At 64.7% G+C, this 56,699-nt stretch carries 54 protein-coding genes (1 of these 54 running past the window's edge); 12 read left to right on the top strand and 42 right to left on the bottom strand.

All coding sequences use genetic code 11. The features are described 5' to 3' along the window. Positions 1–891, top strand: partial view of an aldehyde dehydrogenase family protein gene (locus C4S71_RS16015; RefSeq protein WP_103969813.1) — the 3' portion only. The gene continues 528 nt to the left of window position 1, outside the view; only the last 891 of its 1,419 coding nucleotides appear in the window; its start codon lies off the left edge, out of view; it ends in the stop codon at positions 889–891. Between the two features lie 14 nt (positions 892–905). Beyond that, complete coding sequence (locus tag C4S71_RS16010; protein ID WP_103969812.1) at positions 906–2,018, top strand: NAD(P)-dependent alcohol dehydrogenase; 1,113 nt, start codon at positions 906–908, stop codon at positions 2,016–2,018. 89 nt (positions 2,019–2,107) lie between these two features. On the opposite strand, the gene C4S71_RS16005 is transcribed toward C4S71_RS16010, so the two are convergent. Next, on the bottom strand, positions 2,108–2,812 hold the full coding sequence (locus C4S71_RS16005; protein WP_103969811.1) for a GntR family transcriptional regulator: 705 nt from the start codon (positions 2,810–2,812) through the stop codon (positions 2,108–2,110). 272 nt (positions 2,813–3,084) lie between these two features. Between C4S71_RS16005 and C4S71_RS16000 the strand changes: the two genes are divergently transcribed. The 6 genes from C4S71_RS16000 (at position 3,085) to C4S71_RS15975 (ending at position 10,029) form a co-directional block, all read left to right on the top strand. After that, complete coding sequence (locus C4S71_RS16000; RefSeq protein ID WP_103969810.1) at positions 3,085–4,146, top strand: aromatic ring-hydroxylating dioxygenase subunit alpha; 1,062 nt, start codon at positions 3,085–3,087, stop codon at positions 4,144–4,146. Beyond that, entirely contained in the window at positions 4,143–5,111 is a 969-nt protein-coding gene (locus tag C4S71_RS15995; protein WP_103969809.1) for a PDR/VanB family oxidoreductase, read from the top strand. Before C4S71_RS16000 ends, C4S71_RS15995 begins: the two co-directional genes overlap by 4 nt. A 44-nt stretch (positions 5,112–5,155) precedes the next feature. Further along, positions 5,156–6,226: a TRAP transporter substrate-binding protein gene (locus C4S71_RS15990; protein ID WP_235014544.1), complete on the top strand. Its 1,071-nt coding sequence runs from the start codon at positions 5,156–5,158 to the stop codon at positions 6,224–6,226. 248 nt (positions 6,227–6,474) lie between these two features. Then, positions 6,475–7,245, top strand: a complete 771-nt coding sequence (locus C4S71_RS15985) for a crotonase/enoyl-CoA hydratase family protein (RefSeq protein ID WP_103969808.1) — start codon at positions 6,475–6,477, stop codon at positions 7,243–7,245. A 10-nt stretch (positions 7,246–7,255) separates the two neighbouring features. Further along, positions 7,256–8,041, top strand: coding sequence for an SDR family NAD(P)-dependent oxidoreductase (locus C4S71_RS15980; protein WP_103969807.1), 786 nt, complete (start codon positions 7,256–7,258; stop codon positions 8,039–8,041). Between the two features lie 197 nt (positions 8,042–8,238). Then, on the top strand, positions 8,239–10,029 hold the full coding sequence (locus C4S71_RS15975) for an acyl-CoA dehydrogenase (protein WP_103969806.1): 1,791 nt from the start codon (positions 8,239–8,241) through the stop codon (positions 10,027–10,029). A gap of 39 nt (positions 10,030–10,068) precedes the next feature. Here the strand turns inward: C4S71_RS15975 and C4S71_RS15970 are convergent, their stop codons facing one another. The 11 genes from C4S71_RS15970 to C4S71_RS15920 form a co-directional block, all read right to left on the bottom strand. Next, positions 10,069–11,367: a TRAP transporter large permease gene (locus C4S71_RS15970; RefSeq protein WP_103969805.1), complete on the bottom strand. Its 1,299-nt coding sequence runs from the start codon at positions 11,365–11,367 to the stop codon at positions 10,069–10,071. Continuing rightward, positions 11,360–11,896: a TRAP transporter small permease gene (locus tag C4S71_RS15965; RefSeq protein ID WP_103969804.1), complete on the bottom strand. Its 537-nt coding sequence runs from the start codon at positions 11,894–11,896 to the stop codon at positions 11,360–11,362. Before C4S71_RS15965 ends, C4S71_RS15970 begins: the two co-directional genes overlap by 8 nt. A 17-nt stretch (positions 11,897–11,913) precedes the next feature. After that, entirely contained in the window at positions 11,914–12,381 is a 468-nt protein-coding gene (locus C4S71_RS15960) for a DUF3237 domain-containing protein (protein WP_103969803.1), read from the bottom strand. Positions 12,382–12,483: 102 nt separating this feature from the next. Further along, positions 12,484–13,503 carry a TRAP transporter substrate-binding protein gene (locus tag C4S71_RS15955; protein ID WP_103969802.1) on the bottom strand — a complete coding sequence of 340 codons (1,020 nt, stop codon included), beginning with the start codon at positions 13,501–13,503 and terminating at the stop codon, positions 12,484–12,486. An 86-nt stretch (positions 13,504–13,589) separates the two neighbouring features. Next, positions 13,590–14,780 (bottom strand): thiolase family protein, encoded by a 1,191-nt coding sequence (locus tag C4S71_RS15950; RefSeq protein WP_103969801.1) that lies wholly within the window; start codon positions 14,778–14,780, stop codon positions 13,590–13,592. A gap of 20 nt (positions 14,781–14,800) precedes the next feature. Then, positions 14,801–16,375, bottom strand: coding sequence for an acyl CoA:acetate/3-ketoacid CoA transferase (locus tag C4S71_RS15945; protein ID WP_235014541.1), 1,575 nt, complete (start codon positions 16,373–16,375; stop codon positions 14,801–14,803). 116 nt (positions 16,376–16,491) lie between these two features. Beyond that, on the bottom strand, positions 16,492–17,790 hold the full coding sequence (locus C4S71_RS15940; protein WP_103969799.1) for a TRAP transporter large permease: 1,299 nt from the start codon (positions 17,788–17,790) through the stop codon (positions 16,492–16,494). Positions 17,791–17,793: 3 nt separating this feature from the next. Then, positions 17,794–18,312 carry a TRAP transporter small permease gene (locus C4S71_RS15935; protein WP_103969798.1) on the bottom strand — a complete coding sequence of 173 codons (519 nt, stop codon included), beginning with the start codon at positions 18,310–18,312 and terminating at the stop codon, positions 17,794–17,796. A 78-nt stretch (positions 18,313–18,390) separates the two neighbouring features. Continuing rightward, complete coding sequence (gene dctP, locus C4S71_RS15930; protein ID WP_103969797.1) at positions 18,391–19,524, bottom strand: TRAP transporter substrate-binding protein DctP; 1,134 nt, start codon at positions 19,522–19,524, stop codon at positions 18,391–18,393. 222 nt (positions 19,525–19,746) lie between these two features. Beyond that, the gene (locus C4S71_RS15925; protein ID WP_103969796.1) at positions 19,747–20,745 is read right to left on the bottom strand and encodes a porin; all 999 of its coding nucleotides are present in this window, start codon (positions 20,743–20,745) and stop codon (positions 19,747–19,749) included. A 360-nt stretch (positions 20,746–21,105) separates the two neighbouring features. Then, a complete protein-coding gene (locus C4S71_RS15920; protein WP_103969795.1) occupies positions 21,106–22,944 on the bottom strand; it encodes a feruloyl-CoA synthase in 1,839 nt (612 codons plus the stop codon). Between the two features lie 325 nt (positions 22,945–23,269). On the opposite strand from C4S71_RS15920, the gene C4S71_RS15915 reads away from it, so the two are divergent. Further along, positions 23,270–23,728: a MarR family winged helix-turn-helix transcriptional regulator gene (locus tag C4S71_RS15915; protein WP_103969794.1), complete on the top strand. Its 459-nt coding sequence runs from the start codon at positions 23,270–23,272 to the stop codon at positions 23,726–23,728. Between the two features lie 81 nt (positions 23,729–23,809). Here C4S71_RS15915 and C4S71_RS15910 read toward each other — a convergent pair whose 3' ends face one another. Both C4S71_RS15910 and C4S71_RS22510 read right to left on the bottom strand, forming a co-directional pair. Continuing rightward, a complete protein-coding gene (locus C4S71_RS15910) occupies positions 23,810–25,261 on the bottom strand; it encodes an aldehyde dehydrogenase (RefSeq protein WP_103969793.1) in 1,452 nt (483 codons plus the stop codon). Between the two features lie 247 nt (positions 25,262–25,508). Next, the gene (locus tag C4S71_RS22510) at positions 25,509–25,667 is read right to left on the bottom strand and encodes a hypothetical protein (RefSeq protein WP_160113397.1); all 159 of its coding nucleotides are present in this window, start codon (positions 25,665–25,667) and stop codon (positions 25,509–25,511) included. A gap of 936 nt (positions 25,668–26,603) precedes the next feature. Here C4S71_RS22510 and C4S71_RS22945 point away from each other — a divergent pair. After that, the gene (locus C4S71_RS22945) at positions 26,604–28,304 is read left to right on the top strand and encodes a methyl-accepting chemotaxis protein (RefSeq protein ID WP_103969791.1); all 1,701 of its coding nucleotides are present in this window, start codon (positions 26,604–26,606) and stop codon (positions 28,302–28,304) included. Positions 28,305–28,620: 316 nt separating this feature from the next. On the opposite strand, the gene C4S71_RS22340 is transcribed toward C4S71_RS22945, so the two are convergent. The 15 genes from C4S71_RS22340 to C4S71_RS15830 all read right to left on the bottom strand — a co-directional run bounded on the left by C4S71_RS22340 (position 28,621) and on the right by C4S71_RS15830 (position 42,944). Then, the gene (locus tag C4S71_RS22340) at positions 28,621–29,490 is read right to left on the bottom strand and encodes a hypothetical protein (RefSeq protein ID WP_146064615.1); all 870 of its coding nucleotides are present in this window, start codon (positions 29,488–29,490) and stop codon (positions 28,621–28,623) included. 244 nt (positions 29,491–29,734) lie between these two features. Next, positions 29,735–30,976 carry a hypothetical protein gene (locus C4S71_RS15890; protein ID WP_146064614.1) on the bottom strand — a complete coding sequence of 414 codons (1,242 nt, stop codon included), beginning with the start codon at positions 30,974–30,976 and terminating at the stop codon, positions 29,735–29,737. 329 nt (positions 30,977–31,305) lie between these two features. Continuing rightward, complete coding sequence (locus tag C4S71_RS15885; RefSeq protein WP_103969788.1) at positions 31,306–31,932, bottom strand: glutathione S-transferase family protein; 627 nt, start codon at positions 31,930–31,932, stop codon at positions 31,306–31,308. A gap of 173 nt (positions 31,933–32,105) precedes the next feature. Continuing rightward, positions 32,106–32,264: a hypothetical protein gene (locus C4S71_RS22505; protein WP_158409647.1), complete on the bottom strand. Its 159-nt coding sequence runs from the start codon at positions 32,262–32,264 to the stop codon at positions 32,106–32,108. 191 nt (positions 32,265–32,455) lie between these two features. Further along, on the bottom strand, positions 32,456–33,088 hold the full coding sequence (gene pcaG, locus C4S71_RS15880; RefSeq protein ID WP_103969787.1) for a protocatechuate 3,4-dioxygenase subunit alpha: 633 nt from the start codon (positions 33,086–33,088) through the stop codon (positions 32,456–32,458). 30 nt (positions 33,089–33,118) lie between these two features. Beyond that, positions 33,119–33,859, bottom strand: a complete 741-nt coding sequence (gene pcaH / locus C4S71_RS15875; RefSeq protein ID WP_103969786.1) for a protocatechuate 3,4-dioxygenase subunit beta — start codon at positions 33,857–33,859, stop codon at positions 33,119–33,121. A gap of 131 nt (positions 33,860–33,990) precedes the next feature. Further along, positions 33,991–34,926, bottom strand: a complete 936-nt coding sequence (gene pcaQ / locus C4S71_RS15870; RefSeq protein WP_103969785.1) for a pca operon transcription factor PcaQ — start codon at positions 34,924–34,926, stop codon at positions 33,991–33,993. A gap of 9 nt (positions 34,927–34,935) precedes the next feature. Beyond that, positions 34,936–36,129, bottom strand: a complete 1,194-nt coding sequence (locus tag C4S71_RS15865; RefSeq protein WP_103969784.1) for an MFS transporter — start codon at positions 36,127–36,129, stop codon at positions 34,936–34,938. A 162-nt stretch (positions 36,130–36,291) separates the two neighbouring features. Further along, on the bottom strand, positions 36,292–36,663 hold the full coding sequence (locus tag C4S71_RS15860) for a helix-turn-helix domain-containing protein (RefSeq protein WP_103969783.1): 372 nt from the start codon (positions 36,661–36,663) through the stop codon (positions 36,292–36,294). 3 nt (positions 36,664–36,666) lie between these two features. Then, positions 36,667–36,969 carry a type II toxin-antitoxin system HigB family toxin gene (locus C4S71_RS15855; protein WP_103969782.1) on the bottom strand — a complete coding sequence of 101 codons (303 nt, stop codon included), beginning with the start codon at positions 36,967–36,969 and terminating at the stop codon, positions 36,667–36,669. Between the two features lie 92 nt (positions 36,970–37,061). Continuing rightward, positions 37,062–38,261, bottom strand: coding sequence for an alpha/beta fold hydrolase (locus C4S71_RS15850; protein WP_103969781.1), 1,200 nt, complete (start codon positions 38,259–38,261; stop codon positions 37,062–37,064). A 75-nt stretch (positions 38,262–38,336) separates the two neighbouring features. Further along, complete coding sequence (gene pcaF / locus C4S71_RS15845; protein ID WP_103969780.1) at positions 38,337–39,539, bottom strand: 3-oxoadipyl-CoA thiolase; 1,203 nt, start codon at positions 39,537–39,539, stop codon at positions 38,337–38,339. 225 nt (positions 39,540–39,764) lie between these two features. Further along, positions 39,765–40,553, bottom strand: coding sequence for a CoA-transferase subunit beta (locus tag C4S71_RS15840; protein WP_103969779.1), 789 nt, complete (start codon positions 40,551–40,553; stop codon positions 39,765–39,767). Continuing rightward, entirely contained in the window at positions 40,553–41,383 is an 831-nt protein-coding gene (locus C4S71_RS15835) for a CoA transferase subunit A (protein WP_103969778.1), read from the bottom strand. The genes C4S71_RS15840 and C4S71_RS15835 overlap by 1 nt, the downstream gene beginning before the upstream one ends. A 172-nt stretch (positions 41,384–41,555) precedes the next feature. Then, positions 41,556–42,944 (bottom strand): class-II fumarase/aspartase family protein, encoded by a 1,389-nt coding sequence (locus tag C4S71_RS15830; RefSeq protein ID WP_103969777.1) that lies wholly within the window; start codon positions 42,942–42,944, stop codon positions 41,556–41,558. A gap of 155 nt (positions 42,945–43,099) precedes the next feature. On the opposite strand from C4S71_RS15830, the gene C4S71_RS15825 reads away from it, so the two are divergent. Then, the gene (locus tag C4S71_RS15825) at positions 43,100–43,885 is read left to right on the top strand and encodes an IclR family transcriptional regulator domain-containing protein (protein WP_086508616.1); all 786 of its coding nucleotides are present in this window, start codon (positions 43,100–43,102) and stop codon (positions 43,883–43,885) included. A gap of 49 nt (positions 43,886–43,934) precedes the next feature. After that, positions 43,935–44,891: an AEC family transporter gene (locus tag C4S71_RS15820; protein ID WP_103969776.1), complete on the top strand. Its 957-nt coding sequence runs from the start codon at positions 43,935–43,937 to the stop codon at positions 44,889–44,891. 50 nt (positions 44,892–44,941) lie between these two features. Here C4S71_RS15820 and C4S71_RS15815 read toward each other — a convergent pair whose 3' ends face one another. From C4S71_RS15815 to C4S71_RS15755, 13 genes are all read right to left on the bottom strand, one after another. After that, positions 44,942–45,610, bottom strand: coding sequence for a NapC/NirT family cytochrome c (locus tag C4S71_RS15815; RefSeq protein WP_103969775.1), 669 nt, complete (start codon positions 45,608–45,610; stop codon positions 44,942–44,944). Beyond that, positions 45,607–46,098, bottom strand: a complete 492-nt coding sequence (locus C4S71_RS15810; RefSeq protein WP_086508619.1) for a nitrate reductase cytochrome c-type subunit — start codon at positions 46,096–46,098, stop codon at positions 45,607–45,609. Before C4S71_RS15810 ends, C4S71_RS15815 begins: the two co-directional genes overlap by 4 nt. Positions 46,099–46,122: 24 nt before the next feature. Beyond that, on the bottom strand, positions 46,123–48,627 hold the full coding sequence (gene napA / locus C4S71_RS15805) for a nitrate reductase catalytic subunit NapA (protein ID WP_103969774.1): 2,505 nt from the start codon (positions 48,625–48,627) through the stop codon (positions 46,123–46,125). Next, entirely contained in the window at positions 48,624–48,935 is a 312-nt protein-coding gene (locus tag C4S71_RS15800) for a chaperone NapD (RefSeq protein WP_103969773.1), read from the bottom strand. Before C4S71_RS15800 ends, napA begins: the two co-directional genes overlap by 4 nt. Continuing rightward, positions 48,925–49,425: a ferredoxin-type protein NapF gene (gene napF / locus C4S71_RS15795; RefSeq protein ID WP_103969772.1), complete on the bottom strand. Its 501-nt coding sequence runs from the start codon at positions 49,423–49,425 to the stop codon at positions 48,925–48,927. Before napF ends, C4S71_RS15800 begins: the two co-directional genes overlap by 11 nt. Before the next feature lie 7 nt (positions 49,426–49,432). Further along, a complete protein-coding gene (locus C4S71_RS15790; RefSeq protein ID WP_086508623.1) occupies positions 49,433–49,606 on the bottom strand; it encodes a periplasmic nitrate reductase, NapE protein in 174 nt (57 codons plus the stop codon). 186 nt (positions 49,607–49,792) lie between these two features. Further along, positions 49,793–50,236 (bottom strand): type II 3-dehydroquinate dehydratase, encoded by a 444-nt coding sequence (aroQ, locus tag C4S71_RS15785; RefSeq protein ID WP_103969771.1) that lies wholly within the window; start codon positions 50,234–50,236, stop codon positions 49,793–49,795. 40 nt (positions 50,237–50,276) lie between these two features. Next, a complete protein-coding gene (gene glnE, locus C4S71_RS15780) occupies positions 50,277–53,258 on the bottom strand; it encodes a bifunctional [glutamate--ammonia ligase]-adenylyl-L-tyrosine phosphorylase/[glutamate--ammonia-ligase] adenylyltransferase (RefSeq protein WP_103969770.1) in 2,982 nt (993 codons plus the stop codon). 79 nt (positions 53,259–53,337) lie between these two features. Further along, complete coding sequence (locus C4S71_RS15775) at positions 53,338–53,709, bottom strand: diacylglycerol kinase (RefSeq protein ID WP_086508626.1); 372 nt, start codon at positions 53,707–53,709, stop codon at positions 53,338–53,340. A 34-nt stretch (positions 53,710–53,743) separates the two neighbouring features. After that, positions 53,744–55,204, bottom strand: a complete 1,461-nt coding sequence (dacB, locus tag C4S71_RS15770) for a D-alanyl-D-alanine carboxypeptidase/D-alanyl-D-alanine endopeptidase (protein ID WP_422666855.1) — start codon at positions 55,202–55,204, stop codon at positions 53,744–53,746. A 35-nt stretch (positions 55,205–55,239) separates the two neighbouring features. Next, the gene (locus C4S71_RS15765) at positions 55,240–55,566 is read right to left on the bottom strand and encodes a DMT family transporter (protein ID WP_086508628.1); all 327 of its coding nucleotides are present in this window, start codon (positions 55,564–55,566) and stop codon (positions 55,240–55,242) included. Continuing rightward, complete coding sequence (trmB, locus tag C4S71_RS15760) at positions 55,566–56,276, bottom strand: tRNA (guanine(46)-N(7))-methyltransferase TrmB (RefSeq protein WP_103969768.1); 711 nt, start codon at positions 56,274–56,276, stop codon at positions 55,566–55,568. Before trmB ends, C4S71_RS15765 begins: the two co-directional genes overlap by 1 nt. Before the next feature lie 149 nt (positions 56,277–56,425). After that, positions 56,426–56,699: group II intron maturase-specific domain-containing protein (locus C4S71_RS15755; RefSeq protein ID WP_304481838.1), on the bottom strand; the 274-nt coding region annotated here is incomplete at its 5' end.

Raw genomic sequence — 56,699 nt, 5'->3', positions numbered from 1 at the left:
CCTCTCGCCACGCTGCGCCTCGGCGAGCTCATCGCCGACCTGGTGCCAGCGGGGGTGATCAACGTCGTGCCGGACGGCGGCGACATCGGCCCGCTGCTGGCCGGCCATCCGGACATCGACAAGATCTCCTTCACCGGCTCCACCGCCAGCGGACGCGCGGTGATGCGCTCCGCCGCCGACAGCCTGAAGCGCCTCACCCTGGAGCTGGGCGGCAACGACGCCGCCATCGTGCTCGACGACGTCGACGTAGCGGCCGTGGCCCCGCAGCTGTTCGGCCTGGCATTCGTCAACTCGGGGCAGGTGTGCATGTCGATCAAGCGGCTCTATATCCACTCCGCCATCTACGAACCGATGTGCGATGCGCTCGCCGAGCTGGCGCGCTCGGCCAAGGTGGGCGATGGGCTGGACCCGACCACCCAGTTCGGCCCGGTGCAGAACCGCCGTCAGTTCGAGGCGGTGAAGCGGGCGCTCGAGCTTGCCCCCCAGTACGGACGCATCATCGCCGGCGGTCGCACCTACGGCCCGGGCTATTACGTCGAACCGACGCTGATCCGCGACATCGGGGAGGGCAATCCGGTGGTGGACGAGGAGATCTTCGGCCCGGTGCGCTCGCTGCTGCGCTTCGACGACGTCGAGGATGCGATACGCCGTGCCAACCGCTCGCCCTATGGCCTGGGCGGCTCGGTCTGGACGCGGGACGTCGAGCGGGGCGAGCGCATCGCCAGCCGGCTGGAGACGGGCAGCGCCTGGGTCAACCAGCACTTTGCCATGGCGCCGCACATCCCTTTCGGCGGCCACAAGCAGTCCGGCATCGGCGTGGAGTTTGCCGAGGCGGGGCTTAACGAATACACCGCCATCCAGTCGGTGGTGGTCGCCAAGCCGGCCCCGTGAGAGGAGCGTACGCCATGGAAATCAACGCAGCCGTGGCCCGCGCGCCACAGGCCCCGCTCTCCCTGGAGACACTGCAGCTGGAGCCGCCCCGGGCCGGTGAGATCCTGGTGCGCCTGGTGGCTACCGGCATCTGCCACACCGACATCGTCATGCGCGATCAGCATCTCCCCACGCCACAGCCGGTGGTGCTGGGCCATGAGGGAGCCGGTATCGTCGAGCAGGTGGGCAGCGGCGTCACCAAGGTCGCCGTCGGCGATCACGTGGTCATGACCTACAACTCGTGCGGCCACTGCGCCAGCTGCGACAAGGGCCAGGCCAGCTACTGCCACGACTTCTTCCCGCGCAACTTCCTCGGCACCCGGGCGGACGGCTCGAGTGGCCTGTCCCAGGCGGGCAAGATGGTGTACGGCAACATCTTCGGCCAGTCCTCCTTCGCCAGCCACTCGCTGTGCCATGAGCGCAACGTGGTCAAGGTGCCCCGCTCGGCCCCGCTGGAGCTGCTGGGGCCGCTGGCCTGCGGGGTGCAAACCGGTGCCGGCGCGGTGCTCAACTCGCTGCGGGTCGCACCGGGCGATTCGCTGGCGGTGTTCGGCACCGGGTCGGTCGGCCTGTCGGCCATCATGGCCGGTGTGGTCGCCGGGGCGACCACTATCATCGCGGTGGACCGCAACCGCCAGCGTCTGGAACTGGCCCTGGAACTCGGCGCCAGCCACGCCTTCGTGGCCGACTCCCCCGGGGTGGTGGAGCAAATCTGCCAGGCCGCCGGCGGTGCGGGTGTCGATCACGCCCTGGATACCACCGGCCTGGCGCCGGTCATCCAGCAGGCCGTGGCGGTACTGGCGCCCCGTGGTACCTGTGGCATCCTCGGCGCTTCGGACCCCAGCAGCACCCTGGAGCTGAATCTGAGCCACATGATGTCGGCGGGCCGCAGCCTGAGAGGCATCGTCGAGGGCGACTCGCTGCCGGATCACTTCATCCCGGCGCTGATCCGCCTGTACGAAGGGGGCCGCTTCCCGTTCGACCGGCTGGTGACCTACTACGAGTTCGAGCAGATCAACCAGGCCATCGACGATGCCGAGCACGGCCGGGTCGTCAAACCCATCGTGCGCTTTCCCGCGCCGCTATGAAGCCAGCAGCTCCATGAAGTCAGGACAGGTGCAGCGCCATCCGGCGGTGCGCCTGTCCTGGCAAACACGCACACGCCCCTGGGCAGCGCTCAGTCGTCGGCTCGCGGCTGGCCGAGCCCGGGTCCCAACCCCAGCAACTCCCCATAGCGCAGGCCGATGAAGGCGTGCTCGCGCATCAGCATCTCGGCGCGGGCGCCCTCGCCGTGGCGCAGCGCCTGGAACACCAGCTCGTGCTGGGTCTGAGCCAGCTGCAGCTTGCGGTACTCGCGGTCGAGCGCCTCGCTGTCGATGACGATGGAATCCGCGGCGGCAAAGGGCAGATGGTTGTTGCGGGCGATGGCGTCGCCGATCACCGGGCTGCCGGCCGAGCCGACGATGGTTTCGTGGAAGCGCCGATTGAGCTCGCTCCAGACGTCGACGTCACGCTCCTCCAGGTAGCCCTTGGCCAGCAGCTCGCGCCCCTTTTGGATCCAAACCGTCAGCTCCTCGGCCAGCGCCGGGCTCAGCCCCTGCTCCGCCAGGCGGCGCGCCGCCAGCCCCTCCAGCACCCCGCGCACCTCCACCGCGCAGAGCACGTCCGCCTCGGTGAACTCCCGCACCATGAAGCCGCGCTTGCCGGCCCGCTGCAGCAGTCCCTCCTGCTCCAGGGTGCGGAAGGCCAGGCGCACCGGGGTGCGCGAGACCCCCAGTTGCTCCGCCACCGCCACCTCGCCGATACGTTCACCGGGCTGATAGAAGCCCTCGCCGATCAGCTTGCGCAACCGGCTCACCACGCTCTTGTCGCTGTCGCTCACTCGATCACCACCCTTGCTGCCCTTTCGAAATTAACAATGGATCCAACTAAAGCATAAGTTGACCATCGCAAGGCTGAAAAGCTCTACTTTGGATCCAAACATAACATTCTCAGCAAAGAAGGGAGCACTGATTTATGTAGCGAACGATGAGAGGCTGGCCGCCGCCGGAGCGCAGCTACCGGAGTTGACTGTAGCTCAATGAGGATAGCGAGCACCGCCGGCGGCCAGGATATCGAGCGCAGTAATAAATCCATGCTCCCGAGGAGAGAACCGTGACTCAACCCCCCTTCCCCAAGAACACCTGGTACGTCGTCTGCACCCCGGACGAGATCGCGGACAAGCCGCTGGGACGCACCATCTGCAATGAGCCCATCGTACTCTTTCGCGGCGACGAAGGCCGCGTTGCCGCAGTGGAGGACTTCTGCCCTCACCGCGGCGCCCCGCTGTCGCTGGGCTTCGTCCGCGACGGCAAGCTGGTGTGCGGCTACCACGGCCTGGAGATGGGCTGCGACGGCAAGTGCGCCGGCATGCCCGGCCAGCGCGTACGTGGCTTCCCCAGCATTCGCGCCTACCCGGTGGTGGAACGCCACGGCTTCGTGTGGCTGTGGCCGGGGGATCCCGAACAGGCCGACCCGAGCCTGATCCCCGAGCTGCACTGGGCCAACAGCCCCGACTGGGCCTACGGCGGCGGGCTCTATCACATCCACTGCGAATACCGCCTGATGATCGACAACCTCATGGACCTGACCCATGAGACCTACGTGCACGCCTCCAGCATTGGCCAGCCGGAGATCGAGGAGGCCGCTCCCGAGACCACCGTGGAGGGCGACGAAGTGATCACCAGCCGCCACATGGAAAACATTCCGGCACCGCCCTTCTGGCAGGCGGCACTGCGCGGCTGTGGCCTGGCCGACGACGTGCCGGTGGATCGCTGGCAGATCTGCCGCTTCACCCCGCCGAGCCACGTACATATCGAGGTGGGCGTGGCTCATGCCGGCAATGGCGGCTACGACGCCCCGGCCGCTGTCAAGGCATCGAGCATCGTGGTCGACTTCATTACCCCCGAGACCGACACCTCGATCTGGTACTTCTGGGGCATGGCGCGCAACTTCAAGCCAGAGGACGGCGAGCTCACCGAAAAGATCCGCGAGGGCCAGGGCAAGATCTTCGCCGAGGACCTGGAGATGCTCGAGGCCCAGCAGCGCAACCTGCTGCGCTATCCGGAGCGCCAGTTGCTCAAGCTCAACATCGACGGCGGCGGCGTACAGGCCAGACGCATCATCGACCGCATCCTCACCGAGGAGCGAACCGCCAGGGAGGGCGTCACCCCATGAGCAGCGTTCCTCTCTCGCTGATCGTCGAGGTCAAGGCGCGCCACGACGAGGCCCGGGACATCGTCACCTTCGAGCTGGCCGACCCCCACGGTCGGCCGCTGCCGGCGTTCAGCGCCGGCGCCCACCTCGACGTGCAGGTCAGAAGCGGCCTGATTCGCCAGTACTCGCTGTGCAATCACCCCGAGGAGCGCGACCGCTACCTGATCGGCGTGCTGCGCGACCCCGCCTCCCGTGGCGGCTCGGTGGCCATGCACGAGGAGATCCAGGTCGGCGACCTGATTCAGATCAGCGCGCCCAAGAATCATTTTCCGCTCAAGCCGGCAGCGCGCACCCTGCTGCTGGCCGGTGGTATCGGCATCACGCCGCTGCTGTGCATGGCCGAGCGCCTGGCCCACACCGATGCCGAGTTCGAGCTGCACTACTGCACGCGCTCGCCGGAGCGCACCGCCTTTCGTCGGCGCATCGCCGAGTCCGGCTTCGCCGAGCGGGTGCACTTCCACTTCGACGATGGCGCAGCGGAGCAGAAGCTGGACCTCGAGGCGCTGGTCGCCACGCCGGATCCCGACGCCCGGGTCTACGTCTGCGGCCCCACCGGCTTCATCGAGGCGGTGCTCACGGCCTGCAAGGCGGCGGGCTGGCCCAGCGAACGGCTGCACACCGAGTACTTCGCCGGCGCCGTGACCGACACCGCCGACGACGACAGCTTCGAGGTCAAGATCGCCAGCAGCGGCGCCAGCTTCAGCGTACCCGCCGACAAGACGGTGCATCAGGTGCTGGCCGAGAACGGCATCGAGATCATGGTCTCCTGCGAGCAGGGGGTTTGCGGCACCTGCCTGACGCGGGTGCTGGAGGGCGAGCCCGACCATCGCGACCTCTACCTGGACGACGACGAGCATGCCGCCAACGACCAGTTCACCCCCTGCTGTTCGCGGGCCAAGAGCAAGGTTCTGGTGCTGGACCTGTAGGTGCTTCACATGACGACACCCATAACGACAAGAGGAACACCCCCATGACACCCAGCAAGATCGTGACCGCCCTTTCCAAGCCCCTTTCCAAGAAGGGCGCGCGGAGAAATTCCCTGAACAGCGCCCTCACCGGCGCCCTGGCTGCGGCGCTCCTGGCCACCCCCGTTCTGGCCGAGGCCACCACCCTGCGCATCGCCCACGTCTGGCCCGGCGGCTCGCTGATCGACCGCGAGCTGTTCCAGGCCTGGGCGGAGAGCGTCGAAGAGGCCTCCGAGGGCCGCCTGCAGGTGCAGATCTTCCCCGGCGCCACCCTCACCGGTGCCGACAACGCCTACCAGGGCGTGGTCAACGGCATCGCCGACATCGGCGCCACCGCCCAGGGCTACAACGCCGGTCGCTTCCCGCTGACCCAGGTGGTCGAGCTGCCCGGCGTCTCGGCCAGCAGCCGCCAGGGCTCGTGCATCCTGCAGTCGCTCTATGAGCAGGGCCACTTCGACGAGGAGTATTCCGATACCCGGCCGCTGTTCATGTTCACCACCGGCCCCGGCTACCTGCACACCAAGGAGCGCCTGATCGAGACGCCGGCGGACCTGGAAGGGCTGCGCCTGCGCCGTCCCACGCCGGTGGTCGGCGACATGTTCACCCGACTCGGCGCCCAGGCCGTGGGCATGCCGGCGCCGGAGGTCTTCACCTCCATGCAGCGCGGCGTGGTGGACGGGCTGAGCTTCAACTGGGAGGGCATGAAGACCTTCCGCCTCAACGAGCTGGCCAGCTACCACACCGAAGTGCCGCTGTACGATCTGTCGCTGTTCGCCACCATGAACCAGCGCACCTACGACAGCCTGCCCGAAGACCTGCAGCAGGTGATCGACGACCACAGCGGCCTGGAGTGGTCACTGCGCGCCGCCGAGGTCTATGACGAGCTGATCCGTCAGGGCCGCCAGGACGCCGAAGAGGCCGGCCACGAGTTTCTGGTCATCGAGGATGCCCTCGAGCATCCCGACTGGGGGCCGGTGCTGAACGAGACCATCGAACGTTACCTGGACGAAGTCGACGAGGAAGGCCGGGAGATCTACGAAGCCGCCCTCGCGCTACAGGACGAGTGCCGCGGCTGAGTTCATCGCTAGTCGCGTCACTCGCCATACTCTACCCGCCACCCTCCATTCGCTAAGTCACCCTTCGTTACGGCAGCCCTCGGGCTGCCGTCTTCGTTTCTCCTCCAGAACGCTTCTTGCAAGACTAAAGTCGAAGAAAGGCAGGAATGACCCGGCTCGGCGACTGCTGTACTCTATCCATTGTTTAGTTACACAACAGTATCTTCGAACAACAAGCGCTCAGCTTGACGATTATTGCCGAGGCACACATGACCGAAACGCTCGTCAAGACGACTCTGGACGACACCATCTACACCATCACCCTGGCGCGCCCGGAGAAGCGTAATGCCGTCAGCGACCGTCTGCTCAGCGCCCTGGAAGAAGCCCTGGTGGCCACGCCGGAAGAGGCGCGGGTCATCGTCCTGGCCGCCGAGGGCAAGCACTTCTGCGCCGGTCTGGACCTCGCCGAACATCAGCATCGCGACCCCTTCGGCGTGGTGCAGCATTCGCGCGGCTGGCACCGCATCTTCGATCGCCTGCAGAACGGCGGCCTGCCGGTGGTGACCGCCATGCAGGGGGCCGTCATCGGCGGCGGGCTGGAGTTGGCCACCGCCACCCATGTGCGGGTCGCCGAGTCCAGCACCGTCTATCAGCTGCCGGAAGGGCGTCACGGCATCTTCGTCGGCGGTGGCGCCTCGGTGCGGGTCTCCAACATCATCGGCCCCGGCCGCATGTGCGAAATGATGCTCACCGGCCGCGTCATGGACGCCGACGAAGGGCAGCGCCTCGGCCTCTCTCACTACGTGGTCGGTAACGGCGAGAGCCTCGACAAGGCCCGCCAGCTGGCCGAGCGCATCGCCGAGAACGCGCCCATGGCCAACTGGGCCATGGTCTCCGCCATCTCGCGCATCGACAACATGGCCAGCGACGACGGCCTGTTCGTGGAATCGCTCACCGCCGCCCTGACCCAGACCAGCCCCGAGGTCGCCGAACGCATCGGCAACTTCTTCAAGCACAAGGGCCAGGGCCCACGTACCTGAGGAAAGCATCATGAAATTCCAGGACAATACCTTCATCGTCACCGGCGGCGCCTCGGGGCTGGGAGAAGCCACCGCGCGCGCCTTGCACGACGCCGGCGGCAACGTAGTGATCGCCGATCTCAATGCCGAGCGCGGCGAGAAGCTGGCGGGCGAGCTGAACGCCAGGAGCGCCACCGACCGCGCGCTGTTCCGCCGCACCGACGTCACCAGCGAGGCCGATGCCCAGGCCGCGGTGGCGCTGGCCGTGGACACCTTCGGCGGCCTGCACGGGCTGATCAACTGCGCCGGAGTCGGCGACCCCGCCAAGGTGGTCGATCGCCACGGCGAGCCGCTGCCGCTGGAAGCCTTCGCCCGCATCGTCAACATCAACCTGCTGGGCACCTTCAACATGCTGCGCCTGGCCGCCGCCGCCATGGCCAAGGGCGAGCCCCAGGCCGACGGAGAGCGTGGGGTGATCATCAACACCGCCTCGGTGGCGGCCTTCGACGGCCAGATCGGCCAGCCCGCCTATGCGGCCTCCAAGGGCGGCATCGTCGCCATGACCCTGCCCATCGCCCGGGAGATGGCGCGCCACGGCATTCGCGTCATGACCATCGCCCCGGGGCTGTTCAGAACCCCGCTGATGGAGGCGCTGCCGGAAGAGGCGCAGCAGTCCCTGGCCGCGTCCATCCCCTTCCCCAACCGCCTGGGCGAGCCCGACGAATTCGCCCGCCTGGCCTGCCATATCGTCGACAACCCCATGCTCAACGGCGAGACCATTCGGGTGGATGGAGCGATCCGTATGGCCCCGAGGTAAAAGCCCCTTCTTCGGCACCGTTCTCGGTGGGCGCCGGCGGGCAGGTCGTAGCGAAGGTCTTTTGCCATGGATGGCAAAAGTAGCGCCCAGGGAAGGGTTCACAGCGCCTTCGCGAAGGCCTGCCCACCGGGATAGCCCACCCCCACCAGATCCAGATCCTATCTACGTCCGGCCAGCAACGAGGAACGTCCATCACCATGCTCGATTACCAGGCGCCGCTGCGCGATATGCAGTTTATCCTCGACGAATTGGCCGGTCTCGAGCGTATCGGCGAGCTGCCCGGCTGCGAGGATGCCTCGCCGGATCTGGTCAGCGCGGTGCTGGAGGAAGCCGGCAAGTTCGCCGCCGGCGTGCTCGCTCCGCTCAACCCGGTCGGCGATCGGCAGGGCTGCCGTCTGGAAGGCGAGCGAGTGGTCACCCCCGAGGGCTGGCAGGCGGCCTACGACCGGTTTCGCGAGGCCGGCTGGATCGGTCTCTCGCTGCCCCCTGAGCATGGTGGCCAGGGGCTACCCAAGCTGGTCTCCACCCCGGTGTGGGAGATGTGGTTCTCGGCCAACATGGCCTTCGCCATGCTGCCCCAGCTCAACGTGGGCCAGACCGAGGCGCTGATGATCGCCGCCAGCGAGGCACAGAAAGCCACCTGGCTCGACAAGATAGTGAGCGGCGAGTGGGCCGCCACCATGAACCTCACCGAGCCCCAGGCCGGCTCCGACTTGGCGGCCACGCGCATGCGCGCCGAGCCCGAACCCGACGGCGCCTACCGCCTGTTCGGCCAGAAGATCTTCATCTCCTACGGCGAGCACGAGCTCACCCCCAACATCGTGCATCTGGTGCTGGCCCGGTTGCCCGACGCCCCGCCGGGAGTGAAGGGCCTGTCGCTGTTCCTGGTGCCCAAGTACCTGCTCGACGAACGGGGCGAGCCGGGGCTGCGCAACGACATTCGCTGCATCGCCATCGAGCACAAGATGGGCATCCACGGCAGCCCCACCTGCACCCTCAGCTACGGCGACGACGGCGGCGCCCTGGGCTATCTGGTGGGCGAGCCGCACCAAGGCCTGGCCACCATGTTCGTGATGATGAACGAGGCCCGCTTCAACGTGGGCATCCAGGGCGCGGCCCTGGGCGAGCGCGCTTACCAGGCCGCCCTCGCCTACGCCCGGGAGCGTGTGCAGGGGCGCGACATCGTCACCGGCGAAGCCGGCCTACCGATCCTCGCCCACCCCGACGTCAAGCGCATGCTGGTGTCGATGCGCGCCCGGCTGATGGCCATGCGCGGCCTGCTCTACAGCGCCGCCGGCTGGTTCGACCTCGCCCGTCATCACCCCGAGTCCGCAACCGCCGACAAGTACCGCCGCTACGTCGATCTGCTGATGCCGGTGGCCAAGGGCTGGTGCACCGAGGTGGGTAACGACCTCTGCGACGAGGCGATCCAGGTGTTCGGCGGCATGGGCTTCGTCGAGGAGACCGGAGTCGCCCAACTGTTCCGCGACGCCCGCGTCATCACCATCTACGAGGGCACCACCGGCATTCAGGCCAACGACCTGCTGGGGCGCAAGATCCTGCGTGAGGACGCCGCTACCCTGCGCGAGCTGATCGCGGATATTCGTCAGACGGCCGGTCGGCTCGACGGTCATGAACACCTGAACGACCTGGCGCAGCCGCTCCACGACCAGGCCACCCTGCTCGACGGAACCGTCGACTGGCTGCTGGCCCACAAGGTCGACACCGCTGAGCTCTATGCCGGTGCCGTGCCGCTGCTGCACCTGCTCGGCATCGCCTGCGGCGCCTGGCAGATGGCCCGCCTGGCGCTGGCCGCCGAGGCCCGCCGCGCAGCAGGCGACGGCGACGGCGACCCCGACTACCTGACGGGGCTGAGCGAACTGGCCCGTTTCTACCTGGCCACCCAGGCACCCCAGGCCCGCGCCCACGGTCACACGCTGCGCCATGCCGGCGCGGTGCTGAGCCGCTTTTCGGCCAGTACGCTGTAATGTCGGGAGCGGGCACGCCCGCTCCATCTCCCTTCGCGATCACATCTTTCCGGGAAGAAACAGCACCAGAGCCGGAAACAGTATCAGCAGCGCCAGCCTCAGCAGATCCGCCACCACGAACGGCATCACCCCCTTGAAAATCGTACCCAATGCGACATCCGGGGCCACGGAGCGAATCACGAAGACATTGATGCCGATCGGCGGTGTGATCATGCCCAGCTCGACTGCCACCACGACGATTATGCCGAACCAGATGGGATCGAAGCCCAGGCTGGTGATCACCGGGTAGAGGATCGGCACCATCAGGATGATCATCGCCATGGGATCCAGTACGCAGCCGAGCACCAGGAACAGCGCGAGAATCAGCAACAGTACGCCATAATCACCCACCGGCAGCGAGGTTAGCCAGGTGGTCAGCAATTGAGGCGTCTGGGTCACGGTCAGGAAATAGCCGAACAGCATTGCCCCGATGAGGATGGTGAAAATGGCAACGGAGGTACGCAGGGCATCGAGCAGGCAAGAGAGGGTCGATCGCAGGGTAAGCCGACGCCGCAGCACCCCGATCAGGAACGTACAGAAGGCCCCCAGGGCCGACGCTTCCACTGGTGTCACGGCACCTACATAGATTCCCCCGACAATGGCGATGAACAACAGCACTACCGCCCAGATGCCGCGCAGTGAATCGACCTTTTCACGCCAGTTCGAGCGCTCGCCCGCCGGCATCGATTCCGGTCGGAGCATGCCCAGCACGCGAATCGTAACGAACGAGAGCAGTATCGCCAGAAGCCCTGGGATCACCCCCGCCACGAACAGCTGGCCAATGTCCTGGTCGGTAAGAAAGCCATACAGGACCAGCACCACGGAGGGGGGAATCAGGATGCCAAGAGTGCCGCCCGAGGCAATCAAGCCGGTGGAGAGGCTATCCGCATAGCCGGTACGCCGCATCTCGGGCAGTGCCACTCGCGTCATGGTTGCAGCGGTGGCTACCGAAGAGCCACAGATGGCAGCGAACCCCCCACAGGCCGCCATGGTGGACATGGCAGCGCCACCACGAAAACCACCCAGCCAGGCCTGGCCGGCCCGGAACAGCTCGCGACTCATTCCCGTAGCCGAAGCGAAGACCCCCATCAGGATGAACATCGGAATGAGGCTCAGGTTGTAGTTGGTCACACTGCGCAGCGGCGAGGTGGCCAGCACCCCCAGCGCCGCATCCAGGCTGGTCACCGCAGCAAAGCCGAGCACACCGACGATACCCATGGCGATACCTACCGGTACGCGCAGGGCAATCATGGTGAAGAGCCCCAGGAACCCCAGCAGGGCGATCATGTTGTTATCCATCGCGAGGCTCCTTGGCCGCATCGTCCAGGATCGAGCCTGGATCCGGCAGCGCTGCGGGTCGCAGAATGAGCAAGACCAGCCGCGCCAGGGCCAGCAGGCTGGCGGACACCACACCCAGCCAGGCGGCGCCGTAGAAAGGCCATAGCGGTAGCTGCAGGTCGGACGTGGTCTGGCCGGCTCGCAGGATGGTTTCCACTCGCCCGAACAGCACCCAGGCCAGCACGACGATGAAGCCCGTTACCAGCAGGTGGGAGAAGATGTCCATCAGGCGGCGCAATGGCGGCGGGCAAAGCTGCCAGACAAGATCCACTGCGATATGGTCGTTGCGCCAGGTGGTCGAACCGAGCCCCCAGAGGATAGCGATGCCGAGCAGCAGGCTGGCGATGGCATGGGCGTCGGGAATGGAAGTGGCGATCAGGTAACGCGACAGCGAAGCGACGAGAATCAGCAGCGTGATCACCGCCAGGCTGAGGCTGGCGATGCGCTCGATCAACCCCGCAGCTGCGGTGATGATGGCGTGTAAAGGCATGGGCGGTTCCTCGGTGGCTAGCCGACGCGGTAGACCTGGATCCGGACCCGGCCGGGCTCACGGATGCCTCGTCCGACGAAGAGATCGCGCGTCAGCCAGGCTAAGTCTGGATCGGCGGTCTGGAAGCGGGGCGCGGTGCGAAAGTAATACTGATCGGGGTCGACCGCCTCGCCGCGAATCAGCCTCGCCATGACCGACTCGGCAGCATGCCTCACCCCGCCGTTCTCCACTTCGATCAGGCTGCCCTCATGAGTGCGAAGGGTGTAGCGGGCCATGATCTCGGCGCAGCCATCGGGGCGAATCAGCTGCCAGTCTGCCCCGCCACCCAGCACCTCTCCGGCAAGCTTCGGACCATCGAAGCTGCCGCCGGAGATGGGAATGATGCGGCGCCGACCGATGGCCAGCTCGCCGATCTCGAGAGGATCCTCGACCAGTACGTTCAGGGTCGTGACATGCTCCAGCTCAGGGGGATGTTCGAGTTTCACCTGGGTCTCCTGCGGATGATCAGCCAAAAGCCAGCGCGGGCCGCCTCTCCAGTCATCCGGCACATGCAGGCTGAAGAGACGGCAACGGCTTCGCGTCGGTGGTTACTCGGCCAGGGCATCCACAGCGGCCAGTCGCTCCTGCAAATCGTTCAGCAGGCTTTCAGGGTCATGCCCTGCGTTTTGCACGCGCTCGGCCCAGGCGTCGCGCAGCGGTGCTGCGGCCTCACGCCAGGCGTCGAGTTCCTCGTCGGTCAGCTCGATCATGGTGTGCTCGGGCGAGCTGCGGAAATGCTCGTGCCCTTCGCGCTCCATCTCCTCCCAGCCTCGTGTGACGCGAGTGGCCCACTCCCCGGTACAGTGGTCGTCGATCACCCCCTGCTGCTCGTCACTCAGTCGCTGATAGGTGTTGCGGTTGATCAGAATCGCCTGCCATGAGGAGTACATGGGGTATTCGATGTGGTATCGCGTGATGTCATCGATGCCGAACAGGATCGTCGAGCCGGAGGGGAAGGTAATGGCATCCGCCGTGCCCCTGGCCAGCGCCTCACGGGTTTCGGGGGCCGATACCTGGACGCTGGCCCCACCCAGTACGCTTACAAGTTGAGCAATGGAAGAGTTGGCCGGCCGGATCGTCATGCCCCGCACCTGGCTCGGGTGACGTATCTCCTCCTTGGCGTGCAGTGTGCCTGGGTAGTGGCCATGAATCAGGCACATCACCACCTCCGGCATCTCCTGCTCGGCATACTGCTTGTACCACTCCGTCGCGGCTGCGGCTCCGTTCAGCGTATCGCTGACGATGAACGGCAATTGCAGCAGGTCCGAGACCGGGAAGCGTCCTGCGGTGTAGCCGGGGTTGACCCAGGTAACGTCGGCTATGCCGCTGGCAGCCATGTCGTAGTGGTCCTCTGCGCTGCCGAGCTGCTGGGCCGGGTACATCTGGAAGCGGATGGTGCCTCCCGAGGCCTCGTGGATGGATTCTGTCCACTCCTTGAAACCGGTGGCGGGCAGGGCGTGCTGCTCGGGCAGCCAGTGAGCGAATCGCAACGTGGCGTCCTGTGCCTGTGCGGCCGAGGACCAGAAGCCAAGACAAAGGGTACCGATCAGGAGCTTGCGTGCTGTCATTGTTGTTTCTCCTTTTCTCAACTGAGCGGAGCGGCCTTGGCCGCCCCTGTCATCGGTGCGTTCGACCGAACCGCACCTGAGCCTTTTCACCCGACCTTGACGATCAACGCCGCGGCGGAGTCGCCGGCGGCGCAGCCGGTCACCAGGGCGTAGCCGCCGCCCTTGAGTGCGGTCTCCTCGATGGCTTCGATCAGCAGGCGCGCCAGGGTCGGCGCCTGGGGGTGGCCGTAGACCAGCGAGGTGCCGTAATTGTTGAAGCTGTGGGCGTCGAGCCCCAGCGCCTTCGAAAGGTGCAGGTCGTTGGCGATGAAGGGCGTGTGGTTCTTGATCGTCTTGATCTGGTCGAGCCGGAGATCGGCGCGGGCGAGCGCACGCTTGACCGACTCGGCCGGCGCCATCGGCATGTGCGCCGGCTTGGTGCGGGCATGGCCGTAGGCCACCACCTGCACCGCCATCTGCGGGTCACGGCTGAGCTCGACGGCCCGCTCGCGGGTGGTGACGAGAATGCCGGCATTGGCATCGGCCGGGTGGGTCTGGGCGCCGTAGGTATGGATACCGTCCGGCTGCACGCAGCGCAGCTTGGCGAGTCCCTCGGCGGAGGTCGCAGTCACGCCCTCGTCGGCCTCGACGAGCTTGGTCTCCTTGCGCGAGACCGCCACCTCCACCGGGAACATGTAGCGCTTCTGGAAGGCGCGCTCGTTGGCCAGGGCCTCGGCGTACTGCTCATAGCGCCGCAGGGTCAGCTCATCGGCCTGCTCGCGGCTGAAACCGTGCTCCCGCGCCACGTTCTCGGCGGTGGTCAGCATGTCCTTGCCGGTGGCCGGATCGGCGGCGATGTTGTCCATGTTCCAGTTCTCGGCGATCACCTCGCCACCCGGCCCGTTGGGGTTGGGCCAAATGGTGTGGGGGCCGTTGGAGGGCCGGTCGGCCAGCAGGCAGTAGGTGGTGTCGAAGCTGCCGGAATCCACCGCCAGGGCGGCATTGAACACCGCCGTGGTGGCGGTGGCGCAGGCCTGGGTGATGTTCTGCCCCGGGGCCTGGCCGGCGCCCATCATGGCCGCGGCCCAGGGGGCGCCGTAGAAGATCGACTTCTGCCCCACCGACACCCCCAGGTAGAGATAGTCGATGAGCGTGGGATCGATCTCGCGGGCGGCGAACCAGCGCTTGCTGGTGGCCGCGCCCAGCTCGATGGAGTTGACGTTGGCCAGGCTGCCCATCCACTTGCAGAAGGGGGTGGTGTAGTAGCCGCCGTAGGGGATGTAGGCGTTCTTGAACATGTCCGATCTCCAAATGCTGTTCAGTCGCGGGTCAGGTGCGCGCGCAGGCCGCCCCACTGGGGCTGGAAGAGCTCCGCCGGCATCTCGCGCAGCTCGCTGGCAATGCGCGGCACGAAGTCCATGGCCGCCAGGATGTCGCGCTCGACGTCCAGCCCGGGGGCGATTTCGGTCAGGGTGATCTCGCCGTCGAGCAGCTCGAACACGCAGCGCTCGGTGACGAACAGCACCGGCTTGCCGGTCTCGTGGGCATAGCGACCGCTGAAGGTGATCTGGTCGACGCGCTGGACGAACTTGCGCCGCGGCCCCTCCTCGAGAATCCGCAGGCTGCCGCCCTCGACCGCCACCTTGCCGCCGTTGGTGAAGGTGCCGCAGAACACCACCTTGCGAGCGTTCTGGCTGATGTTGATGAAGCCGCCCGGCCCCACCACCTTGTCGCCGAACTTGCTGACGTTGAGGTTGCCCTCGTGGTCGGTCTGGGCCAGCCCCAGGAAGCACACGGCCAAACCGCCGCCGTCGTAGAAGTCGAACTGGTAGCCGTGATCGATGATCGCCTCGGCGTTGTAGGCGGTGGCGAAATCTCCGCCGCTGGCCGGCACGCCGCCGTAGGTGCCGAGTTCGGTGGTCAACGTCATCAGATCGCTGACACCCTCTTCCGCCGCCACGCTGGAGACCCCTTCCGGCATGCCGATGCCGAGGTTGACCACCCCGCCCGGCACCAACTCCATGGCGGCGCGCCGGGCGATCACCTTGCGCGGGTCCAGCGGCAGCGGCTTGATGCCGCCCAGCGGCACCTTGAGATCGCCGGCCAGGGCCGGGTTGTAGGTGGTGGTGATGGTCTGCATATGGTGTTCGGGCTCGGCCACCACCACGTAGTCGACCAGGTCGCCCGGCACCTTGACCTGCTTGGGGTGCAGGCTGCCCTGGGTGGCCAGGTACTCCACCTGGGCGATGACGATGCCGCCGCTGTTCCTGGCCGCCTGAGCCATGGAGAGCTGCTCGAGGAACAGCGCCTCGCGCTCCATGCTCAGGTTGCCGCGCTCGTCGGCGGTGGTGGCGCGAATCACTGCCACATCCACCGGGAAGGTGCGATAGAGCAGCCACTCCTCGCCTTCCAGCTCGACCAGCTTGACCAGATCCTCCTCGGCGGCGCTATTGGCCTTGCCCCCCTCCAGGCGCGGGTCGACGAAGGTGCCGAGCCCCACCTTGCTGAGCACGCCGGGCTTCTTGCCGGCGATATGGCGCCACAGGTGCGCCAGCACGCCCTGGGGCAGCAGGTAGCCCTCGACGCGGTTCTCGCGAATCAGCTCGCCCATGCGCGGCGCCTGGCCGGTGTGGCCGCTGATCAAGCGCCTGACCAGGCCGGCGTGGCCGAGGTGGTTCATGCCGCGGCTCTTGCCGTCGCCGCAGCCGCAGCTGTGCGCCACGGTGAGGTTGCGGGGCGCCCCGGTCTCGAGGAAGCGCTGCTCCAGGGCCGTGGCCACGGCCTCGGCGAAACCGCACAGGCCGGCGGTAGTCCAGATGACCGTATCGCCGTCCTGGATCAGGTTCGCCGCGGCAGCGCTGTCGATGATCTTGTTCACACTTGTCGGCTTCACTGTTGTCGGCCCTCTTGCGGAAACACCAATAGCATGGCGATATATATTGTTGAATCAACAAACATACTGACTCATGGATCTCCCACTGGAACGCCCCGGCTAGCGAGGCGCTCCCGTCAGCCGCTGGTCAACACCAGCACGATCTGGGGATAGAAGATCACCAGGGCCACCACCAGGATGTCGGCCACCAGGAAGGTCGAAACGCCGCGGAAGATGTCCATCAGCGAGGCGTACTGCCCGGCCACGCCCTTGATCACGAAGATGTTCATGCCCACCGGCGGCGTGATCATGCCGATCTCCAGCAGCTTGACCAGCAGCACGCCGAACCAGATCAGGCTGACGTCATACAGCTCGAAGATCGGTAGCAGCACGGGCAGGGTCACCAGCATGGCGCCGAACGGCTCCATGAACAGCCCGAGGAAGAGATAGATCAACACCACCACCAGCATCAGTTCCAGATAGGTGGGGTCCCAGCCGCTGACGGCGCCGGTGATGTAGCCGGCCACGCCGCTCAGGCTCAGGAACATGGTGAACATGCTGGCACCGACGCCGATGATCAGCAGCGCCGAGGTGGTGGAGAGCGTCTCGAGCAGCGCCGCCTTCATGGCCCTGCCATTCAGCCGCCGCAGCACCAGGCCGATAAGAATCGCCCCGGCAGCGCCGACGGCACCGGCCTCGGTGGCGGTGAAGAAGCCGGAGAAGAGGCCGCCGAACACCAGCACCCCGAGCACCAGCACCGGCCAGATATCGAGCAGCGCCTGACGCGGAGACACCTCGCGGGCGCCAACGGCCTCCCGGGGCACGATGTCGGGGCGCAACCAGCTCACCACCAGGATCACGATGCAGTAGCTCACCGCGGTCAGCAGGCCGATGGTGATGCCGCCCAGGAACACCTGGGTGATCGAGACCTGGGCGAACACGCCGTAGACGATCATCAGGATGCTGGGGGGAATCAGCGCCCCGATGGTGCCACCCGCGGCAATGGTGCCGCAGGCGAAGCTGGGCTTGTAGCCGCCCTTCACCATCTCGGGAATCGCGATGCGCCCCATGGCCGCCGAGCAGGCGACGCTGGAACCGCTCACCGCGGCAAAGCCGGAGCTGGCAAAGATGCTGGAGATGGCCACGCCGCCCGGCAGCCAGCGGAACACCACCTTGGCTGCATTGAACAGGCCGTTGGTCAGCCCGGCGTGGTAGCAGACGAAGCCCATCAGCAGGAACATGGGTACCGCGCTGAGCGTCCACTTGGCGATGAACTCATAGGGCGTCGAGGAGAGCATGCCGATGGCGGTGTTCCAGCCGAACATCATGGTCATGCCGCCCAATGAGACCGACACCAGAGCAAGCGCAACCGGTACGCGAAGTGCCAGCAGGACAAGGAGAATGATCAAGCCATAGAAACCGGTCGCAACGGACATGAATTACCTTTCCTCTTGCGCGGGAGAATCGTACGTCGTTCCCGTCGCCAGCAGCGGCAGCCTGACCAGGCAGACCAATGCAGCCAGCGCAAAGGCCACGGGCAGTACGAAATAGGTCGGCCAGACGGGCATCGGCACGTTGAGCGACATGACGTAGGCGCCGATCTGGTACTGCTCCATGGCCTTGCCCCAGGTAGCCACGGCCAGCGTGGCGTAGATGGCCGCCGAGAGCAGCGATACCAGAACGTCGGAAATGCGGATCAGCCTGGGGCCCATCAGGCCTTCCAGCGCTTCGACGCTGATCATGTTGCGGCGCCACTCGACCCAGCCCAGCGGCAGCAATGCCAGGGTGATCAGGTAGTAGCGGGTCACCAGTTCCAGCGTGGCGGGAATGGAGATCGACAGCGTCGAGCGCAGCACCACATCGAGCGTGATGTGCACCACCATCAGCAGAATCCCCAAAGTGCCCAGCAGCGCCAAGCCGACAGCGGCGAGGTTGGTCAGGCGATATAACACAGCCATGGGGCGTCTCCTACATCAAGGAAAACACTGCACGAATGCCGGCCCGAAGGCCGGCCATTCGTGGGGTACACGACCTGCTCAGCTGCCGTAGGTGGCGAAGTCGACGTCACTAAAGATTTCACGCTTCATGGCCTCGGCAATGGCCTCGTGATCGTCGCCGATCTCTTCGACCATCTCGGTCCACTTGTCGACCAGCGCCTGGAAGCGCTCGATCTTGGCCTCGGCGTCTTGCACACCGTGGCGCCTTTCGGCCTGCTCCGCGGCATAAGTCAGATCCTCCTCGAGGAAGGCAGGAATCGCATCGAGCAGATCCTGCTCGGGCTCGAGAATCTCGATGCCGCTCTCCTTGGCGATTTCGCGCGCCTCTTCGGCCATCTCGTAACCCCAGCGCTGGGTGATGGCGGCGCTCGCCTCGACGGAAGCGTGGATCATCGCTTCACGCTGTTCCTCCGTCAGGCTGTCCCATGCCTGCTGGCCGACGGCGTGGGAGATGGTGCTGTGGAAGGTGCCCAGTTCGACGTCGGTCACGTAATTGAGTACGTCGTCGAGACGGAAGGAGATGATGTCGGCGATGGAGGCGATGGTGCCCTCGATCACGCCCTGGGAGAGCGACTCGTAGGTCTCGCCCACCGACATGGTCGCCGGTGTCAGGCCGACCGACTCGGCCCAGCGGGAGTACTGCGGGCCGCCGACGCGCATGCGCAGGCCGCGCAGATCGGCAAGGGAGCGCACCGGCTTGGTGCTCAGGATGCGATAGAGGTCAGAGGCATGCGAGCTGGTGTAGACGATGCCCAGCGCCTTGAGCTCTTCCTGACATTCCGCACAGGTAACGATATATTCCGTCACTGCCGCCGCCATGGCATGGGGCGTGGTGCCGAGGAAGGCCATGTCGCCGACCAGGTTGATCTCGGGAAGGTCGGCCGGGAAATAGGCCGGCAGGAACAGCCCCGCCTCCACCAGACCGCTGCGGATGGCATTGCGCATGTTGCCGATGTTGGCCACCTCGGTGCCCAGCAGATTGCCCCTCAGCTCACCGTTGGTCTTCTCCTCCAGGCGCTCGGCAAACTGGGTGAACATCGGGTTGTAGGCGGGATGGGCGGGCGGCACCCCCGGCGCCATGCGCAACTCACGGGCCTGAGCATGGCTGGCTAGCGCCAGACTCCCGACGGTGACGGCAATGGCAACGGTCTTGAGCAGCGTGTGATTCGTCATGGGTGTCTCCAGATGGATTATATTTGTTTGTTGAATCAACAATGGTTGTAGTCATCTATCTGATGGCCGATTATAGTCCACTCATCAACCCCTCTAGATACCCGACTTTGGTCTAAGTCTTCTTGGCCAGCTATCTCTTGAGGCGGGAGTCGATAAAAGGCCCGGCGAGTCGCGTTCTCGCCGGGCCGAAAGCAAGCTAGTCGGACACAGAGCGCCTTTGCCTCAGAAGCTGACGCTGAGACCCGCCGCCACGTTGTTGTCGGTGCGGTCGTAGCGGCCCGCTTCGAGGAAGCCATACACCTTGTCGTTGAAGTGGTGGCGCACGACACCCACCCAGGCGTCGTTGTCGAGATCGAAGTTGCGGTTGTTCTCGGCGTAGCCCAGAGAGACCGACCAGGCATCGCTCAGATTGGCCGAGACGTTCACGCCCCAGGCATCGAAGTCGGAAGCGGCACCGCTGTCCTCGCGGTCGTCGTTGTGCTCGTAGACACCGCCCAACTGCACCATGCCGAAGTCGTAGCCGATGCCGAAGGAGGTACGGTGCAGGTTGTCGATGCCCGGACGACGCACCTGGGTATGGCCGATGCCGAAGTTGAGCGGCCCTTCGTTGTAGATCAAACGCCCCGTCACCACGTCGAAGTCCTGATCGTTCTGGGCGTTGGTGGTGAGCACGGCGCCGATGAACTGGAAGCCGCCGAAGCGCGGAGTGCCGTAGGAGAGCACGTCGCTACCCTGCTCGGCCTGGCCGAAGATGGCGTTCTGCCCGGTCTGGGCATGGAAGCGGTTGTACTCGAAGGTGTCGATGTTGTTGTAGATCTGGTGCCAGAAGCCGGAGGGCACGCGGGGCTGGAAGCCGAAGCTACCGAAGTCGGTCAGCAGCAGCACGCGGGCGGTGCGGAGGTAGATCTCGCCGTCGTCCTGACGGTGGGCGCCCGGCGTCCAGGTCTGCTCATCCACGGAGTTGATGGCATTGGCGAAGTCGGCCACCAGGTCGTAGCGGATACGCAGGCTGGGATTGACGGTATAGACCCCACCCACGCCGGCCTCGGCCCGGAAGGCCCAGAGATCGAGGTCGCGGTCGCTTACATCGAGTACGCCGCCGGTCACGTTGCCGGAGAAGGTGGGGCCGCTGTGGTGGGTGTCGGCCAAGGCCTGGCCGGAAACCGCAGCGGCCAGGGCGAAAGCGAGAGGCGTCAAGGTCAGTCGTTGGAGCGTTGTCATTGTGTGTTCCCATTGTGTGTCTTGTTGGCGAGCAGCGCGCTCAAACGCTGCACAACAATACTTTCCAACAAACAAATTGTTGTCAAACACAATGTTTATATCAACATATCGTCCGCATAACGAACAATATTGACAAACGAAAAAACACAATTCATACAAAGCGTTGCAGGGATTTCCAGGGTGTGCATCGGCAATCGCTCACACGGCCTCCCTTGCTAAAGTCGAATGCCGCAGCTGCTGAAACGAGGTACTCGCTTACCAGAACGAGGAACGCCCCGGCTTCCAGGACGGGGCGTCAGACATGCAGCCGGTACTGCTCTACAGGAGAGCTCAGCGGAATCGATGCACGTGATATTGGTCTCAGCCGAGATGCAAGACGCTCGGCGGCGGTGGCTCGCGATACAGCTCGTCGACGATGGCGGCCCGGTTATCGAGTACCGCACGCTGGTTGATCGAGCCCTTGTCGGTGATCTCATGGGCATCCAGCCGCGGCGGCTCGTCGAGCAGTACCAGGCGCCGCACCCGGGTGGAGCTGCCGGTGCTGTGAGCGTCCAGGTCGCGCAGCATCTGCCGGAAGCGCTCGCGCACCGGCTCGCTTGCCAGCACCGTGGCGGCATCGACCTCGCGGCCCAGCCCCGCCAGCTCGCGGCACTTCTCCAGATCCGGGAACACCATGACCGAGATATAGGGCTTGTCGATGCCGGCGATCACCACGTCCTTCACGTGGGGGGCGCCGGCTTCGATGATGCGCGCCCGCAGCGGCCCGACGCTGACCCAGGTGCCGGTATCGAGCTTGAAGTCCTCGGAGATGCGACCGTCGAAGCGCATGCCGCGCTGGGGGTCGTCCGGGTCGATGAACTTGACCGCATCGCCCAGGCAGTAGAAGCCCTCCTCGTCGAAGCTCTTGGCGGTGAGCTCCGGCTGGCGCCAGTAGCCCGGCATCACGCTGGGCCCCTTCACCCGGCACTCCAGCTTGCCGCTGTTGGGCACCAGCTTGATCGTCACACCGCGGGCCGGCAGGCCCACCACCCCCGACTTGGACTCCTCCAGCGAAGCGAACATGGCCGAGGGCGCGGTCTCGGTGGCACCCAGCCCCGTGAGCATGCCCACCTTGCAGCCAAGGGTCTGGACGGCCAGCCGGTCGAGCTCGTCCCAGATGTGCTGGGAGAGCCCCGCGGCGGCGAAGAACATCAGATTGAGCCGCGAGAAGAAGGTCTCGCGCAGGGCATCCTCGCGCTTCAGGTAGTCCACCAGGATCTCGAAGCCCTTGGGCACGTTGAAGTAGACCGTGGGCGCAATCTCGCGCAGGTTGGCGATGGTTTTCTCGAACTCCCCCGGCACCGGGCGGCCGTCGTCGATATAGAGGCTGCCGCCGTTGTAGAGCACGATGCCGACGTTGTGGTTGCCTCCGAAGGTGTGGTTCCACGGCAGCCAGTCCACCAGCACCGGCGGCTCGTCGCGCATGAAGGGCATCAGCGACGCCAGCATCTCCTGGTTGGAACAGAGCATGCGGTGCGTATTGATCACCCCCTTGGGCATGCCGGTGGAGCCCGAGGTGAACAGGAACTTGACGATGGTATCGGGAGTGACCGCCGCGCGGGCCGCCTCCACCGCCTCGGTGGGGGGCGTATCCAGCAGCGACTCGAAGGCATCGATGCCGGGAAAGCCGGTGGTATCCACCGCCACGCAACCGCAGTCGGCCGGCTGCACCGCCGCCAGCGCCGGCGCGAAATCCTTGGCCTTGTCGACCAGCAGCAGGCCGGGGGTCAGCAGCTCGACGATATGGCGCAGCTTGGCGTAGTCGCGGCTGACCAGCGAATAGGCCGGCGAGATAGGAGCGAACGGCACGCCCACGTACATGGCCGCCAGGGCCAGCAGCAGGTGCTCGATGGAGTTGCCGCTGAGGATGACCAGCGGCCGCTCGACGCTCAGCTCATGATCGAGCAGCGCCTGGGCCAGGCAGCGCACGCGGCTCAGGGTGTCGGCATAGCTCAGGCGCTGCCACTCGCCGCTCGCGTCGCGGCGCGCCACGAAGGTTCTCTCCGGCGCCTCGTCGGCCCAGCGCTCCAGACACTCGAGCAGCGTAGCGGGATAGTCGCCAAGAGGTTCCTCGATGCTGAGCAGTTGGGTGCCGTCATCGCGCGAGACCAGTCGGGCAGTGGCAGTGCCCAGGTGAACATCGCGAAAGGGGTGAAGCATGGGCGCTCCTGCTGTTGTGATCGTTGTCAGGGGTCGAAAGGGGCATTCGCTACCCTCGGCCTGGGAGCCTTGGTAACATGGGTCCAGTATTTTTTTAAATTGTTGGATAGTCAAACATTTAACCACCATAACATTATGCTTGGGAATGCCAGCAGCAGGCGAGGAAAACCAAAGAATATCAAAAAGATATGCGGCACATCGGGCGATGCCCATCACGCTTGGATACGACTAAAGTTGGTACCCAGGCAGCCCCGCCAGCTGCTATCCGATAGGCTATTCACTGCTCCGCCCGCGTGGCTCACCCTAGGTCAGGACCCACATATTCATGAGCAACGACGACCAGAACGGAATCGACTACTCCATGCTGCAATCCCGCCTCGGCTACAAGCTACGCCGGGCGCAGCTCGTCTACTTCGACGTCTTCTTCGAGGCCTGTGCGCAGGAGGGCATCACGCCCGGGCTGTTCAGCATCCTCGCCATCATCTACCACAACCCTGGCTTGACCCAGTCGGCGGTATCCACGGCCCTGAACGTGGACCGCTCCGCCATGGTGGCGGCCATCGACAAGCTGGAGAGCATGGAGGTGGTGGAGCGGCGCAAGTCGAAGAACGACCGCCGCTCCTATGCGCTCTACCTGACCGAAAAGGGCAAGGAGTTCACCGAGCGGCTCAACCGCAAGGTCTCGGCGGGCGAGGACCGCTTCGACAAGTTCATGAAAGAGGGCGAGCGTGAATGGCTGCTCGACCTACTCGACCGCATCATCGAGAACCGCAAGGGCAACTAAGGCCCGTCGCTTGCCAAGCGTAGGGGGCGATACCATCGCCCCCTGCTACTTGCCTGGCTCGGCAGCTCAAATGGGTGCTGCTCAAATAGGGTAATGCCGTGGCCCCAATTGCACCGTAATCCAACGCAGCTCGGTGAACTCCTCGATGCCCGCCTTGCCGCCGAAGCGCCCGTAACCGCTGGCCTTGGTGCCGCCGAAAGGCATCTGCGGCTCGTCGTGCACCGTCGGCGCATTGATATGGCAGATGCCCGAGCGGATCTTGCCGGCCACCTTCATCGCCCGCGCCGTATCGCGGCTGAACACCGCCGCCGAGAGGCCGTACTCGCTGTCGTTGGCGATGCGAATCGCCTCCTCCTCGCCATCGACGCGGATCACCGCCACCACCGGCCCGAACGACTCCTCGCTGTAGAGGCGCATGGCCGGGGTCACGCCATCCACCACCGTGGCCGGCATGATCACCCCGTCGGCCCGGCCGCCGGCGGCCAGACGCGCGCCGTGGCTCTCGGCATCGTCGAGCAGCGCATTGAGCTTCTGCCCCGACTCGGCGTTGATCAGGGTGCCCAGGGCGTTGCCCTCGCCGCGCGGATCGCCGACCTTGAGCGCCGCGGCGCGGGTGGCCAGCTTGTCGACGAAGGCATCGGCCACCGAGGCATCGACGATCAGCCGCTCGGTGGACATGCAGATCTGCCCCTGGTTGAAGAAGGCACCGAAGATCGCCGCATCCACCGCGGCATCCAGATCGGCGTCGTCCAGCACCAGGAACGGCGCCTTGCCGCCCAGCTCCAGCAGCACCGGCTTGAGATGGTGCGCCGCCTTCTCGGCGATGATCCGCCCAACCCCGGTAGAGCCGGTGAAGTTGATGCGCGCCACCTCGGGGTGGGCGATCAACGTCTCGACGATCTGCGGGGCCTCGTGGGGCGCATTGGTCACCACGTTGACCACACCCTCACCGAGGCCGGCCTCCACCAGCACCTCACCGATCAAGTGGTGGGTCGCCGGGCACTGCTCCGAGGCCTTGAGAATCACCGTGTTGCCGCACGCCAGCGGTGTGGCCACGGCGCGGGTACCGAGGATGATCGGCGCGTTCCACGGCGCGATACCCACCACCACGCCGCAGGGCACGCGGATGCCCATGGCCAGGTTGTCGGGCACGTTGGAAGGGATCACGTCGCCCTGAATCTGAGTGGTCAGCGATGCCGCCTCGCGCAGCATGCCGGCGGCCACCATCACGTTGAAGCCGGCCCAGCCCGGCGTGGCGCCGGTCTCGTTCACCATGCGCTCGATGAACTCCGCCTGGCGCGCTTCCATCAGCTCCGCCGCCTTGAGCAGCTTGCCGCGCCGCTCGCCGGGGCCCGTTTGCGACCAGGTCGCGAAGGCGCGGCCCGCGGCATCCGCCGCCGCCTTGGCATCCTCCACCGAAGCCGCCGCCGCCGTGGTCGCCACCTCACCGGTGAAAGGGTTGCGACGTTCGAACGTTCCTTCTCCAGAGGCAGCCTTGGCCTGGCCGCCGATCAGCAATCCGAGGGTCGTCATGGGTCACTCCTTTGCATTGTTATGGCATTGCCAGCTTCTCATTCTCCCCGAAGCTAACGGCTGCATAAGGCAATATCAGCGGGATTACTTGGACTTTTCCAGCAACAGTCTTGGACTTTAGTCGAGCACTGCTCACCCTAGCAGTCGGCGACGCGGAGCACTCTCAGTGCTGGCTTTGCGAAAGCATCATTGAGGCGATTGGGGGAGCTGTTTAAACCAATTGGTGAACAGCATCGACGCGAGGCCTTCAGCCTCGATGTTGACGGCTGCGGAAACGAAGGCACGACAGGGCCTTGCGAAACCCGCGCCAGGCACTGCCAAACAGCTTGGCAAAGAATGCGGCGCGCAACCGAGCATTACGCCGCTCGATTTCGCGCATCTTCGGGTCGGGGTTATGGAAGGCCATCAGACGTCTCGCCCGCTGTCGTTCAGGAAGCGTAGCGGAAATCTCACATTGCCGGTGGACCGATTTCTAGGTAAAAGGTCACGGCATCGCGCATGCTTTTTCCTGGTTGGCCGAAAGTCAGCAATCGCCCAAGAGCTGACATTCAGTGTGTCTGTTATAGCGCCAAGCATGAGCCGATCTCAGCGTCGGAGCTATAATGCGGTAGATCATCAAACAGATTGTCCCCCCGAACCGCATGGCCTTCCCTTGCTGGTGCCGAAGCCTACCAGAAAATCTGGCCATGCTGAGCCGAGAGGACGTTCTTATGGTAATTCAACTTCACCCGCGAGGCGCTCACCTCGTGGGCATTGTCCATCAGATCGGCTATTGCGAACGCACCGTGCGACGCCATCTGGGCCGCGGAACGACGCCGGCGGGACAACCGGTCAAGCCGCAGGTGAGCCCCACGGCCCAGCAAGCAGACCATGCGCTTCGAGACCCCGCCCGTTCGGCAGCGTACCGCGCACGATGATGATCGATAAAGAGAAGGCTGCGGTGAATTCCGCCAAACTCCGGCCGAACGCTTTACCGCTGAGGTAGAAGCCCACCAGGCACTGCCGTTCACCGACTTCGATACCCGCTAACCACGAGCTGCAGATCTACGAGGCGGTGCAGTCTTGATACTACAACTACTCAACCGCCTAGAGATGGAGCATCTCTAGGCCTCTCTCAATAACCTCTGCGAGCACTTAATCAAGCAGAAGCTAATTTATTCGTACAACAGCAAAAACCATGACGCAGATCAAATTATCAGCATTCTTTGAAGAACAAGCCTAAATTTTTACGCCCCAGCGCCGAAAACTGTGAATGAGTTGTAAGGGCGCGCACTCATTGTGCTCAAACAATGCTTAAACACTAGTGATTTAAAGATTGGCTGCGTTAAAATAGGCACTTAAGATGATTGAAAAAATCAAAGTCGCGCATCAGCTCTCTATTCTCGTCGCCGTGTTTTCCATTGCCCTAATTGGAATAGGCGTACTCGGGCTTTCCGAAAAGGCTGCAACACTCAACCGACTAGAGAGCGTTTACGAAGACCGAGTGGTTCCCTTGAGGCAGCTTTCCAGAATTTCCGAACAATACGCTGTGAATGTTGTCGACACTGCCCATAAAGTAAGCAATGGCAACATTAGCTGGGAAGAGGGGCTGCAAAACTTGGCACAAGCACAGGCGGTCAGTGCGAGGGAGTGGGAAGCTTATCTCAGCACTCAGCTGGTTGGCGAAGAAGTGCGTTTGGTCGAGGAACTCCAGCCTTTAACGCAGATTTCCTACACAACAATAAGTAGACTAGAAGCAATCTTTCAGCAGAGTGATCAAGTTGCACTCCAGCACCTTATCGTCAATGAGCTTTACCAGACGATTGATCCTGTTTCCACCATATTTGATGATTTGATGAAGGTGCAGCTTGATGAGGCAGAGCGGCAGCACAGTGAAGGGCTGGCACAATACGCGAGAATGCAGGTCACGTTTATCGTGACACTGGTGGTAGTCTTGCTGCTTGGCATTCTGTTGGCTTGGTACATCATTTCAGGCATCAGTCGCCGTCTGGGCGCAGAGCCCGCACGTGTCGCCGAAATCGCCAGCCAAGTCGCTGATAATCGGTTAGATATCGTTATTGAAACCCGCTCAGACAAGGATGATGGCAGCGTGATCTTTGCCATGAAGCGCATGGTAGAAAATCTCTCAACCGTCATTCTAGATGTTCGTAACAGCAGCAGCTCCATCCATGTCGGCACTCGCGAGATTGCCAGCGGCAATGCCGATCTTTCTTCCCGTACAGAGGAGCAGGCGGCGGCTTTGGAGCAGACCGCCTCCAGTATGGAAGAAATGACCTCAACTGTGAAGCAGAATGCCGACAATGCCAAGCAGGCCAGCGCACTGGCCAAGGAAGCATCTACGACGGCCGAACGTGGCGGCGAAGTGGTGGATCAAGTTGTCAAGACCATGCACGGCATTGCCTGCAGCTCTCAGCAGGTGGCAGACATTATCGGCGTGATAGATTCCATCGCCTTTCAGACGAACATCTTGGCGCTCAATGCCTCAGTCGAAGCAGCGCGCGCTGGCGAGCAAGGTCGCGGCTTTGCGGTGGTTGCCAGCGAGGTCCGCAATCTGGCCAGCCGCAGTGCCGAGGCAGCACGGGAGATAAAAACTCTAATCGAGGGCTCCGTTGCCCAAGTACAACAAGGCTCGACCCTAGTCGAACAAGCAGGAAAGACGATGGAGGAGGTAGTTCTAGCCATTCGTCGAGTCACCGATATCATGGACGAAATTTCCGCCGCTTCCCAAGAGCAGAGCGAGGGTATAGAGCAGGTCGCCCAAGCGGTGGGGCAAATGGATCAGGTTACTCAGCAAAATGCTGCTCTCGTGCAGGAGGCAGCCGCCGCTTCCGCCTCTCTTGAGGAGCAGGCGAATAGACTGGAAGAAGCCGTTGCTGTCTTCCAACTGTCTAGTCATCATCGCAGCGGTCAGGTGATCAAAAGCCAAAATAGCCTTCCCGGTTGGCTGAACACAAAACCTAGCGATGGACAGCCCTCTAGAGCGGCATTACCCCTCCCTGCTAAAGAAAAAAAGCGAACTCAAAGTGAGTGGAAGGAGTTTTGATCGTTGCCATTACATAACTAGCAATGTCGGGCTGATGCTTTTAATAATGGGCCAAGCCGCCTGTCGTGCCGCACCGCCAGGTGCGGCCATTGCGCGATGTAGCATTGCATGGGAAACCAACTCATCCCCGCTCGTCTCTTCCCTGGTTGATCAATAAATCACCGAGGTGTACCAGGTCATAACAATACGGGTTGCTAGGCTCCAGAGAGGAACTCTCGGAAAATAAAGGTGCCTAGCAAGGAACTGTGTGAAAGAAACGACCATGTTGTGTACAGCAGCTATCGGCCAAGAGCGGAAATTGAGGTTTTCCTGATGTTTAACGCCCAGCGTAACCGGCGCCCAAAGGAGCGAAGCGCAGCTGGGCGTCCGTGTTAACGCTATGGTTAGGTTTCTTCTTTTCATAAATCTCTTTCTTCAAGGTCTTCCAAGCACTTTCAGAGTCAACGGGGAGCTTGAGAGATTCACCTGTACGTTCGGCAAGCTTGATAAACCTCTTTCCTACCTGCTCTTGGGTAAGACGATGGTTAGCAATGATTTTATCGATATACCCAATAACACCGGGCGCTACCATAGCCCTCTTCGGATCGAATGGCGGGTACTCCCGAAGTATCTCAGGATCTCGTGTGCCACAGTTGCTCGGACCATTTACATCTAGGTAACAAACCTCCAGATAAGTATCCAGCGCCTCAAGTTCCTTTGATTCCTTCTTTAGGATGTCGCCCATTGACAGCCTGGCATTTCTGTAGAAGCCCCACTGAAAGTCCTGTGCATACTTCAAAAGTGACTTATTTAGCATTGACCATCGTATATCGTTTTCGCTCGGCTCTCTTCCAAACTTATTTCTCAGTGCATCTCTTTCCTTTTCATACGCCTCCTGTTCCGCAAGAAACTGCTCATGTGTACCGTTCGCTATGGCCCACTGCTCCTCGATCACCGATATCTGGTCTTCTCTGATAAGAATTTTTTTCTTGTCGCTTGGTCGTGTTCGAACATATATAAAACCGCCACAAGACGTACACTTCTTCTTTCTGCCCGGCATCTTGTCCAGAGTTTCATTACAATAAGGGCAAATTGGCTCATCGTTACCTATATCGTCACCCAGACTAGAGGCGTTTGAAGGTTTTGCGCTGAAAATTTTCTTTACTGTCGAAAAAAAACCATTGAAAGCTCCATTTGAAACCAACATCAATCATCGCGCATGCTACATATCCCCAATGAACGCGCCGGCGGCATTTGCCGGCATGTCGGCTTTGGGTCGGGGGTCGACAACTGCCAAACGCTTTTAATCAGCATAGACTAACATTCCCCATTCGGCCAGAAGAGTAGATTAGGATATCCTCATGTATAACGACCTGCACAGCGGAGCACGAAGTGCGTCTGGCGCCCAACGGGCGCGTATTGGTGCTGCTTGTCATGCGATGCCGGAATTTTTAAAAATCATTTTCTGAAGGCGGCTCGTAGGGATACCGTTGCAGATACATCGCGGCTATAAGCTTTGCCGCTGCTTCACCTGGTTTCTCTTCGACGAGAGACCGCCATTCATCGAGATATTCAGCTGGCAGCATACTGACATCAAAATTCGTGAACTCCTCGGACTTCCCTTTGATATTTAGACTAGCGAATGCCACCGGCTCCTCGTCGTCAGCAATACCGGCCTGTGTGAGGAAGGTATTCAGCTTCTCTTTATCAAGTGAGAACGTCGATCCTTCAGGAATTGTTACGTAACTCCTAGGAGCTAGCGCTTGAGGTGGCGCTGCCCGAGCATCTTTCACAGAGACTTCCTCAAATTTCTCATAGAAGAAATATACTGCTCTCCGCCCACGACGGTTCAGGTTAGGCCGCGGTATTTGATACGACGAGAATCTGGTTGCTGGCGTTGGAGGATCGGGCTTCAGTATTAGGGATGCGATGTGAATCTGTAACCAGTATCCAAGCAGTTTGCGCGGGGCCGCGAAGGATAGCGCACCTCCGAAACGGTCAGCGATATCTACTAGCTTCCTCTGAATGATATCCCGGGAGTGCTCGTTCGTCATCCCGAAGGTGAGTCCATTGTGGGAGAACGCCATTTTCGTAACATCAGCGGCGATGCAGCCCATGACTATTCGTGCTCCGTCGTTCTTGGGCATTCTCTTTCTGAGTTGACTTCGGGCTTCCGATAGTCTTTTTCGCAACTGAGTCTCGCTACCGATTCGTTTGCATTCAATGAAAAACCGAAATTTTCCCGTACTCGCAATGATATCGGTGTCGGTGCTCATATCGACTTCAAAACCACTTTGACAGAAATAGCTTGCTATTCGTAGCTCGAACTGGGCGTCACGCGAACGAGAGTCCCTGTCTAAAGCTGCAAAATCACGACCTCCGACAACGGTTTCCAGCTTTTCTTGTACGCCTAGAGGGGTGTGAGTTTGTAAGCCTTTCATTATCCACATCAGCTCGTGAACTTCGCGGAGGACATAGAGCAACCAGTCGCCGGGACTCCGGAAGCGAGAGTCTACAGAATTTTTGAAGATCGCTTCGGCATCTATCGACTGTGTACCTCGAACTTCGATTTCTTCGTAAAAACGAGCGTAACGATCAAGACGAGTATTGTGCGTAGCGATACCGCGAAGTTCCATGAAATTACGAATCTTCTGTAGGTCCTCGATATGGTGTTTTATGTCGAGGCTCTGCATCGTCTCCGTCGGCAACGGATAGGATACTTGATCTCTATTCCTGGTAAGCAACTGAACCTCGCATAACCCTAATGAATACGCCTGCTGCCGTTGTCGGCATGTCGGCTTTGGGTCGTTAGCCGCCATTACCCTTCCTCACCACTAACAAGCCAAAGTGTTAACCTACAGCGCCCATCACCATTCCAGCTTACAAACGAACACATACAACCAGCCTAGACGCTCTCTCAGCCCCACACCAGAGACCTACGTCAACGCAGCGCCAAAATGACGAGAGCCAGCGCAATGGCTGGCTCTCGGTGCTGGCTCGCCCGCTGATCTCACCGGGCCGGCTAACCCTCCATCGCCGCGAACGCTACGGCGATGGTGGGCGGTGCCGCGGGTCTGGCGTACATCGCCTTCAGGTACTCCCTCAGCCGCGGGGCGGCGTCGAGCAGGTTCTCTTCGTTGGCCCAGTCCAGCGTATAGGCGGCATTGAAGTCGGCGACGCTGAGCCGGTCGCCGACGAGGTACTCGCGCTCCTGCATGTGCCGCTCCAGCACCGCCAGCATCTCCCTGCACTCCTGCCTGGCCAGGTCGACGTCCTGGGGTATGCGCATCTCGTCCGGGTAGAGGAAGGTGTGGCGGGCAATACGCCACAGCGGTGGCTCGATCTCGGTCATCAGGAAGAAGATCCAGCGGTACATCTGGGCGCGTTCTTCCACAGCGCTGGGGATGAAACCCGCCTGTGGATATTTCTCGGCCAGGTAGAGCTGTATCGCGGCAGATTCGGTGATGATCTGGTCGCCATCGACCAGCACCGGAACCTTGGCGGCGGGGTTGAGCCCGAGAAAGTCTGGCTGGAGGTGCTCTCCTTGCATGAGATCCACCGGGACCTGTTCATACTCCAGGCCCAGCTCGTTGAGCAACCAGATCACGCGCAGGGTACGGGTCGGGGGCGTTCCGTAGAGTTTCATCATGTTCCGGCTCCATCGATTGGCTGGCATCTGCCGTTTCGCCTGTTTCCGGAACTCATCGAACGGAGGCGCCCGCTATCGACACTTCATAACGAGAAGAGCCAGCGCAGGCGCTGGCTCTTCTGATGTCTCTCGCTGCCGGCCGCTCCGGGCCAGGCCTGACACGGCTTCGGCCGTTAGAGGTAGTAGTTGTTGCGCAGACGGGGCGCATGCTGGCGGTAGGCCGCTTCGCTCATCCGCTCGAGCAGACGGTACGCGGCAGAGCCGATGCGCTTGATCAGGGGAGCGCTGGTTTGGGTGGCGACTGCGGTATGGGAAAGCGTCTGGGTGGTCATGGCTGGGTATCTCGGTTACTTCATGAGGATGCTAACAGAATACCCGAAATTTAGACTTTGGTCTAACCCATTCGCCTTTAGTCGCATGACCTGCGTCATACCAATAGCCAAAAAAACCGAGAGCCGGCACATGCGCCGGCTCTCGGTGTCTTGCGGCCCTCTTCGGCCAGATTTGCTGCGGTAGTGGCGAATCAAAAATCGAAGAACACCGTCTCGCCTTCGCCCTGCAGCCTGATGTCGAGGCGGTAGCGCACCTTGCCGTCGGCCTCTTCGCGCTTGGCGATGAGGGTCTGGCGGCGGGTCGGCGATTCGATGCGCGATAGCACCGGGCAGGCGGCGTTGGCCTCGGCTTCGTCCTCGAAGTAGAGGCGGGTCTGCAGCTGGATGTTGATGCCGCGGGCGAAGATCGCCAGGTTGATGTGCGGCGCCATGAGCTGGCCGTTGGGGTGGGCCACCGAGCCGGGCTTGACGGTCTTGAGCGTCCATTCGCTGCCGTGGTCGAAGGTGGTGGCGGTGCGCCCGAAGCTGTTGAACGGCTTTTTCAGGTCGAACTCTGGCTGGTAGACGCCGTTGGCGTCGGCCTGCCAGGCTTCGAGGAAGGCGTCGCGCACCAGGTCGCCGTTGCCATCGATCACGGTGCCGACGATTTCGATGTGTTCGCCCTCGGCGCCGGGTTTGGCCATCTCGTTCCAGATCTCTTCGTCGCGGGTAGGGTTGCCCGCGGCGGCCAGGGCCAGGCCGATGTGTACGTAGGGCCCGGCGGTCTGGGAGGCGGTCTCGCGCAGCATCAGCTCGCTGGTGGGGACGCTGTTTGGCTGTTTCATGTGATTTCCCTCACTGATTCTCGAACCCGCTTACTGATTTTCGAAATAGGTCTGCAGCTCGCCGCGTACCACCAGGTCGAAGCGGTAGGCCAGGCAGTCCATGGGCTTGCTGCGTGCCATGTCGAGGCGTCCGATCATGGTCTCGACCGCGGCCGGGTCCTTGATGGTGTGGACGATGGGGCACAGCGGAATCAGCGGATCGCCCTCGAAGTACATCTGGGTGATCAGGCGGGTGGAGATCGAGGGGCCCATCACCGAGACGTGGATGTGCGAGGGGCGCCAGCTGTTGGGGTCGTTGGGCCAGGGGTACGGGCCGGGCTTGATGGTGCGGAAGCGGTACCAGCCCTGCTCGTCGGTGAGGGTACGGCCCACGCCGCCGAAGCCGGGGTCGAGCGGGGCGAGGTAACGGTCGTTCTTGTGACGGTAGCGCCCGCCGGCGTTGGCCTGCCACATCTCGACCAGGGTGTGCGGCACCGGCTTGCCGAACTGGTCGATCACGCGGCCGAACATGATGATGCGCTCACCCACCGGCAGGCCGGCCGCGCCCGAAAGCGACGGGTCTTCGCGGAAGTTGAGCAGCAGGTCGTTGTCGTGGGGGCCCATGCGCAGGTGGCGGAAGTCGGGGCCGGTGAGTTCGGAAGCGGTGGCTTGCTGCATGCTGGCCAGGGCCTGCTGCGGCGAGCGGGGCACGCTGGTCTTGTAGCCGGGGGCGTAGGCCGGGGGGTGCCAGTTACGGTCGCGCTCTACGAAGCGCTTGTTGTGATCTTGCATGGCGTGTCGTCTCTTGGGGAGAGTGGTCTTGTCTCGCCCAGTGTGGCCTCTCGCCAAAGGCCCGCCAATTGACGACTCGGGCACCCCTCATAACCGCTGGGTTATGCTGCACTGCCGCTATGGAGCTATTTTCAATTGCTCCCGGTGCCGCGCTCGGCGCTCACTTCGCGCAGTACTTCGCAGAAAGCTTCCAGCGCCAGCGAGGGCTGCATGCTGGCGTTGTAGCACAGCCCCACGGAGCCGCCGCGGGGTTCAAGCTCGATGCCGAGGCGACACAGCCGCCCCGCCGCCAGGTCTTCGGCCACGGCCTCTTCGGGCACGACCCAGATGGCATCGCTCTCCAGAGTGTAGTGACGGCTGATCGGCAGCGAGAGCGTCTCCAGCCGTTGGCTCATCAGCGTCAGCGAGTGGCGCACGCAGAAGCTGTCGACCTGCTGGCGCAGGGTGGTCTGCAGAGGCGGCAGCACCCAGGGGAATTCGCCCAGCCGAGCGGCTTCCAGCGGCGCGATGCCGGCCAGTGGGTGGCCGCGGCGCACGCACAGCAGCAGCGGCTCGTAGTAGAGATGCTCGAAGGCCAGGTCGCGGATCTCGCGGGCCTCGGTCATGCGCCCTACCACCAGATCCAGCTCGCCGCGGCGCAGGCGCGAGAGCAGGAAGGCACTGGCGCCGACTACCACATTGACGCCCACCGCGTTCTGCCCGCCGGGCGCGGCGTGCCAGCGGCGGATGGCCTCGGGCAGCAGCCGGCTCTCCACCGTGGAGAGCGCCCCCACGCGCAGGTCGTGAGCGCCCAGGTGCACGTCGCCCACCGCCGCCACGCCCTCTTCCAGCGCGCGCATGGCCGGCCCGGCATGGCGCAGCAGGGTCAGGCCCGCCTGGGTCAGCGCCACGCCCTGGGGCGTGCGTTCGAACAGCGAAGCACCGAGGCTCTCTTCCAGCTCGCGAATAGTCTTGGAGATGCCCGGCTGGGTGATCGCCAGCCGCTCGGCGGCCCGGGCGAAGCTGCGCTGGCGGGCCACCTCGAGGAAGGCCTGCAGATGGCGCAGCTTGATACGGGCGTTGAGCATGGGGTTTTCCTACTGGCGTGAGGCGAGCAGCCGCGGGGTGACGACCATGGCGACCAGGCTGATCAACAGGGTCGGCAGGAAGGCCAACGCCACGGTTCCCGAGAGATCGTTGAGCCAGCCGCCGATCACGGTGATGCCGAATACCAGAAGGTACCCGAAGAACAGCATGCCGGCCATCAGCCGCGGCAGCGCCTCGAGGCGAACCAGCCAGGCCGGCAGCGCCAGCACGAAGATGAACAGCGCACTGGTGAAGAAGCCGAACACGCCCGCTGCCCACACCACGTGGCCGCCCGGCAGCCACAGCATCAGCGGCAGGGCCAGCAGCGCCAGGGCGGTGATGCCGATCAGCGGCCGGGGCCGCCCCATCAGCCGGTCGGCGTAGAGGATCAGCAGCGCCGATGAGAACATCTGGGCGCCATTGAGCGCCGTGAGGCTGGGCGCCAGCAGTTCGAGGCGCGCACTCGCCTCGAGCAGCGGCGGCAGGAAGACGTTGCCGGTGAAGTAGAGCGCCGCCGCCGCGCCGAGCAGGGCCACCAGGCGCCACGTGCGGCCGTCGCGCACGTTGGGCAGGGTCAGGCTGGCGCTACGGGAGCCATTCGCCATGGCCGGAAGCTGCCGGCAGCCGACGATCAATACCAGCATCAGCAGCGGCACCGGCGCTACCCACAGGGCGAAGGCCCACTGCCAGTGGGCACCGAGCCAGGCCGCGGCCAGGGGGCCGGTGGCGCCCGCCGCCAGCAGCTCGCCCACCAGCAGGCCGTTGGTGTAAACCGCCGAGGCGCGGCCGATGCGACCGGGCGCCCACAGCTTGGCGAGTACCGGCATCGCCGTTTGCATGAAGGCGATCCCCACCCCCATCAGCACGGTGGCCAGCATGAAGGCGGTAAAGCCCTCGGGCAGGCTACGCAGCGCACTGCCCAGCGCCATGACGGCGAGCCCCAGCAGCATGCTGGGCAGCGTTCCGACCCGGGCCAGCAGCCAGCCGGCCAGCAGGGCGCCGAAGGCCAGGGTGACCAGCGGCAGGCTGGTGGCGATCGCCACCTCGCTGCTGGTAAAGCCCAGCACCGCCTTGAGCTGGGGGATCAGCGGCGGCACCACCAGCACCGTGAGGCGCAGATAGAGCCCCAGGCACCACAGCAGGCCATAGGCCAGCAAGGCCTGACGCAGCTCGCTCGGCGGCGGGGTGGTGGTGTCCTGAGTCATACCCTGCTCTCCTGATCCCTTCTGCTACGCCCATAAAGCCGAAACCGGCCAAAGGCCGGTTCGGATCATGCCATGGGGCACAGCTTATTAGCACTCTAACGAAAGTCTAGGGCTGCTCTCTACGCCGAAAGGTGGCCGATACCCAAGTAAGTATCAGGAGTATCAGGCATGGTGAGGTGGCTTGATCAGGCTCTCGGCAGGAATACCGAACATGTCGTGTAGTTTCCAGACCATGGCGAGGGTCAGGTTCCGCTTGCCATTCAGGATCTCATAGACGCGATTACGACGACCAAGAGCGGGCTCGAGATCCTTGGGCGTGAGCCCCTGCTGTTCCATGCGAAACTTGATGGCCTCAATGGGATCCGGCAGGTCCACGGGGAAGTGCTTGGCTTCAAAGGCCTCGATCAGCGTCAGGAGGATCTCGAAGCGGTCGCCCTCCTCGGTGCCGGGCTCCGGCTCATTATCGAAATAGCCAGAAATTTCCCGCAGGGCGGCCTGATAATCGTCCTCGGTACGAATGGGGCGAATATCCATGGGTTACTCCATCTCTACGGTTTCGGCATCGACTTTGTCATATTCCACGTGTGTGCCGATGAACTTGATGTAGACCGCGCCAAATCGGTAGGCAACAGCGACGATCAGTCGATAGTCGTTACCCTTGATGTTGAACACCACACGCTTGTTGCCCACAGGGCTGGCGCTGCGGTACTTGGCTTTGATGTCATGCGCATCTTTCCATTCAGCATGCTTCACCTCATCGACCCAGGCTTCCAATGACGCCTTGGCATCGGGGTGTTGCCGCCAAAAGTCACGCAGATACTTGATGGCGATGATCCTCATAACGCCAATGATGTCCCAATATGGGACCATGCGCAAGGCGAGAGGTTCCCAGGCTTCTCCGCCGTATCACCAGACCACTGTGATACGGCGAATCAGCCCAGCTCCTCGCCCCAGCCCAGCTCCTTGGCCAACGCAAACGCATGGTTCGCCGCCGGTACCCCGGCGTAGATCGCCACGTGCATCAGTACCTGGCGCAGTTCCGCTTCGGAGAGGCCGATGCGCTTGGCGGTCTTGAGGTGCAGCGTGAGCTCCTCGCGGCCCAGGGCGGCGAGGATGCCGGTGGTGATCAGGCTGCGCTCGCGGCGGGTGAGGTCGTCGTTGCTCCACAGCTCGCCCCAGGCCAGCCGGGTGATCATCTGCTGGAAGGGGGCGTCGAGGCTGTTGGCGTTCCGACTGGCGCGGGCGACGTGTTCCTCGCCGAGCACCTGCTTGCGGGTCTCGAGCCCATCGGCATAGCTCACGCCATGCTCGCCGACGTCCTCACGCTCGCTGGCCATCCACAGCAGCAGCCGCTTGGCCATGGCGGCAGGCGCCTCCACCGAGGGCACGTGGGCAATGCCTTCGAGGATCTCCAGCGGCGCCCCCCCACACTCGGCGGCCAGGGCCTGCAGGGTCTCCGGCGGCGTGGCCACGTCGGCGCTGCCGCCGAGCAGGTGCACGCCGATGCCCGGATGCTCGGCGAGCGGGCCTTGCAGCTTGCCGCGGAAGTCGGTACGGCCGAGCATCTCGCACAGGCGGGCGTAGGATTCATCGTCGCCGCGGCCCATCTGGGTGCACCAGCCGGCCTTGAGGGCCGGTTCGGCCTCGAAGCAGGCCGGCGCGAACCAGCGCGGCACGATCTCCTCGGCCATGGCCGCCAGGCCTTCCTGACGAATGCGCTCGGCGCGGGTGCTCCACAGTTCGGCATTGCCGATCACCGCGCCGGTATTGGTCAGGGTGACGGAGTAGAGCCGCTCGGCGTGCTCACTGATCAGCTGCTGGCCGACCACGCCGCCGATGGAAGTACCGACGAAGTGGAAGCGCGAGGCACCGGCATGTTCGACCAGCGCCAGCGCATCGCGGGCCAGCGCCGCCGGAGTGATCTCGCCGCCTTCGGCCGGCCAGGCCTGGCTGGCCCCGTGGCCGGGCAGGTCCCAGGTGAGCACGCGGTAGCGTGGCAGCAGCGCCGGCAGCAGCTCGTCCCACACCGCCTGGCTCATGCCCAGCGGATGCGCCAGCACCACCAGCGGCAGCGCCTCGGGGCCGAGCAGGTGATAGGCGACGCTGCGGCCGTCGACGTTCAGAAATGCCATGTTCCTTCTCCCTGCAGTGCAACGGGAAAAGCCGGCAGTTCCTCACCGCCGGCCTGGTTCCAATCTCAGTCTCGCTTAGACCTTTTCGATCAGGGTAGCGATACCCTGCCCCACGCCCACGCACATGGTGCACAGCGCGTAGCGCTTGCCGGTGCGCTGCAGCTCGTGAGCGGCAGTGAGCAGCAGGCGGGCGCCGGACATGCCCAGCGGGTGGCCCAGGGCAATAGCTCCGCCGTTGGGGTTGACCCGCGGGTCGTCGTCGGCGAGCCCCAGGTCCCGCGTGCAGGCGAGTGCCTGGGCGGCGAAGGCCTCGTTGAACTCGAAGATGTCGATCTCGTCCATGGTCACGCCGGTGCGCTCGAGCAGCTTGCGCACCGCCGGCACCGGGCCGTAGCCCATGATGCGCGGCTCGACGCCGGCCGTGGCCATGCCGATGATGCGGGCCATGGGCTTGAGGCCATGTTGCTCCACCGCGGCCCGGCTTGCCACCAGCATGGCGGCGGCGCCGTCGTTGACGCCGGAGGCGTTGCCGGCGGTGATGCTGCCACCCTCGCGGAACGGCGTCGGCAGCCCGGCCAGCTTCTCCAGGGTGGTCTCGCGCGGGTGCTCGTCGGTATCGAATACCAGCGGCTCCTGCTTGCGCCGGGGGATCTCGATGGGTGTGATCTCGATGGCGAAGCGACCCGCCTTCTGCGCGGCGGCGGCCTTCTGCTGGGAGCGCAGGGCGAAGGCGTCCTGGTCCTCACGGGAGATGTTGAACTGTTCGGCCACGTTCTCGGCGGTCTCCGGCATGGAGTCGATGCCGTAGGCCTTCTTCATCAGCGGATTGACGAAGCGCCAGCCGATGGTGGTGTCCTCGATCTTCTGGCCGCGGGAGAAGGGGCTGTCGGCCTTGCCCAGCACGTAGGGCGCACGGGACATGGATTCCACGCCGCCGGCCAGGGCCAGCTCCATCTCGCCGGCCTTAATGGCGCGGAAGGCGGTGCCCACCGCGTCCATGCCGGAGCCGCACAGGCGGTTCATGGTGGTGCCGGGCACCGAGGTGGGCAGGCCCGCCAGCAGGGAGGACATGCGCGCCACGTTGCGGTTGTCCTCACCGGCCTGGTTGGCGCAGCCCATGAAGACCTCTTCGATGGCGGCCGGGTCGAGATCCGGAGCCTCGGCCAGTACCGCCTTGAAGATGGTGGCGGCGAAATCGTCGGGGCGTACGCTGGCCAGGGTGCCGCCGAAGCGGCCGATGGCGGTGCGCCGCGGATGGCAAAGGAATACGTCAGTCATTTAAATATCTCCTTAATTCGATGCCAGAACGCGTCGAGCGATGGCCAGACAAGGCGAGAGACAGCGACAAATCGGCAAGGATTGCTGATTTGGGCAGCTCCGCTGCTCGAAGAGCGAGCGACATGGATGTCGCGAGTCCAAAAGCGGAGTTTACGAATGGGTAAATGAGCATTTTGAGCTGCCTCTCAACGCCGTATGGCCAAGCGCAGGCCGTTCTGGCGCGAATTACGCACCGGCATGGGCACGGGCGGTCCTGTCTTTGAGCTCGCGCAGGACCTCGAGCTCGCGGGCCGAGGGCTCCGGCGTGCTTTCCAGCGTCTCGGCGAAGCGGATCTCCCAGCCGGTGGCCTCGATCACCTCTTCGCGGCTCACGCCCGGGTGCAGCGAAACCACCACCAGCTCCTTGGTCTCGGGGTCGGGCTTCATCACGCACAGGTCGGTGATGACCCGCGTGGGCCCCTTGCCGATGTTGGGCACGCCGTCGCGGCCCTTGCCGTCACGGCCGAAGCCCAGGGTGGTGACGAAGTCGACCCGGTCGACGAAGGCGCGCTTGGAGTGCTTCAGGGTGATGAATACCTCACCCGCGTTCGTCGCGATTTCCGGCGCACCGCCGCCGCCCGGCAGGCGCACCTTGGGCTCGCGGTAGTCGCCGATCAGGGTGGTGTTGAGGTTGCAGTAGCGGTCGATCTGAGCGGTACCGAGAAAGCCCACGTCGATCTTGCCGCCCTGCAACCAGTAGCGAAACATCTCCGGCACGGAAACGGTGGTGAGCGCGGTCTCGGCCAGCTCGCCGTCGCCGATGGAGAGCGGCAGCACGTCGGGCTTGGTCTGCAGGGTGCCGGATTCGTAGATCAGCACCACGTCCGGTGCGTGGGTCAGGCGCGCCAGGTTGGCCGCCTCACTGGGCAGACCGATGCCGACGAAGCAGGTCATGCCGTTCTCCAGCGCGCGGGCCGCGGTGACGGTCATCATCTCCGCCGAGGTGTAGTCCAGGCACTTATCGACGCTACTCATCAGGCGTTCCCCCCTGCTTTCATGACGTTCTCTTCGATCCACCGGGTGAAGGTGTCGCGGTCGCGGGCGATGCCGTCCCACTCCTTGTAGAAGGCGTTGTTGCGCGGGTAGTAGCCGTGGGCATAGGAGGGCAGCGAGCCCTTCTCGGCCACGGCGATGGCGCTGATGGCCCAGCCCGGGATGATGCAGGCGTTGGGGTGATAGTCCGGCTCGGCGCGCAGGTCGTCGACGATCTCCTCGACGGTGACGATGCTCTGCTTGGCCGCCAGCACCGCCTCCTTCTGCACGCCGACGATGCCCTCCACCAGCACGTTACCGGCGCGGTCGGCCTTCTGCGCGTGGATGATGGAGACGTCCGGGCGCACCGCCGGCACCGCGGCCAGGCGCTCGCCGGTGAAGGGACACTCGATGAACTTGATCTGGTCGTTGACGCTGGGCAGCTCGCTGCCCACGTAGCCGCGCAGCACGGCCAGCGGCAGCCCGGCGGCGCCGGCCTCGAAGGCGCAGGCCATGGCGGCGTGGCTGTGCTCGAGGATCTCGACCTTGTGCGGCCAGCCCTTCTCGACCGCGTCGCGCAGGCGGTGCAGCGAGCCCACACCGGGGTTGCCACCCCAGGAGAAGATCACCTTCCTGGCGCAGCCGGCGCCGATCATCTGGTCGTAGACCAGGTCAGGCGTCATGCGGATCAGGGTGAGGTTGCGCTTCTTCTGGCGGATCACTTCGTGACCGGCGGCGAACGGAATCAGGTGGGTGAAACCCTCCATGGCCACGGTGGCGCCGTCTTCGACGTAGCGGGCCACCGCGTCACGGAGGCTCAGGAATTCGGCCATGGTGTTCTCCTGGACGCTCTCGTTAAAAAGTTCGAATAACGAACTTTGTTTTGTGATGCGAACAAATTAACGCCAAGTCGCTCGGCCGTCAAACTCGTCAGGAACGAAAAAAACGAGGGGAGGCCAGGCCTCCCCTCGTTGAGCTCAATGAAACCGACGGGTTTTCAGGTCGTTATTCGCGCTGAAGCCAGGCAGCGGCGCGGCGCACTTGAGCTTGGCTACTACCAAGGTATAAGGCGGGATCGGTTGCCTGACGCAGCGCTTGCGCTTCCACCTGCCCTTGCAGCTCAGGGTGAGCCTGCAGCGCATCGGCATAGGCCACGCCCTGCAGGCGGGCCGTTTCGGCAGCCTCGGCGCTGATGCGCTTGGCCGCCTCCTGGCCCAGCGTGGGCGCCAGCAGGCGCGATACCGGCTCGGCCATGATGCCGCCACCGGTCGCCGCCAGGTTGCGCCGCATGGCCTCGGGGTGCACCTCGAGCCCTTCGAGCAGCACGGCGGCCTGCTCCAGGGCTCCCTCCACCAGCAGCGCGCTGTCGAGCAGCGGGGTCCACTCGGCGTGCCACTCGCCCAGGCCGCGCTCCAGCGGCTGGGCATGAGCGTTCAGAATGACCGAGACATGGCCGTGAACCTGACGCGCCGCGCCGCGAATCAGCGCGCAGCGTACCGGGTTGCGCTTGTGCGGCATGGAGGAGGACTCGCCCATGCCTTCGCCGCCGGGCTCGCTCACCTCGCCCACTTCGGTCTGGGTCAGCAGGGCGACATCCAGCGCCAGCTTCTCGGCGGCACCGGCTACGGCGTCGAGCGCGGTGGCCAACGCGTGGATCGGCTGACGGTCGGTATGCCAGGGGAGCACCGGGACGCTCAGCTCGAGGCGCTGCGCCAGGGCATCCATCAGCTCCAGGCCCAGCCCGCCCGGATCGGTTTCATCCGATCCCTGCCCGTCCAAGCCCGGTCCATCCAAACCCGGCCCGTCCAAACCAGAGTGAACGGCCACCGCACCACCGAACTGCACCGGCAGCTCGAGGGTGGCGAGGCGACAACGTGCCTGCTCCAGGCCGATGCCCCAGTGCGCCACCTTGACGCCAAAGGTTATCGGCAGCGCCTGCTGCATCAGGGTGCGCCCTACCATCACCGTGGTCTCGTGAGCCTGCATCAGAGCGAGCGCGGCGCTACGACAGCGCCGCAGCTGCGTATCCAACGCCGCCAGACGCGGCTTGAGCAGCAGCATCAGCGCCGAGTCGATCACGTCCTGGCTGGTGGCGCCGAGGTGAAAATGGCGCCGCAGCTCGGCGGGCAGCGCCGCGCGCGCCTGCTTGACGAAGGGGATCGCTGCGTTGCCGCCGCTGGCCACGCCGGCGCCAATGGACGAGATATCGAAGGCGTGTCCCTCGAGTGCCTTGCGCATCTGCGCCGCCACACCTTCGGGCAGGAGGCCGCGCGCCTCCTGCACCTCGGCCAGCGCCAGCTCGAAGGCCAACATGCCTGCCACCATGGCCTCGGCGCTGCACTCGCTCAGCGCGATTTGGCTCATGAAGGGATGCTGAAGCAGGGCGTCGGACATATCATGTCTCCGGTATCATGTTGCCGATAATCAGGGCTCGGACTCACGGCTTGGTCTTGCCAATCGCTCAGCCTATAGTCGAACAAGTGTTCGTGATTCGAACACTATGCTAGATTGGGTGCGACCCGGGAGCAACTCACGATAACGGAACGACAATGACACCAGAGGAAGAGGTTCTCAGCCCAGACGACCGCGACTTCGTGACCGCCCTGGCCAGCGGCCTCGAGGTCATCCTGGCCTTCGACGAGGCGCACCCGCGCATGACGCTCAGCGAAGTCGCGGCGCGCACCGACATGAACCGCGCCCGCGCCCGGCGCTTCCTGCTCACGCTGCACGCGCTGGGCTACGTGAGGAAGCAGGGCCGTTACTTCGAGCTGGCCCCACGGGTGCTGCAGCTCGGCTACGCCTTTCTCTCCGCCAACAACTATCGTAGCGTGATCCAGCAGGTGCTGGAGGACATCACCGCAGAAAGCGGCGAATCCTCGTCCCTGGGCGTGCTCGACGGCGACGCCGTTACCTACGTGGCGCGCTCCTCCGCTCCCCATCGGCTGATGGCCATCACCCTCTCGGTGGGCACCCGCCTGCCCGCGGCTCACACCTCCATGGGCCGAGCGCTGCTGGCTCAGCTGCCCGACGCCGAGCTGGATGCCTTCCTCGAGCGGGTCACGCTCGAGCGCTACACCGACAAGACCGTGACCGACAAGGCGCTGCTGAAGAAGTGCATCCTCAAGGTGCGCCAGCAGGGCTATGCCATCGCCGACCAGGAGCTCGACTCGGGGCTGCGCTCGCTGGCGGTGCCGGCCTTCGATGCCAACGGCAAGCTGCTCGGCGCCATCAACATCAGCACCAACGCCGCTCGGGTCGATCTCGACACTCTGATGCGCGAGTACCTGCCGCTGCTGCAGCGCAAGGCGCGCGAGATTCGCGAAACCGTCAGTTGAGCGTGGCAAGGCGAAACGCCGTCTACCCACCTCATGCCAGGAAGGGCGCATGCTGGAAATACTCGCCATCACCACCCCGATCTTCCTGTTGATCGGGGCCGGCTACCTGGCCATGGGCACGCGGCTGGTGAATCGGGAGCAGATGCAGGGGGTCACCACCTTCGTGCTCTACTTCGCCCTGCCGGCGCTGGTGATCCGCGCGGTGACCCAGAACCCCCTCGACGAGGTCCTGCGACCTCACTATCTACTGGCCTATGGTCTCGGCTCGCTGGCGGTGTTCGCCTTCGCCCTGCTGCTGACCCTCGGCCTGCAGCGCAAGCCGCTCAGCGAGGCGGCCATTCACGCCTTGGGCATGTCCGCCTCCAACAGCGGCTTCATCGGCTTCCCGGTGGCGGCCATGGTGCTGGGCGCCTCTCCGGCAGCGGTTTTCCTGGCGCTGAACATGCTGATCGAGAACCTGCTGATCATCCCGATGGCGCTGATCCTCGCCGAAGTGGGCCGCCAGCGCGGCGCTGGCATCGTCACAGCGGCGCGCAAGACCCTCGTGCGGCTGATACGCAACCCCATTCTGGTAGGGCTGGCGCTGGGCCTGCTGCTGGCGGTGACCGACACCGCCCTGCCCCGACCGCTGGCCCAGGCGGTCGACATGCTGGCAAACGCCTCCGGCCCCGCGGCGCTGTTCGTCATCGGCGGCACCCTGTTCGGTCTTCAGGTGCGCGGCATGATGAACGACGTAGGGCAGATCGTGGCGGGCAAGCTGATCCTGCACCCGCTAGCGGTGTTCGGCGTCTTCCTGCTGATACCGGAAGCGGACCCCATGCTGCTGGCCGGTGCGCTGCTGTTTGCCTGCGCGCCCATGATCAGCGTCTTCCCGCTGCTGGGCCAGCGCTACGGCATGGCCGGCGTCAGCGCCGCCACGCTGATGGTCGCCACCCTGTCCGCCTTCGTGACCCTGAGCGTAGGGATCTGGGCGATCAAGAACTTTGGGCTGCTGCCTGCCGGCTGAGGCTGACCGTCAGCGCACCCGACTCGGTTACGCTAAAGCCCCACCCTCGTTCAGTTTTCCGGGTAGCCCGGCACCGGCACATCCCGCTTCAGGTGAGCGACCCAGGATTCGATGCCGGGCAGCCCCGTGGCGGTATGCTGATAGAACTCGCTCATGTCGGGCAGCTCGTGGGCAATGCCCTTGTGGCAGGTGATGCAAGTGGCCTCCCCCTCGGCGAGGGTGGTGGAGTGCGCCTGTGCAGCCCGGGAGCTCTGCTGGGTGAAGTCCATGGACTCGAAGTCGTGGCAGTTGCGGCACTCCAGCGAGTCGTTGGCCTCCAGCCTGGCCCACTCCCTTTCCGCCAGCTCGCGCCGCTTGTCCTCGAACTGCTCCTCGGTGCGAATGGTGCCGAAGATCCAGCCCCACACCTCCTTTGAAGCCTCCATCTTGCGCGCCATCTTGTGCGTCCAGCCGTGGGGCACGTGGCAGTCGGCACACTGGGCGCCGACCCCGGAGCGGTTGACGTCGTGGATCCTGCCCTGCATTTCGCGGTAGGGATTGCGCTCCATCTCATGGCAGGAGATGCAGAACTGCTGGGTATTGGTCGCCTCCACCGCGGTGTTGAAGCCGCCCCAGAAGAAGATCCCGGCGATGAAGCCGCCAAGCGTCAGGAACCCCAGGCTGAAGTGCATGCTGGGGCGCATCAGGATACGCCAATAGGTGATCAACCAGCGCTTCATTGGCCACCTCCCTCACGCTGCTGCCGGAGCATTTCTCCCAGCACCTCATCGACGTTGAGGAAGGTATTGGAAACGATGGGGCTGGCATCGGTCTGCGGCACATGGCACTGGGTGCAGAAGTAGCGGTCGGGCGACACCGCTGCCAGCACCTGCTGGTGGCGGTCGCGGAAGTGGCTGACGCTGACCATGGGAGCCCCGGCCTGGACCGCATGCTCGCGACTGTGGCAGGTCAGGCAGCGGTTGGCTCGGGTATCGATCTGATAATCGCGGATACCGTGGGGAATGACCGGCGGCTGCTCCGGATAGTTGAGCACTTCGCGCCCGGCGTCCCGGGGCTCGCCGGCCATCGGCGGCGCCGGCAGGGATTGGCTGAGGGTGCCGCCCGGCCGCAGGCCGTCCGGCGCCGAATCGTCCCGGCGCTCTTCGGCGATTGCCAGGCCGGCAACGACCAGCACCAGCGACAGACTGAGCATAGTGAGCCATTTCATCGCATTTCTCCTTCTGTCTCGGCCTCAGGCCAGGCTGACCAGTTCGAGACGAACCGCGCACTTCTTGAAGTCCGTCTGCTTGGAGATCGGGTCCGTGGCGTCCAGCACCACGTTGTTGATCAGCCGGTTGGCATCGAAGAAGGGCACGTAGACCAGGCCCCGCGGCGGGGTCACCCGGCCGCGGGTCTCGACCCGCAGGCGCACCTCGCCACGACGACTGATCACCTTCACCTCGCTGCCGCGCCGCATGCCCTCCTCACGGGCATCCTCCGGGTGCATGTAGAGCAGCGCCGCCGGCACCGCCCGGTGCAGCTCCGGCACGCGGCGGGTCATGGAGCCGGTGTGCCAGTGTTCGAGCACCCGCCCGGTGGAGAGCCAGTAGGGGTACTCCTCGTCAGGCGACTCGGGGGGCGGCTCGTCGGGAACGGCAAAGATCAGCGCACGGTCGTCGGGCTTGGCGTAGAACTGCACGCCCCGGCCCTCTTCCACGTAGGGGTCGTAGCCTTCGCGATAGCGCCACAGGGTCTCCTGGCCGTCCACCACCGGCCAGCGCTTGCCGCGGTTCTGGTGGTAGTTGTCGAAGGCGTCGAGATCCTTGCCCTTGCCGCGGCCGAAGCGGGCGTACTCCTCGAACAGCCCCTTCTGGATATAGAAGCCGAACGCCTCGGCCTCCTGGTTGGCGTAGCCCTCCTCCATGTCCGAGAGCGGGTAGCTGTCGACCTGGCCGTTGGCGTAGAGCAGCTCGAACAGCGTCTTGTCGCGATACTCGGGTGCCTTGTCGAGCAGCTCGCTCGGCCACACGTCGGCGACGTCGATCCGCTTGGCGAGCTCCACCAGCTGCCAGAGGTCGGAGCGCGCCTCCCCGGGAGCCTCGACCAGCTGATGGAAGAACTGGGTACGCCGCTCGGAGTTGCCGAAGGCGCCCTCCTTCTCGACCCAGGAGGCGGCCGGCAGGATCAGATCGGCGGCCTGCGCCGAGGCCGTGGGGTAGATGTCGGAGACGATGACGAAGGCCTCCTCGTTGCGCCAGCCCGGCAGGATCTCCTGCTGGGTGTTGGGCCCGGCCTGCATGTTGTTGTTGACCTGGGTCCAGTAGACCTTGATCGCACCGTCCTTGAGCTTGCGGCTCTGCTCCACGGCATGAAAGCCCACGCGTTCGGGAATGGTGCCTTCGGGCAGCTTCCAGATCTGCTCCGCCTCGCGGCGATGCTCGGGGTTGGTGACCACCCGGTCCGCCGGCAGGCGATGGGCGAAGGTGCCCACCTCGCGGGCGGTGCCGCAGGCAGAGGGCTGGCCGGTCAGCGAGAAGGGGCTGTTGCCGGGTTCGGAGATCTTGCCGGTGAGCAGGTGCAGGTTGTAGATGAGGTTGTTCACCCACACGCCGCGGGTGTGCTGGTTGACCCCCATGGTCCAGAACGACATGACCTTGATGTCGGGGTCGGCATAGAGCTCGGCCAGCCGCTCCAGGCGGCTCTCGGAGACCCCGGATTCCCGTGCCGCCCGTTCCAGGGTGAAGTCGGCAACGTGGTCGGCGAATTCATCGAAGCTCATCTCCGTCCAGCGGTTGGGGTTATCGGCGTTGGCGGCCGCCTGCTGCAGCGGATGCTCGTCGCGCAGGCCGTAGCCGATGTCATCTACGGCACGCACGAAGTTGGTGTGATTCTCGACGAAAGCGCGGTCGACGCGGTCGGTCTGGATGATGTGGTTGGCGATGTAGTTGAGGATCACCACGTCGGCGTTGGGCTTCATCACCATGGGGATGTCGGCCAGATCGAAACTGCGGTGCTGAAAGGTGGAGAGCACCGCCACCTGGGTCTCCGGATAGGAGAGCCGCCGGTCGGTGACCCGGGTCCAGAGGATCGGGTGCATCTCCGCCATGTTGGAGCCCCACAGCACGAAGGCGTTGGCGTGCTCGATGTCGTCGTAGACGCCCATGGGCTCGTCGGAGCCGAAAGCGCGCATGAAGGCGAACACCGCCGAGGCCATGCAGTGCCGCGCATTGGGGTCGATGTTGTTGGAGCGCAGCCCGGCCTTGAACAGCTTGCTGGCGGCATAGCCTTCCCAGATGGTCCACTGGCCGGAGCCGAACATCGCCACGCTCTCGGGTCCGTGCTCGCGAATGGCACTCTTGAACTTGTCGGCCATCAGGTCGAGGGCTTCGTCCCAGGAGACCGGCTCGAAGTCGCCGCGCTTGTCGTAAACGCCGTTGCGCTTGCGCAGCAGCGGCTGCTGCAGGCGGTCCTGACCGTAGAGAATCTTGGACAGGAAGTAGCCCTTGACGCAGTTGAGCCCGCGGTTGACCTCCGAATGAATGTCACCGTGTGTGGCCACGATACGGTTGCCCTGGGTGGCCACCATGACGCTGCAGCCCACCCCACAGAAGCGGCAGGGCGCCTTGTTCCAGTTCAGCCGCGTCAAGTCGGCGTTGGTGATGAGGTTGGTGGCGCCGGCCGGAATGGCCATACCGGCAGTGGCCGCCGCCACGGCCACTGCGTTGGCCTTGGCGAATTCACGACGCGTCATCTTCATGTCGGCATTCCTTCTGCAGCGGCTTGGGATGAGACGGGATCGGCGGGTTCGTCGGCAGACGCTGGATCGAGTACCTGGTGATACACCAGCGCCGCTCCCAGCACGCCTGGCCGCACCTGGATCGCATCGATCAGCTCGAGAATCCGCACCTCGCGCAAACTCTCCACTACCACCACCAGCTTGCCGCTGGGATCCTCGGCGCTGACCTCGCTCTCGGGCTGGGCAGCCAGCCATCGCGTCACTTCCCGGGCGTGCTCGGGCCGGACATGTACCAGCAGACTGGCGATGTGGAGGGTTTCATTCGGCATGGGCCATCTCCTCGCTTGTCATTGTGATGGCGTGGTTGGGGCACAGGGCCTGGCAGGCACCGCAGCCGGTACAGGCTTCGCCGTTCAGGCGCGGCTTGGGCGGGCGCCCCAACTGGGGGAAAAAGACGATGGCCTGCCACTCGCAGGCGTCCTGGCAGCTCTGGCAGTGAATGTCGGCCAGCGCCAGGCAGTGGCTCTCGATACGGGCGCGCCAGGGAAAGGCGGGGCGCTGGGTGTCGAACACGCCTGCATCGCAGACCTCGACGCAGGCACGGCATAGCGAGCAGCCCGCTTGGTCGAAGCGGATCTCGGGATAGCCGCCGCCGCCATGGAACAGCACACCCTCAGGGCAGGTCTCGATACAGGCCGCACAGCGCACGCAGCGATCGGTGAAGTCATGGTCGGTCCAGGGTGGCCGCTGGAGCGGGCCATGACCGCCGAGGGAGCGAAAGAACTGGCGACGTGTATTGGGATTGTTCGCCTTGTGCATGCGACCCTCAGCTCGGCGGCCCGGGCGGGCCCGTGAAGGTCTGGTAGATCCATACCGAGAAGCCGAAGCCACCGACAACGGCTATCGCCAGGATGGGAAACAGCAGGATGGCGATGAAGAGGAACAGCTTGAACTCCTTCTTCTTCCGCTCCTCGGGCGCCATGGTATCCGGGTCTTCCATGCCTCTCCCCTCGTCACTCACTAGTTATTATTGATCCTCCTGATGTCAGGGTAGCTAATATTCCAGCATCCCAATTACTTGTTACAAAAAGATACGAAACGGACCGGCCTGTGTGGCCGAGCCCGTTCCGTCAGTGGCAGATCAATGGCAGAGCGGCTTTACGCCCGGACCTTCACGTCTGGGTCTTCACGCTTTGGCGGCAGCCTTGATCACCGCATCCAGCGCCGCCAGGTAGCCCTGGCTGCCGAGGCCGGCGACCACGCCGTCGGCGCGCAGCGAGACATAGGAGTGGTGGCGGAAACGCTCGCGCTTGTGCACGTTGGAGAGGTGCACCTCGATCACCTTGCCGTCGAAGGCGTTGAGGGCGTCGAGGATGGCCACCGAGGTGTGGGTATAGGCGGCAGGGTTGATGACGATCGCCGCGGTGCCGTCCTCGCGGGCGGCGTGGATGGCGTCGATCAGCACGCCTTCGTGGTTGCTCTGCAGCGCCTTGATATCCCAGCCGTTGATGGCGGCCTTCTCGTAGAGCGCGTTGTTGATGTCGTCCAGGGTCTCATATCCATAGACTTCCGGCTGACGGCTGCCGAGCAGGTTGAGGTTGGGGCCGTGCAGTACCAGGACCTTGTTCATGGTGCTTCTTCTCTGCTGTGACGAGGGGAAATGCCCGGCCTCACGCCTGCGTTTCGAGCAGCCGCTGCCAGGCATCGATGACGGTTTGGCGGTGCGCCTCGAAGTCGGCCTCGCGCCCGCGGGCGGCCTCGCGGGTCAGCGATGCCCGGTGGGCGGTGCTGCGCAGGGCCAGGTAGGCCTCGCGCAGGCGCTGGCACTCCTCGGCGGGCAGGCGCCCGCTGCTCTCCAGCGTTTCCAGGATGCGCATGTTGTCGCTCCAGCGCAGCAGCTCCGGCGTCTCGTGGCCCATGGCGAGCACCGCGAACTGGCACAGGAACTCGATGTCGACCATGCCACCGGGGTCGTGCTTGAGGTCGAACTGGCCCGCCTCGCTCTTGCCGCCCAGGTGCTCGCGCATCTTGTGACGCATCTTGACCACCTCTTCGCGCAGCGCCTCGCGGTCGCGCTCGCGGCCGAGAATCTCGCTGCGCACCGCATCGAAGCCTGCGGCCAGGCGTGGGTGCCCTGCCACTACCCGCGCCCGCACCAGCGCCTGATGCTCCCAGGTCCAGGCCTCGCGGCGCTGGTACTCGCCGAAGGCGTCGAGGGTGGTGACCAGCAGCCCGGCGTTGCCCGAGGGGCGCAGGCGCATGTCGACCTCGTAGAGGGTGCCGGCCGGGGTCACGGCGGTGAGCAGGTGGATGATGCGCTGGCCCAGGCGGGTGAAGAACACCGAGGCATCGATGGGTCGGACGCCGTCGGTCTCGCCGTGGGAGTCGCCGTCGTGAATGAACACCAGGTCGAGGTCGGAGCCGTAGCCCAGCTCGATGCCGCCCAGCTTGCCGTAGCCGACGATCAGGAACTCGGGCTCGGCGCCGGCGCGGGAGCCGTCGCGGCGCATCGGGTAGCCGTGCTTGCGCACCAGGTGGCGCCAGGCCATGGCCAGCACCGTCTCCAGCAGCACCTCGGCAATGTAGGTGAGATAGTCGCTGACCTTCATCAGGTGGCGGGTGCCGGCGATGTCGGAAGCGGCAACGCGCAGCACGTGGGCGTGCTTGAACACGCGCAGCGCCTCGAGCTGGGCCTCCTCGTCGTCCTCGGGAATGCGCCCCAGGGCCTGGCGCAGCTCATCGGCCAGGCGCTCCTTGTCGGCGGGGGTGTAGAGGGTGGCCGGGGTCAGCAGCTCATCCAGCAGGATCGGGTAGCGGGCCATCTGCTCGGCGATCCAGGGGCTGGCGCTGCACAGCCCCATCAGATGACTCAGCGCTTCGGGGTTCTCCCGCAGCAGCGCCAGATAGGCGGTACGCCGCAGCACCGATTCGATCAGCGGCAGCACCCGCTCCAGGGCGGTGTCGGGCGCGTCGCTTGCCGCTACCGCATCGAGCAGCAGCGGCATCAGAGCTTCGAGGCGGTCGTAGCCGATGCGCTGCATGGCCTGCACCTGGCGCGACTGGCGCAGCCCGACGAGGCGCCGCAGGGCCGTCTCGGCCTCCGCGAAGCCCGCTTCGGCGAGCATTGCCTCGGCCTCCTGGGGCTCGAGCTCTCCGCACCACAGCGCCCGCCAGTCGTCCAGCGACAGGCCGCCTTCCTCTGTCGCCTCGCCGTTCTCCTCGAGCTCCTCTTCGGGGTCGGCGATCACCGCATCGAAATGGCCTCGCACCCGGCCGCGCACCTCCTCCAGGCGCGCCAGCAGCGCCGGCCAGTCTTCCATGTTCAGCGCCAGGGCGACGCGCTCACGGTCGAGATCGTCGTCGGGCAGGCTCTGGGTCTGACGGTCTTCCAGCGCCTGCAGCGCATGCTCCAGGTCGCGCAGGAAGACGTAGTCGGGCTCGAGCTCGTCGACCACGCCTTGCGGCAGCAGCCCCAGCGCCGGCAGACGTGCGAGCGCCGTGCGCAGCGAGGTGACCTGCAGCTCGGTGTCGCGCCCGCCGCGAATCAGCTGGAAGGCCTGCACCACGAACTCCACCTCGCGAATGCCGCCGGGGCCGAGCTTGATGTTGGCCTGCATGCCGCGCCGCTTCACCTCGCGATTGATCAGGCCCTTCATCTCGCGCAGCGACTCGATGGCGCCGAAATCGAGGTACTTGCGATAGACGAAGGGACGCAGGTTGCCGAGCAGCTCGCTGCCGGCCTCCAGGTCGCCGGCCACCGGCCGCGCCTTGAGCAGGGCATAGCGCTCCCACTCCCGCCCCTGATCCTGATAGTAGGCGGCAAGCGAGCTGAAGTTGCCCACCAGGGGGCCGCCGTCGCCCAGCGGACGCAGGCGCATGTCGACGCGAAAGACGAAGCCGTCGGCGGTGACCGCATCCAGCGCAGCAATCAGCTTCTGCCCCAGCTTGGTGAAGTACTCCTGATGCGCGAGGGAGGTGCGCCCGCCCTGGGTGTCGCCCTGCTCGGGGTAGGCGAAGATGAGGTCGATATCGGAAGAGAGGTTGAGCTCCCCGGCGCCGAACTTGCCCATGCCCAGCACCACCAGGCGCTGCTCGCTGCCGTCGCTGCGCGCCGCCGGGCGGCCCCAGCGCGACTCGAAGTGACGTTCGAGCCAGCCCAGGGCGCCTTCCAGCGACACCTCGGCCAGTTGAGACACCGCAGCGGCGGTGGCCCACATGTCGGTATCCACCGGCCGTACCAGGTCTCGCCACACGATACCCAGCATGCGCGCCCGGCGGAAGCGCCGCAGCACGGCGTGCAGGCCGGCCTCATCCTCGGCGCTCTCCAGCCGTTCGGCGAGCCAGACCGCGAGCGTCTCGCCCTGCGGCGACTCGTCCAGCTCGCCGCCGGCATCCAGGTGCAGCAGCCATTCGGGGTAGCGCACCAGGGTGTCGAGGGCGAAGTCGGAAATGGTGATGACCCGCGCCAGCTGGCGTCGACGCTCCGTCCCCAGCGCCAGCCAGTTCTCCGATGGCGGCTCCTGGCCGGTCATCTCGGCCACGTTGTCGGCCCGGGCCAGGCTCTCGCTCAGGCGCTGCCACGCTTTCTCCAGGGCGGGCCTGAGCGCGGTCGGGGTGTCATCGACGGGCAGGAAGTCAGCGGGAAGGGCCATGGGCAACACGCCTTGTCGCAGCGGAATTGCCCCCAGCATAGCGAAGGCGCCGACGCGGCGGCACCCCCCACGACGGCCTTCAGCCGAAGAACTTCTGCCAGCCGAGCAGGCCCCAGGTCAGACCGGCGGCGATCAGCGCCACCATCACCGCCGCCGAGCCGATGTCCTTGGCCCGACCGGACAGCTCATGATGCTCGGTGCCGATGCGGTCCACCACGCTCTCGATGGCGCTGTTGATCAGCTCCACGGTGAGTACTAGCAGGCAACTGCCCACCAGCAGGATCCACTCCACCGGACCCGAGCCGATCCACCAGGCCAGCGGCAGCAGTACCACACAGAGAGCCAGCTCCTGGCGGAAGGCCGTCTCATGGCGAAAGGCGAACCTGAGCCCCTTGATCGAGTAGCCCGTGGCATCGATGACATGCCGCCATCCGGTTCGTGCTGGTTTCATCGTCTCGCATCCTGAATTGCGGGTTGGGTCGGCTTCAGTGCGCCTCGATCATGCGCGCCAGGTCTTCGGAAAGCGGATCCAGCACCTGCGCCCAGTTGAGCCAGGGCGTGGACGAGGTGCCGTTGACCATCACCGTGAACACGCCCCAGCGCCCCGAGCGGGTACGGAAGTAGCCGCTAACGGCACGCACGGCATAGGGCTGATTGAGGGTGCCGGTCTTGAGCATGATGTGATCCTGGAACAGCGGCGAGCCGCGGCGAATGAAGCGCGACACGCCGTTGGCCGGCGACTGGAAGCTGGCGACGAAGCTCGGGAACAGCGACGAGCGGTGGAACATGCTCTCCAGCAGCACGTTGCTGCCGTGGGCCGAGGTGCGGTTCTCCGTGGTCAGGCCGCTGCCGCTGAGCATGATCACCGGGCCGTGATCGGGCAGGCCGGCCACGTAATCCTGAATCGCCTCGCCGGCCTGGAGCAGGTCCGCCCTCGGGGTGTCCACCAGGTTGAGTGCCAGCACGTCGGCCATGAAGTTGTTGGAGTAGTTCATCACATGCAGCAGCAGTTCCTGCAGCGGCCTGCTCTCCACCTGTGCCAGCGTACGCGCGGAAGCGGCAGGCTGCTCGATGCTGGTCACGTAGCCCCCGCCCACGCCGATACCGGCCTGCTCGAGCATGGCCATCAGCGTGCGGGCGGTCTGGCGGGCGGGATCGCCGCTGGCCCGGTAGACGTCCCGGGGCGAGGCGTTGAGCGAAATCTGGCCGCGCAGCAGCATTACGTCGCCCTCTTCGCGGGTCACGCGCTCGGCGCTGAACTCGGTGCCGCTGTTGGGCGGGCGCGTCTCGATCCGGTTGTCGACCTCCAGGATCAGCCCCTGACTGTCGCAGCTGGTGATGCGGGCCGGCTCGCCCGCCGCTGCCCCCGGCGCGACGTTGACGCACCAGTTGCCGTGGTTGACCCCAGCCGACGAGAGCAGCGCGCTGTAGCTGTTGCCGGTGCGCGAGTGCGCCTCGCAGCGATCGGTGGTGATGCACTCCACCGGGCCGAAGCGCCACTGGCTGACCACCAGGCGCCCGTCGACCTCGCGCACACCGGCCTGATGCAGCCGCTGGGTCAGCCGCCACAGGTCCTCGCTGGAGAGCCCGGGGTCGCCGCCGCCGTCGAGAATCAGGTCGCCGCGCAGCACGCCGTCGGCGTCGAGCTCAGCGGTGCTGACCAGCCGGGTGGCAAAGCGGTGCTGAGGCCCCCAGCGGTCGAGCGCGGCCGCCGCCAGGTAGGCCTTGGACACCGAGGCCGGCGACAGCTGACTCTGCGGCTCGATGGCGCCGAGCAGGACGCCGTCACGCCCACCGTCGCCCAGCAGGCGCGCTTCGGCACTGATACGAAAGCCGCTCTCGGTCATCTTTCCAAGTTCGGCAAAACCCGATCCGAGCGCCACCACCGGCAGCATCGAACCGCACAACAGAAGCAGGCAGCCAAGCCTGGCAACAGCTCTCACCATTGGTCGAACGTCCATCTAAGACCCACGTGACGCAGTCAGTGGGAAACTCGTGAAAACAGCTGGATCACCACCACGCCGGCAACGATCAGAGCGATACCGAGCACCGCCGGCAGGTCGGGGCGCTGCCCGTACACCACGATACCCACCAGGGCCACCAGCACGATACCCAGGCCGGCCCAGATGGCGTAGGCGATGCCCACCGGAATGGTACGCAGCACCAGCGACAGCATGTAGAAGGCAATCGCATAGCCGACCACCACCACCAGGCTGGGAACGAGGCGCGTGAAGCCGTGGGTCGCCTTGAGCGCACTGGTTGCCACGACCTCGGCAACGATGGCCAGAGCCAGGTACACGAATGCCATCAGCTTCTCTCCGTATCGCAGGGTACCAGCTCGGGAGCATGGGGCAGCTCGGCGACCAGACGCCAGAGTGACTGACCGCTGGCGTGGTATTTTCGTTCAAAAGGCGTGAGGTACCCAGTGCCGGGGTCGTATGGCTCTACCGCAGCGGCCGTACCGGTCGCTCGCGTCAGCGCCAGGGCGAACTCCTCGACGTAGAGGCGCCAGTTGGAGCGCAGCTCCAGCCGGCCGCCGAGGGCCAGGATCGTCGGCAGCACAGGGTGCCCATGCCAGCGCTGCTTGAGATGCACCGACTTGGGGTAGGGGTTGGGATAGAGCAGATAATGCCGCACCGGCTGCCAGCCGGCGGCCAGGGCCAGACGCCAGAAGTCCACCAGGTCGGCACGCACCAGGAGGGCATTGTCGCCCACCTCGCCGTGCTCGCGGGACAGCCGGTCGGCGCTGCGATCCACGCCGATCACCAGATGGTCGTCGAACTGCCGGGCCAGCTCGCGAGTGGAAACCCCCACCCCGCAGCCGGCATCGAGAATCAACGGGTGCTGGCCATCCCCGGCTTGTCGCTGATACCACTCACGCGCCCGCTCGAACGCCGCCCGCGTGTGCTCGGCCACGGGCTTGCGCAGCGGATGACGCAGGGCGCGGTCGACGCGCTTCTCGACATCCCGGTGGGGGCCGCTCTGGTTGGTCGCGATGGGGCGGGAGGTGGCATGCATGAGGCAAAATCGATCGGTAGCGGACGAACGACCATTCTAGCAGCCATGTCGGCGCACGCGAGGAAGCGAGGTATGGCGATCGGGTAGGGGCCGGGGTCACCCCCGGCGCCCTCCCACACCACCGTACGTACCGTTCGGTATACGGCGGTTCATGAAGAACGGCTAAGCCCTCTTACCGTATCGAGTACCGAGATCAGGCCCAGTCCATCAAACCACTTCCTTGGCAGGGCCTGATTCATGTGCGAGGCCCCGGCGTTCCACCAGGCGCCTCGCCCATTTCCCGCTGACTTCCACGCCCGATAGTCGTCCAGCCCCAGCGCCAAGAGCTTACGACGCCGGGTCCGCGGGCGCTTCCACTGCCGCCAGATCACGCAGCGCAGTCGGCGACGTATCCAACCATCCAGCGCTTCCAGTGGACGCTTC

The sequence above is a fragment of the Billgrantia desiderata genome (assembly GCF_900108215.1).
Taxonomy (GTDB): domain Bacteria; phylum Pseudomonadota; class Gammaproteobacteria; order Pseudomonadales; family Halomonadaceae; genus Halomonas; species Halomonas desiderata.
Note: the sequence above shows the minus strand (reverse complement) of the source record. Positions and strands in the feature narration are given on the sequence as shown.

Coding starts and splice junctions, on each gene's coding strand:
- C4S71_RS15825 (WP_086508616.1), top strand. CDS start 43,100: ATGACACCAGAGGAAGAGGTTCTCAGCCCAGACGACCGCGACTTCGTG.
- pcaH (WP_103969786.1), bottom strand. CDS start 33,859: ATGCAAGATCACAACAAGCGCTTCGTAGAGCGCGACCGTAACTGGCAC.
- C4S71_RS15810 (WP_086508619.1), bottom strand. CDS start 46,098: ATGAAATGGCTCACTATGCTCAGTCTGTCGCTGGTGCTGGTCGTTGCC.
- C4S71_RS15855 (WP_103969782.1), bottom strand. CDS start 36,969: ATGAGGATCATCGCCATCAAGTATCTGCGTGACTTTTGGCGGCAACAC.
- C4S71_RS22510 (WP_160113397.1), bottom strand. CDS start 25,667: ATGGCCTTCCATAACCCCGACCCGAAGATGCGCGAAATCGAGCGGCGT.
- C4S71_RS15975 (WP_103969806.1), top strand. CDS start 8,239: ATGCTCGATTACCAGGCGCCGCTGCGCGATATGCAGTTTATCCTCGAC.
- C4S71_RS15835 (WP_103969778.1), bottom strand. CDS start 41,383: ATGGCCGAATTCCTGAGCCTCCGTGACGCGGTGGCCCGCTACGTCGAA.
- C4S71_RS15980 (WP_103969807.1), top strand. CDS start 7,256: ATGAAATTCCAGGACAATACCTTCATCGTCACCGGCGGCGCCTCGGGG.
- C4S71_RS22340 (WP_146064615.1), bottom strand. CDS start 29,490: ATGTTGGTTTCAAATGGAGCTTTCAATGGTTTTTTTTCGACAGTAAAG.
- dctP (WP_103969797.1), bottom strand. CDS start 19,524: ATGACGAATCACACGCTGCTCAAGACCGTTGCCATTGCCGTCACCGTC.
- C4S71_RS15815 (WP_103969775.1), bottom strand. CDS start 45,610: ATGAAGCGCTGGTTGATCACCTATTGGCGTATCCTGATGCGCCCCAGC.
- C4S71_RS22945 (WP_103969791.1), top strand. CDS start 26,604: ATGATTGAAAAAATCAAAGTCGCGCATCAGCTCTCTATTCTCGTCGCC.
- C4S71_RS15920 (WP_103969795.1), bottom strand. CDS start 22,944: ATGCTTCACCCCTTTCGCGATGTTCACCTGGGCACTGCCACTGCCCGA.
- pcaF (WP_103969780.1), bottom strand. CDS start 39,539: ATGACTGACGTATTCCTTTGCCATCCGCGGCGCACCGCCATCGGCCGC.
- C4S71_RS15955 (WP_103969802.1), bottom strand. CDS start 13,503: ATGACAGCACGCAAGCTCCTGATCGGTACCCTTTGTCTTGGCTTCTGG.
- C4S71_RS15985 (WP_103969808.1), top strand. CDS start 6,475: ATGACCGAAACGCTCGTCAAGACGACTCTGGACGACACCATCTACACC.
- C4S71_RS15820 (WP_103969776.1), top strand. CDS start 43,935: ATGCTGGAAATACTCGCCATCACCACCCCGATCTTCCTGTTGATCGGG.
- C4S71_RS15830 (WP_103969777.1), bottom strand. CDS start 42,944: ATGTCCGACGCCCTGCTTCAGCATCCCTTCATGAGCCAAATCGCGCTG.
- aroQ (WP_103969771.1), bottom strand. CDS start 50,236: ATGAACAAGGTCCTGGTACTGCACGGCCCCAACCTCAACCTGCTCGGC.
- C4S71_RS15950 (WP_103969801.1), bottom strand. CDS start 14,780: ATGTTCAAGAACGCCTACATCCCCTACGGCGGCTACTACACCACCCCC.
- C4S71_RS15925 (WP_103969796.1), bottom strand. CDS start 20,745: ATGACAACGCTCCAACGACTGACCTTGACGCCTCTCGCTTTCGCCCTG.
- napA (WP_103969774.1), bottom strand. CDS start 48,627: ATGAAGATGACGCGTCGTGAATTCGCCAAGGCCAACGCAGTGGCCGTG.
- C4S71_RS15840 (WP_103969779.1), bottom strand. CDS start 40,553: ATGAGTAGCGTCGATAAGTGCCTGGACTACACCTCGGCGGAGATGATG.
- C4S71_RS22505 (WP_158409647.1), bottom strand. CDS start 32,264: ATGACCACCCAGACGCTTTCCCATACCGCAGTCGCCACCCAAACCAGC.
- C4S71_RS15965 (WP_103969804.1), bottom strand. CDS start 11,896: ATGCCTTTACACGCCATCATCACCGCAGCTGCGGGGTTGATCGAGCGC.
- C4S71_RS15910 (WP_103969793.1), bottom strand. CDS start 25,261: ATGACGACCCTCGGATTGCTGATCGGCGGCCAGGCCAAGGCTGCCTCT.
- napF (WP_103969772.1), bottom strand. CDS start 49,425: ATGCACAAGGCGAACAATCCCAATACACGTCGCCAGTTCTTTCGCTCC.
- C4S71_RS15775 (WP_086508626.1), bottom strand. CDS start 53,709: ATGAAACCAGCACGAACCGGATGGCGGCATGTCATCGATGCCACGGGC.
- C4S71_RS15995 (WP_103969809.1), top strand. CDS start 4,143: ATGAGCAGCGTTCCTCTCTCGCTGATCGTCGAGGTCAAGGCGCGCCAC.
- C4S71_RS15850 (WP_103969781.1), bottom strand. CDS start 38,261: ATGGCATTTCTGAACGTCGACGGCCGCAGCGTCGCCTATCACCTGCTC.
- C4S71_RS16010 (WP_103969812.1), top strand. CDS start 906: ATGGAAATCAACGCAGCCGTGGCCCGCGCGCCACAGGCCCCGCTCTCC.
- dacB (WP_422666855.1), bottom strand. CDS start 55,204: ATGGTGAGAGCTGTTGCCAGGCTTGGCTGCCTGCTTCTGTTGTGCGGT.
- glnE (WP_103969770.1), bottom strand. CDS start 53,258: ATGGCCCTTCCCGCTGACTTCCTGCCCGTCGATGACACCCCGACCGCG.
- C4S71_RS15860 (WP_103969783.1), bottom strand. CDS start 36,663: ATGGATATTCGCCCCATTCGTACCGAGGACGATTATCAGGCCGCCCTG.
- C4S71_RS15790 (WP_086508623.1), bottom strand. CDS start 49,606: ATGGAAGACCCGGATACCATGGCGCCCGAGGAGCGGAAGAAGAAGGAG.
- trmB (WP_103969768.1), bottom strand. CDS start 56,276: ATGCATGCCACCTCCCGCCCCATCGCGACCAACCAGAGCGGCCCCCAC.
- C4S71_RS15970 (WP_103969805.1), bottom strand. CDS start 11,367: ATGGATAACAACATGATCGCCCTGCTGGGGTTCCTGGGGCTCTTCACC.
- C4S71_RS15865 (WP_103969784.1), bottom strand. CDS start 36,129: ATGACTCAGGACACCACCACCCCGCCGCCGAGCGAGCTGCGTCAGGCC.
- C4S71_RS15890 (WP_146064614.1), bottom strand. CDS start 30,976: ATGCAGAGCCTCGACATAAAACACCATATCGAGGACCTACAGAAGATT.
- C4S71_RS15800 (WP_103969773.1), bottom strand. CDS start 48,935: ATGCCGAATGAAACCCTCCACATCGCCAGTCTGCTGGTACATGTCCGG.
- C4S71_RS15765 (WP_086508628.1), bottom strand. CDS start 55,566: ATGGCATTCGTGTACCTGGCTCTGGCCATCGTTGCCGAGGTCGTGGCA.
- C4S71_RS15990 (WP_235014544.1), top strand. CDS start 5,156: ATGACACCCAGCAAGATCGTGACCGCCCTTTCCAAGCCCCTTTCCAAG.
- pcaQ (WP_103969785.1), bottom strand. CDS start 34,926: ATGCTCAACGCCCGTATCAAGCTGCGCCATCTGCAGGCCTTCCTCGAG.
- C4S71_RS15885 (WP_103969788.1), bottom strand. CDS start 31,932: ATGATGAAACTCTACGGAACGCCCCCGACCCGTACCCTGCGCGTGATC.
- C4S71_RS15915 (WP_103969794.1), top strand. CDS start 23,270: ATGAGCAACGACGACCAGAACGGAATCGACTACTCCATGCTGCAATCC.
- C4S71_RS15935 (WP_103969798.1), bottom strand. CDS start 18,312: ATGGCTGTGTTATATCGCCTGACCAACCTCGCCGCTGTCGGCTTGGCG.
- pcaG (WP_103969787.1), bottom strand. CDS start 33,088: ATGAAACAGCCAAACAGCGTCCCCACCAGCGAGCTGATGCTGCGCGAG.
- C4S71_RS15940 (WP_103969799.1), bottom strand. CDS start 17,790: ATGTCCGTTGCGACCGGTTTCTATGGCTTGATCATTCTCCTTGTCCTG.